Origin of the sequence: Luteimonas aquatica (assembly GCF_022662575.1) — a bacterium.
GTDB classification, from domain to species: domain Bacteria; phylum Pseudomonadota; class Gammaproteobacteria; order Xanthomonadales; family Xanthomonadaceae; genus Luteimonas; species Luteimonas aquatica.
Genome location: NZ_JALBFU010000001.1, coordinates 995,810 through 1,049,889, shown reverse-complemented (window position 1 = coordinate 1,049,889; position 54,080 = coordinate 995,810). Strand labels below are relative to the sequence as shown.

The 54,080-nt window shown below is 69.0% G+C and carries 52 protein-coding genes, 9 tRNA genes, 1 other RNA gene and 1 pseudogene (1 of these 63 cut by a window edge); 38 read left to right on the top strand and 25 right to left on the bottom strand.

Annotated elements, in window-relative coordinates; genetic code table 11:
• The 4 genes from ppx to phoB form a co-directional block, all read right to left on the bottom strand.
• Positions 1-1,273, bottom strand: partial view of an exopolyphosphatase gene (gene ppx, locus MD221_RS04905; RefSeq protein WP_242108214.1) — the 5' portion only. The gene continues 260 nt to the left of window position 1, outside the view; 1,273 of the gene's 1,533 nt are visible here — the first part of the coding sequence; its start codon is at positions 1,271-1,273; its stop codon lies off the left edge, out of view.
• 97 nt (positions 1,274-1,370) lie between these two features.
• Positions 1,371-3,482 carry a polyphosphate kinase 1 gene (gene ppk1 / locus MD221_RS04900; protein WP_242108213.1) on the bottom strand — a complete coding sequence of 704 codons (2,112 nt, stop codon included), beginning with the start codon at positions 3,480-3,482 and terminating at the stop codon, positions 1,371-1,373.
• Positions 3,479-4,813, bottom strand: coding sequence for a phosphate regulon sensor histidine kinase PhoR (phoR, locus tag MD221_RS04895; protein WP_242108212.1), 1,335 nt, complete (start codon positions 4,811-4,813; stop codon positions 3,479-3,481). Before phoR ends, ppk1 begins: the two co-directional genes overlap by 4 nt.
• A 169-nt stretch (positions 4,814-4,982) precedes the next feature.
• Positions 4,983-5,672, bottom strand: a complete 690-nt coding sequence (phoB, locus tag MD221_RS04890) for a phosphate regulon transcriptional regulator PhoB (RefSeq protein ID WP_242108211.1) — start codon at positions 5,670-5,672, stop codon at positions 4,983-4,985.
• 129 nt (positions 5,673-5,801) lie between these two features.
• Here phoB and MD221_RS04885 point away from each other — a divergent pair, with 129 nt between their 5' ends.
• Together MD221_RS04885 and MD221_RS04880 are read left to right on the top strand one after the other, a co-directional pair.
• Positions 5,802-6,146, top strand: coding sequence for a hypothetical protein (locus MD221_RS04885; RefSeq protein WP_242108210.1), 345 nt, complete (start codon positions 5,802-5,804; stop codon positions 6,144-6,146).
• Positions 6,147-6,234: 88 nt separating this feature from the next.
• On the top strand, positions 6,235-6,597 hold the full coding sequence (locus tag MD221_RS04880; RefSeq protein ID WP_242108209.1) for a hypothetical protein: 363 nt from the start codon (positions 6,235-6,237) through the stop codon (positions 6,595-6,597).
• A 33-nt stretch (positions 6,598-6,630) separates the two neighbouring features.
• Here the strand turns inward: MD221_RS04880 and MD221_RS04875 are convergent, their stop codons facing one another.
• Positions 6,631-8,271, bottom strand: a complete 1,641-nt coding sequence (locus tag MD221_RS04875; RefSeq protein WP_425602218.1) for a M48 family metalloprotease — start codon at positions 8,269-8,271, stop codon at positions 6,631-6,633.
• A gap of 239 nt (positions 8,272-8,510) precedes the next feature.
• Between MD221_RS04875 and grxC the strand changes: the two genes are divergently transcribed.
• The 5 genes from grxC (at position 8,511) to MD221_RS04850 (ending at position 14,523) form a co-directional block, all read left to right on the top strand.
• Positions 8,511-8,789, top strand: coding sequence for a glutaredoxin 3 (grxC, locus tag MD221_RS04870; RefSeq protein WP_242108206.1), 279 nt, complete (start codon positions 8,511-8,513; stop codon positions 8,787-8,789).
• Positions 8,786-9,190: a carboxymuconolactone decarboxylase family protein gene (locus MD221_RS04865; protein ID WP_242108204.1), complete on the top strand. Its 405-nt coding sequence runs from the start codon at positions 8,786-8,788 to the stop codon at positions 9,188-9,190. The genes grxC and MD221_RS04865 overlap by 4 nt, the downstream gene beginning before the upstream one ends.
• A gap of 118 nt (positions 9,191-9,308) precedes the next feature.
• On the top strand, positions 9,309-10,316 hold the full coding sequence (locus MD221_RS04860; RefSeq protein WP_242108203.1) for an isocitrate dehydrogenase: 1,008 nt from the start codon (positions 9,309-9,311) through the stop codon (positions 10,314-10,316).
• Between the two features lie 146 nt (positions 10,317-10,462).
• Entirely contained in the window at positions 10,463-12,853 is a 2,391-nt protein-coding gene (locus MD221_RS04855; RefSeq protein ID WP_242108202.1) for an XVIPCD domain-containing protein, read from the top strand.
• A 344-nt stretch (positions 12,854-13,197) separates the two neighbouring features.
• Positions 13,198-14,523: a Na+/H+ antiporter NhaC family protein gene (locus MD221_RS04850; protein WP_242108201.1), complete on the top strand. Its 1,326-nt coding sequence runs from the start codon at positions 13,198-13,200 to the stop codon at positions 14,521-14,523.
• Between the two features lie 68 nt (positions 14,524-14,591).
• Here the strand turns inward: MD221_RS04850 and MD221_RS04845 are convergent.
• From MD221_RS04845 to MD221_RS04830, 4 genes are all read right to left on the bottom strand, one after another.
• Positions 14,592-14,667 (bottom strand) — tRNA-Lys (locus tag MD221_RS04845).
• A 24-nt stretch (positions 14,668-14,691) separates the two neighbouring features.
• Positions 14,692-14,768: transfer RNA gene (locus MD221_RS04840), tRNA-His, on the bottom strand.
• 40 nt (positions 14,769-14,808) lie between these two features.
• A tRNA-Arg gene (locus tag MD221_RS04835) sits at positions 14,809-14,885 on the bottom strand.
• A 62-nt stretch (positions 14,886-14,947) separates the two neighbouring features.
• A tRNA-Pro gene (locus tag MD221_RS04830) sits at positions 14,948-15,024 on the bottom strand.
• A gap of 171 nt (positions 15,025-15,195) precedes the next feature.
• Here MD221_RS04830 and MD221_RS04825 point away from each other — a divergent pair.
• Together MD221_RS04825 and MD221_RS04820 are read left to right on the top strand one after the other, a co-directional pair.
• Positions 15,196-15,960 (top strand): Bax inhibitor-1/YccA family protein, encoded by a 765-nt coding sequence (locus MD221_RS04825; protein ID WP_242108200.1) that lies wholly within the window; start codon positions 15,196-15,198, stop codon positions 15,958-15,960.
• Between the two features lie 176 nt (positions 15,961-16,136).
• A complete protein-coding gene (locus MD221_RS04820) occupies positions 16,137-16,850 on the top strand; it encodes a class I SAM-dependent methyltransferase (protein WP_242108199.1) in 714 nt (237 codons plus the stop codon).
• Here the strand turns inward: MD221_RS04820 and MD221_RS04815 are convergent.
• Positions 16,772-17,485 carry a cupin domain-containing protein gene (locus tag MD221_RS04815; RefSeq protein WP_242108198.1) on the bottom strand — a complete coding sequence of 238 codons (714 nt, stop codon included), beginning with the start codon at positions 17,483-17,485 and terminating at the stop codon, positions 16,772-16,774. The genes MD221_RS04820 and MD221_RS04815 overlap by 79 nt on opposite strands.
• Positions 17,486-17,573: 88 nt before the next feature.
• On the opposite strand from MD221_RS04815, the gene MD221_RS04810 reads away from it, so the two are divergent.
• From MD221_RS04810 to MD221_RS04770, 9 genes are all read left to right on the top strand, one after another.
• Positions 17,574-17,658 (top strand) — tRNA-Leu (locus MD221_RS04810).
• Positions 17,659-17,975: 317 nt separating this feature from the next.
• Complete coding sequence (gene tig, locus MD221_RS04805; RefSeq protein ID WP_242108197.1) at positions 17,976-19,277, top strand: trigger factor; 1,302 nt, start codon at positions 17,976-17,978, stop codon at positions 19,275-19,277.
• Positions 19,278-19,375: 98 nt separating this feature from the next.
• Positions 19,376-19,996: an ATP-dependent Clp endopeptidase proteolytic subunit ClpP gene (gene clpP / locus MD221_RS04800; protein ID WP_242108195.1), complete on the top strand. Its 621-nt coding sequence runs from the start codon at positions 19,376-19,378 to the stop codon at positions 19,994-19,996.
• Between the two features lie 143 nt (positions 19,997-20,139).
• Positions 20,140-21,429, top strand: a complete 1,290-nt coding sequence (gene clpX / locus MD221_RS04795) for an ATP-dependent Clp protease ATP-binding subunit ClpX (protein ID WP_242108193.1) — start codon at positions 20,140-20,142, stop codon at positions 21,427-21,429.
• A 412-nt stretch (positions 21,430-21,841) separates the two neighbouring features.
• Positions 21,842-24,307: an endopeptidase La gene (gene lon, locus MD221_RS04790; RefSeq protein WP_242108191.1), complete on the top strand. Its 2,466-nt coding sequence runs from the start codon at positions 21,842-21,844 to the stop codon at positions 24,305-24,307.
• Between the two features lie 229 nt (positions 24,308-24,536).
• Positions 24,537-24,809, top strand: a complete 273-nt coding sequence (locus MD221_RS04785) for an HU family DNA-binding protein (protein WP_242108189.1) — start codon at positions 24,537-24,539, stop codon at positions 24,807-24,809.
• A 62-nt stretch (positions 24,810-24,871) separates the two neighbouring features.
• Positions 24,872-24,946 (top strand) — tRNA-Val (locus tag MD221_RS04780).
• Positions 24,947-25,003: 57 nt separating this feature from the next.
• Positions 25,004-25,080, top strand: a tRNA-Asp gene (locus tag MD221_RS04775).
• Positions 25,081-25,160: 80 nt separating this feature from the next.
• A complete protein-coding gene (locus tag MD221_RS04770) occupies positions 25,161-26,609 on the top strand; it encodes a site-specific integrase (RefSeq protein WP_242108188.1) in 1,449 nt (482 codons plus the stop codon).
• Here the strand turns inward: MD221_RS04770 and MD221_RS04765 are convergent.
• Entirely contained in the window at positions 26,606-26,815 is a 210-nt protein-coding gene (locus MD221_RS04765) for a hypothetical protein (protein ID WP_242108187.1), read from the bottom strand. The two genes, MD221_RS04770 and MD221_RS04765, sit on opposite strands and share 4 nt — an antisense overlap.
• A gap of 367 nt (positions 26,816-27,182) precedes the next feature.
• Here MD221_RS04765 and MD221_RS04760 point away from each other — a divergent pair, with 367 nt between their 5' ends.
• Positions 27,183-28,433 carry a hypothetical protein gene (locus tag MD221_RS04760; RefSeq protein ID WP_242108186.1) on the top strand — a complete coding sequence of 417 codons (1,251 nt, stop codon included), beginning with the start codon at positions 27,183-27,185 and terminating at the stop codon, positions 28,431-28,433.
• On the opposite strand, the gene MD221_RS04755 is transcribed toward MD221_RS04760, so the two are convergent.
• Positions 28,430-28,756 (bottom strand): hypothetical protein, encoded by a 327-nt coding sequence (locus MD221_RS04755; RefSeq protein WP_242108185.1) that lies wholly within the window; start codon positions 28,754-28,756, stop codon positions 28,430-28,432. The two genes, MD221_RS04760 and MD221_RS04755, sit on opposite strands and share 4 nt — an antisense overlap.
• Before the next feature lie 59 nt (positions 28,757-28,815).
• On the opposite strand from MD221_RS04755, the gene MD221_RS04750 reads away from it, so the two are divergent.
• From MD221_RS04750 to MD221_RS04735, 4 genes and pseudogenes are all read left to right on the top strand, one after another.
• On the top strand, positions 28,816-29,139 hold the full coding sequence (locus MD221_RS04750) for a helix-turn-helix domain-containing protein (protein ID WP_242108184.1): 324 nt from the start codon (positions 28,816-28,818) through the stop codon (positions 29,137-29,139).
• 65 nt (positions 29,140-29,204) lie between these two features.
• Entirely contained in the window at positions 29,205-30,170 is a 966-nt protein-coding gene (locus tag MD221_RS04745) for a transglutaminase family protein (RefSeq protein WP_242108183.1), read from the top strand.
• A 123-nt stretch (positions 30,171-30,293) separates the two neighbouring features.
• Positions 30,294-30,401, top strand: a pseudogene (locus MD221_RS17625) (RHS repeat-associated core domain-containing protein); the annotation flags it as partial.
• Between the two features lie 2,055 nt (positions 30,402-32,456).
• Entirely contained in the window at positions 32,457-34,436 is a 1,980-nt protein-coding gene (locus tag MD221_RS04735; protein ID WP_242108180.1) for a peptidyl-prolyl cis-trans isomerase, read from the top strand.
• Between the two features lie 115 nt (positions 34,437-34,551).
• Here the strand turns inward: MD221_RS04735 and MD221_RS04730 are convergent, their stop codons facing one another.
• The 4 genes from MD221_RS04730 to gloB all read right to left on the bottom strand — a co-directional run bounded on the left by MD221_RS04730 (position 34,552) and on the right by gloB (position 37,932).
• Positions 34,552-34,938, bottom strand: coding sequence for a YciI family protein (locus MD221_RS04730; protein ID WP_242108178.1), 387 nt, complete (start codon positions 34,936-34,938; stop codon positions 34,552-34,554).
• A gap of 14 nt (positions 34,939-34,952) precedes the next feature.
• On the bottom strand, positions 34,953-35,747 hold the full coding sequence (locus tag MD221_RS04725; protein WP_242108176.1) for an enoyl-ACP reductase FabI: 795 nt from the start codon (positions 35,745-35,747) through the stop codon (positions 34,953-34,955).
• 107 nt (positions 35,748-35,854) lie between these two features.
• The gene (locus MD221_RS04720; protein ID WP_242108174.1) at positions 35,855-37,159 is read right to left on the bottom strand and encodes a lytic transglycosylase domain-containing protein; all 1,305 of its coding nucleotides are present in this window, start codon (positions 37,157-37,159) and stop codon (positions 35,855-35,857) included.
• Positions 37,156-37,932, bottom strand: coding sequence for a hydroxyacylglutathione hydrolase (gene gloB, locus MD221_RS04715; protein ID WP_242108172.1), 777 nt, complete (start codon positions 37,930-37,932; stop codon positions 37,156-37,158). The genes MD221_RS04720 and gloB overlap by 4 nt, the downstream gene beginning before the upstream one ends.
• An 87-nt stretch (positions 37,933-38,019) precedes the next feature.
• On the opposite strand from gloB, the gene MD221_RS04710 reads away from it, so the two are divergent.
• The 3 genes from MD221_RS04710 to dnaQ are packed head-to-tail and all read left to right on the top strand — an operon-like array spanning position 38,020 to position 39,894.
• Positions 38,020-38,736, top strand: a complete 717-nt coding sequence (locus tag MD221_RS04710) for a methyltransferase domain-containing protein (RefSeq protein ID WP_242108170.1) — start codon at positions 38,020-38,022, stop codon at positions 38,734-38,736.
• Positions 38,737-38,740: 4 nt separating this feature from the next.
• Positions 38,741-39,190, top strand: a complete 450-nt coding sequence (gene rnhA / locus MD221_RS04705) for a ribonuclease HI (RefSeq protein ID WP_242108169.1) — start codon at positions 38,741-38,743, stop codon at positions 39,188-39,190.
• Positions 39,190-39,894, top strand: coding sequence for a DNA polymerase III subunit epsilon (gene dnaQ, locus MD221_RS04700; protein WP_242108168.1), 705 nt, complete (start codon positions 39,190-39,192; stop codon positions 39,892-39,894). Before rnhA ends, dnaQ begins: the two co-directional genes overlap by 1 nt.
• A gap of 24 nt (positions 39,895-39,918) precedes the next feature.
• On the opposite strand, the gene MD221_RS04695 is transcribed toward dnaQ, so the two are convergent.
• Positions 39,919-40,623, bottom strand: a complete 705-nt coding sequence (locus tag MD221_RS04695; RefSeq protein WP_242108167.1) for a PP2C family protein-serine/threonine phosphatase — start codon at positions 40,621-40,623, stop codon at positions 39,919-39,921.
• 140 nt (positions 40,624-40,763) lie between these two features.
• Positions 40,764-40,854 (bottom strand) — tRNA-Ser (locus MD221_RS04690).
• A gap of 224 nt (positions 40,855-41,078) precedes the next feature.
• Between MD221_RS04690 and MD221_RS04685 the strand changes: the two genes are divergently transcribed.
• On the top strand, positions 41,079-41,489 hold the full coding sequence (locus MD221_RS04685; protein WP_242108166.1) for a DUF6165 family protein: 411 nt from the start codon (positions 41,079-41,081) through the stop codon (positions 41,487-41,489).
• On the opposite strand, the gene MD221_RS04680 is transcribed toward MD221_RS04685, so the two are convergent.
• Together MD221_RS04680 and MD221_RS04675 are read right to left on the bottom strand one after the other, a co-directional pair.
• Positions 41,462-42,052, bottom strand: a complete 591-nt coding sequence (locus MD221_RS04680) for a GNAT family N-acetyltransferase (RefSeq protein WP_242108165.1) — start codon at positions 42,050-42,052, stop codon at positions 41,462-41,464. The two genes, MD221_RS04685 and MD221_RS04680, sit on opposite strands and share 28 nt — an antisense overlap.
• Positions 42,049-43,119: a glycosyltransferase family 9 protein gene (locus MD221_RS04675; RefSeq protein WP_242108164.1), complete on the bottom strand. Its 1,071-nt coding sequence runs from the start codon at positions 43,117-43,119 to the stop codon at positions 42,049-42,051. The genes MD221_RS04680 and MD221_RS04675 overlap by 4 nt, the downstream gene beginning before the upstream one ends.
• A 14-nt stretch (positions 43,120-43,133) precedes the next feature.
• On the opposite strand from MD221_RS04675, the gene MD221_RS04670 reads away from it, so the two are divergent.
• The 6 genes from MD221_RS04670 (at position 43,134) to MD221_RS04645 (ending at position 47,009) form a co-directional block, all read left to right on the top strand.
• Positions 43,134-43,877, top strand: coding sequence for a 3-deoxy-D-manno-octulosonic acid kinase (locus MD221_RS04670; protein WP_242108163.1), 744 nt, complete (start codon positions 43,134-43,136; stop codon positions 43,875-43,877).
• Positions 43,877-44,635 (top strand): MBL fold metallo-hydrolase, encoded by a 759-nt coding sequence (locus tag MD221_RS04665; RefSeq protein WP_242108161.1) that lies wholly within the window; start codon positions 43,877-43,879, stop codon positions 44,633-44,635. Before MD221_RS04670 ends, MD221_RS04665 begins: the two co-directional genes overlap by 1 nt.
• The gene (moaA, locus tag MD221_RS04660) at positions 44,632-45,654 is read left to right on the top strand and encodes a GTP 3',8-cyclase MoaA (RefSeq protein ID WP_242108160.1); all 1,023 of its coding nucleotides are present in this window, start codon (positions 44,632-44,634) and stop codon (positions 45,652-45,654) included. Before MD221_RS04665 ends, moaA begins: the two co-directional genes overlap by 4 nt.
• Before the next feature lie 188 nt (positions 45,655-45,842).
• Positions 45,843-46,343, top strand: coding sequence for a cyclic pyranopterin monophosphate synthase MoaC (gene moaC / locus MD221_RS04655; RefSeq protein WP_242108159.1), 501 nt, complete (start codon positions 45,843-45,845; stop codon positions 46,341-46,343).
• On the top strand, positions 46,340-46,582 hold the full coding sequence (moaD, locus tag MD221_RS04650) for a molybdopterin converting factor subunit 1 (RefSeq protein WP_242108158.1): 243 nt from the start codon (positions 46,340-46,342) through the stop codon (positions 46,580-46,582). Before moaC ends, moaD begins: the two co-directional genes overlap by 4 nt.
• A 1-nt stretch (position 46,583) precedes the next feature.
• Positions 46,584-47,009, top strand: a complete 426-nt coding sequence (locus MD221_RS04645; RefSeq protein ID WP_242108157.1) for a molybdenum cofactor biosynthesis protein MoaE — start codon at positions 46,584-46,586, stop codon at positions 47,007-47,009.
• Positions 47,010-47,168: 159 nt separating this feature from the next.
• Here the strand turns inward: MD221_RS04645 and ffs are convergent.
• Positions 47,169-47,265: signal recognition particle sRNA small type (gene ffs / locus MD221_RS04640), an RNA gene on the bottom strand.
• A 100-nt stretch (positions 47,266-47,365) separates the two neighbouring features.
• Positions 47,366-47,458: transfer RNA gene (locus MD221_RS04635), tRNA-Ser, on the bottom strand.
• Positions 47,459-47,630: 172 nt separating this feature from the next.
• Here MD221_RS04635 and dnaX point away from each other — a divergent pair.
• The 4 genes from dnaX to MD221_RS04615 all read left to right on the top strand — a co-directional run bounded on the left by dnaX (position 47,631) and on the right by MD221_RS04615 (position 50,763).
• On the top strand, positions 47,631-49,331 hold the full coding sequence (gene dnaX / locus MD221_RS04630; protein WP_242108156.1) for a DNA polymerase III subunit gamma/tau: 1,701 nt from the start codon (positions 47,631-47,633) through the stop codon (positions 49,329-49,331).
• 33 nt (positions 49,332-49,364) lie between these two features.
• Complete coding sequence (locus MD221_RS04625; RefSeq protein WP_242108155.1) at positions 49,365-49,685, top strand: YbaB/EbfC family nucleoid-associated protein; 321 nt, start codon at positions 49,365-49,367, stop codon at positions 49,683-49,685.
• Positions 49,686-49,752: 67 nt separating this feature from the next.
• Positions 49,753-50,352, top strand: coding sequence for a recombination mediator RecR (gene recR, locus MD221_RS04620; RefSeq protein ID WP_242108153.1), 600 nt, complete (start codon positions 49,753-49,755; stop codon positions 50,350-50,352).
• 57 nt (positions 50,353-50,409) lie between these two features.
• The gene (locus MD221_RS04615; protein ID WP_242108152.1) at positions 50,410-50,763 is read left to right on the top strand and encodes a histidine triad nucleotide-binding protein; all 354 of its coding nucleotides are present in this window, start codon (positions 50,410-50,412) and stop codon (positions 50,761-50,763) included.
• 40 nt (positions 50,764-50,803) lie between these two features.
• On the opposite strand, the gene MD221_RS04610 is transcribed toward MD221_RS04615, so the two are convergent.
• On the bottom strand, positions 50,804-51,406 hold the full coding sequence (locus MD221_RS04610) for an NAD(P)H-dependent oxidoreductase (protein WP_242108151.1): 603 nt from the start codon (positions 51,404-51,406) through the stop codon (positions 50,804-50,806).
• 76 nt (positions 51,407-51,482) lie between these two features.
• Between MD221_RS04610 and MD221_RS04605 the strand changes: the two genes are divergently transcribed.
• Positions 51,483-52,127: a TetR/AcrR family transcriptional regulator gene (locus MD221_RS04605; protein WP_242108150.1), complete on the top strand. Its 645-nt coding sequence runs from the start codon at positions 51,483-51,485 to the stop codon at positions 52,125-52,127.
• 42 nt (positions 52,128-52,169) lie between these two features.
• Here MD221_RS04605 and MD221_RS04600 read toward each other — a convergent pair whose 3' ends face one another.
• Together MD221_RS04600 and MD221_RS04595 are read right to left on the bottom strand one after the other, a co-directional pair.
• Positions 52,170-52,655 (bottom strand): Slp family lipoprotein, encoded by a 486-nt coding sequence (locus MD221_RS04600; RefSeq protein WP_242108149.1) that lies wholly within the window; start codon positions 52,653-52,655, stop codon positions 52,170-52,172.
• A 37-nt stretch (positions 52,656-52,692) separates the two neighbouring features.
• Positions 52,693-54,080, bottom strand: a 1,388-nt coding sequence (locus tag MD221_RS04595; protein ID WP_242108148.1) for a transglutaminase TgpA family protein, incomplete at its 5' end; no start/stop codon positions are given.

Sequence of the window (54,080 nt, the reverse complement as noted above, 5' to 3'; positions counted from 1 at the left end):
ACTTGGAGATCTTGCGGCGATGCGCGCGCACCAGGGCGGCCAGGAACTGCTGTTCCTGGCGTGAGAAACCCGCGATGTCCGAGTGCTCCAGCACGTAGGCGCCGTGCACGTGGTACTGGCTGTGCGCGATCGCCAGGCCGAGCTCGTGCACGCGCGCGGCCCATCCCAGCATGAGGCGGTCGTCGGCGTTGAGCTCCCAGGTCTCGGCGACCTGGTCGAACAGGTGCAGCGCGGTCGCCTCCACCAGCGACGCCTGCTTGGCGTCGATGGCGTAGCGCTGCATGAGCGCGGCGATCGAAGTGTCGCGCGGATCGTCGTCGCCGGCGCGGCCGACCATGTCGTGCAGCACGCCCTCGCGCAGCGCCGCCTTGCTCACCGCCATGCGCTGGATGCCGAGCGCCTCGAAGGCGGCCTCCAGCACCAGCACGCCGCCGGCGATGATCGGGCGGCGGTCGTCGGACAGGCCGGGCAGGGCGATGGCATCGATGCTGTCGGCCTGCAGCAGGCGGTCGCGCACCGCCGGCAGGGCCTCGGCGGTGACCGCGCCCTTGGTGAGCTTCATCGCCGCGCAGATCTCGCCGATGGCCTTGTTGGTGCCGGAGGAGCCGAGCACCTCGTTCCATCCCAGCGAGCGGTAGATGCCGGCGAACTGCTGGAATTCCGCGCCGACCTCGGTCAGCGCCTCCTTCCAGCGCTTGCGCGAGAGCTTGCCGTTGGGGAAGAAGCGGCGCGTGCTGGCCACGCAGCCCACCTGCAGGCTTTCGCGCTCGATCGCGTCGAAGCCGCTGCCGATGATGCATTCGGTCGAGCCGCCGCCGATGTCGATCACCAGGCGCAGCTGGCCGGCCTTGGGCGGCTGGGCGTGGGCGACGCCGAGATAGACCAGGCGCGCCTCCTCGCGGCCGGAGACCACTTCGATGGCGTGGCCGAGCGCGGTTTCCGCCGGCACCAGGAAAGCCTGCGGCGCCGACAGCGCGCGCACGGTATTGGTGGCCACCGCGCGCACGCGCTCGGGCGGGATGTCGCGGATGCGCTGGCCGAAGCGCGCCAGGCACTCCAGCGCGCGCTGGCGCACGTCCGTGCGCAGGCCGCCCTTGCCGTCCAGGCCTTCGGCCAGGCGCACGGTCTCGCGGATGCGGTCGATGGTGCGCAGCTGGCCGAGCATGTAGCGCGCCACCACCATGTGGAAGCTGTTGGACCCGAGGTCGATGGCGGCCAGCAGTTCGCCGTCCTGCAGCGGCGCCGCGGCGGCGCGGACGAGGGCGGGACTCATGGGGCGCAGAGCAAGGGGTGAGCGGCGGGGAGCGGCAGGGGAGCGGCGGCGCGGCCGTCGTCTCCCGTTGCCCGCCTCTGGATTCGCATCGCGTCGGTCATCCGCAGATTTTAGCCAGCAGGGCCGCCTGCGCGGAATGCGGCATCTCGCCGTCCTCCGGCTGCAGCTTGCGGTATTCGCCGTCGCTCTGCAGTTCCCAGGCGTTGAGGTTGTCGGCCAGGTAGTTGTCCAGCGCCTCGTCCTGCACGCGTTCGGCGAGCACGGGGTCGAGGATCGGGAAGCCGGTCTCCACGCGCCGCAGCAGGTTGCGCTCCAGCCAGTCGGCGCTGGTGCAGAACAGGTCGGGGTCGCCGTCGTTGGCGAACCAGTACACGCGGCTGTGCTCGAGGAAGCGTCCGACGATGGAGCGCACGCGGATGTTCTCCGACACGCCGGGCACGCCGGGCCGCAGGGTGCAGGCGCCGCGCACGATCAGGTCGATGCGCACGCCGGCCTGCGAGGCCGCGTACAGCGCGCGCACCACCTCGGGCTCGTTGAGGGCGTTCATCTTGGCGATGATACGCGCGGGCTTGCCCGCCTTGGCGTGCCTGGTCTCGCGCCCGATGCGCGCGAGCACGCCGGTGTGCAGGGTGAAGGGCGACTGCAGCAGGCGCTTGAGCTTGATCGCCGGCGCCAGGCCGGACAGCTGCTGGAAGATCAGGTGCACGTCGTTGCCGATGTCGGGGTCGGCGGTGATCAGCCCCAGATCGGTATACACGCGCGCGGTGCCGGCGTGATAGTTGCCTGTGCCCAGGTGCACGTAGCGGCGCAGCTTGCGGCCCTCGCGGCGCACGATCAGCAGCATCTTGGCGTGGGTCTTGTAGCCGACCACGCCGTACACCACCTGCACGCCCGCCTCCTGCAGGCGGTCGGCGAAGGCGAGGTTGGCCTCCTCGTCGAAGCGCGCGCGCAGCTCCACCACCGCGGTGACGTCCTTGCCGTTGCGCGCGGCCTGCACCAGCTGCTCGACGATGGCCGAGTCCTTGCCGGTGCGGTAGAGCGTCTGCTTGATCGCCAGGACGTTCGGGTCCTCGGCGGCCTGCTTGATCAGCTCCACCACCGCCGCGAAGCTGTCGAAGGGATGGTGCAGCAGCACGTCGCCCTCGGCCACGCGCTCGAACATGGCGTCGCTGTCGGCGAGCAGGCGCGACTGGAACGGCGGGAACTTCAGGTCCGGCCGCTCGACCTGGTCGTAGATCTGCACGATGCGGTTGAGGTTGACTGCGCCGTTGATGCGGTAGACGGCGTTGTCGGTGAGGTCGAAGTTGCGCAGCAGCGTCTGCACGATCGGCTTGGGGCACTGCGCGGCGATCTCCAGGCGCATCGCGCGCAGGTAGCCGCGGCCGACCAGCTCGTCGCGCAGCGCCAGGGCGAGGTTCTCGACCTCGTCCTCGTCGACGATCAGCTCGGAGTTGCGGGTGACGCGGAACTGGTAGGCGCCCTTGACCTCCATGCCCGGAAACAGTTCGTCCACGAACTCCGACAGCACCGAGGACAGGAACACGAAATCGTACTCGCCGCCGGAAATCTTCTGCGGCAGCTGGATGATGCGCGGCAGCGAGCGCGGCGCGCGCACGATGGCGAGGTTGCCGGTGCGCCCGAACGCGTCCTTGCCCTTGAGCACGACCACGATGTTGAGCGACTTGTTGAGGATCTTCGGGAACGGATGCGCGGGATCGAGCCCGAGCGGGGAGAGCACCGGCAGGATCTCGTCGCGGAAGTAGGCGCGCAGCCAGCGGGTCTGCTTGGCGTTCCAGGCCTCGCGCTCGAGCACGCGGATGCCTGCCTCCTTCAGCGCCGGCCGCAGTTCGTGGTTCCAGCAGCGGTACTGCGCCTCCACCAGCTCCGCGGCGCGGTCGTGGATGCGCTTGAGCAGGGTCGCCGGGGCGATGCCGTCGGCGGGCAGCGTCACGCCGAAGTCCTGCGCGTGGCGCACGGTGGCGGCGCGGATCTCGAAGAACTCGTCCAGGTTGGTGCAGGAGATGCACAGGTAGCGCAGGCGCTCGAGCAGCGGCACCGACTCGTCCTGCGCCTGGGCCAGCACGCGGAAGTTGAAGTCCAGCTGCGACAGTTCCCGGTTGAAATACAGCGCGGTGTCGCGCAGGGCGTCGGGCTGCGCGTTGCTGTCCGGGGCCGGGGTTTCGAGGTTGGCGACGGCGGGAGGATTCATGTCGGGGCCGGAAATGGATGGATCAGGTCGCGCGCGCGAACGCGCTCGGGGCCGAAATGGCAGGAGAACACGCTGCCGCGGCCGACTTCGCTCTCGATCTCGAGCCGGGCCTGGTGCAGCTGCAGCACGTGCTTGACGATCGAAAGGCCGAGGCCGGTGCCGCCCAGTTCGCGCGAGCGGCTGGTGGAGACGCGGTAGAAGCGTTCGGTGATGCGCGGCAGGTGCGCGGCGGGGATGCCGTAGCCGGTGTCCTGCACGGAAAGCACGGCGCCGCCGTCCTCGGCGCGCGAGAAGCGGATGCCGATGCGGCCGCCGGCCGGGGTGTAGCGCACCGCGTTGGCGACGAGGTTGGAGAAGGCGCTGTGCAGTTCCTTGATCGAGCCCCACAGGTCGACCTGCGCCTCGTCCTCGACGTCGATCTCGTGGCGGCGCTGGCTCAGCGCCTCGGCCTCGCGCTTGAGCGTGGCCAGCATCGGCGTCATCGCCACCGATTCGTCGGCCAGGCTGTCCTGCGCCTCCAGGCGCGAGAGGGTGAGCAGGTCCTCGACCAGCTGGGTCATGCGCTGCGACTGGCGCTGCATCTCGCCGAGCATCGGCGCCCATTCCGGCTGGTCGGCCGGATCGAGCATGTCCAGGTAGCCGTGCACCACGGTCAGCGGGGTGCGCAGCTCGTGCGAGACGTTGGCGACGAAGTCGCGGCGCATCTGCTCCAGGCGCATCAGCTTGCTGACGTCGCGCGCCACCAGCAGCCACAGTTCGTCGGAATAGGGGATCAGGCGCAGGCTCAGGCGCACCGACGGGTCGGCGGGCGAGGCCGCGTCGAGCATGGGCTCGGCGTTGCGTCCGGCGGCGAGCCAGTGCGCGACCGACAGCGGCTGCAGGCGCTCGCCCAGCGGCGCGTCGATGTCGTCCGGGTAGTTCAGGCCGAGCAGGCTGGTGGCGGCGTCGTTGAACCAGCGCACGCGCTGGTTGTTGCGCTCCAGCACCACCACCGCGTCGGGCAGGGCGGCGGCGGCGGCGCTGTAGGCGCGCAGCATCTCGACCAGGCGCTGCTTGCGCGAACGGGTCTCGTCCTGGCTGCGGTAGAGCAGGCGGTGCAGCTCGCTCCACACGCCGTTGCCGGCGGCCGGCGGCGCCAGCCATTGCCGCGAGGTCAGCCGCACCAGCACCTCGCGCAGCTTCCAGTAATGCCAGGCGACCACGCCGAGCGCGGCGAGGGTGAGCACCGGCCACGGGTGTCCGACCAGCAGGCCCAGCACCAGCGCCGCGACCAGGATCAGCGCCAGCTGGCCGAGCGTTTTGATCCAGGCGGTGCGGGCGTGGGGGGGCATGAAGGGCCGGAGTCGGTGGGGCGGAGTCGGGATTGCGGGAAGACGCGGAGCGTGTGGCCGTCGTTCCGGCGCGGGCCGGAACGCATTTTGATCCTCATCGAAGGCAAGGGCAAAAGCGCTCGCGAGGCATGCCGGGGCGGCGAAGCGGGGATCGCCGGCCCGATGCGGCTCACATCGCGGCGGAGAAGCGGTAGCCCGCGCCGCGCACCGTCTGCACCATGCCCTCCAGGCCGGTCGGCTCGAGCGTCTTGCGCAGGCGGCGGATGTGCACGTCGACGGTACGCTCCTCGACGTAGACGCTTCCGCCCCAGACGTGGTCGAGCAGCTGCGAGCGCGTGTAGACGCGTTCGGGGTGGGTCATGAAGAAGTGCAGCAGGCGATACTCGGTGGGGCCGATCGCCACCGGCTGGTCGCTGGCGTAGACGCGGTGCGCGCTGCCGTCGATGCGCAACTGGCCGACGCTGACGCTGCCGTCCTCGTCGTCCTCGCGCGAGCGGCGCATCACGGCGCGGATGCGCGCCAGCAGTTCCCGCGAGGAGAAGGGCTTGACCACGTAGTCGTCGACGCCGGCCTCGAGGCCGCCGACGCGGTCGTTCTCCTCGCCGCGCGCGGTGAGCATGATGATCGGCACCTCGCGGGTCAGCGCCTCGCGGCGCCAGCGCCGGGCCAGCTCGATGCCGCTGGTGCCGGGCAGCATCCAGTCGAGCAGGATCAGGTCGGGGACGCGGTCGGCGATCGACGCCTGCGCCTCGCGGGCATCGCCGGCATGCGCGGGTTCGTATTCGCCCTTGCGCAGGGCGAAGGCGACCATGTCGCGGATAGCGGGCTCATCGTCGACGATCAGGATGCGTTTTTGCATGCTTTGCAAGGGTGAAGTCCTGGACGTCGGGATTAGACGACAGTTTTATGACGCTCACATTACACCCTTTCCGGCGTGTTCGCGGTCATCCCCGGCTAGACTGCGGGCTGGGGAACGAAGGAGGGGCCGATGAAACGTTTTCTGCCGTTTTTTGCCGCCTGCCTGCTGGCGCTGGCGGCCTGCGCCAAGCCGCTGCCGGCCGAGCGCCAGGACTATGTCGGCATCTGGACCGGCCTGCGCGGCGCCGAGGAGATGACCCTGGCCATCGATGCCGGCGGCATGGTCAGCTACAAGCGCGAGCGGCCGGGGATGAGCAAATCCCTGAACGCGCCGCTCAAAACCTTCGAGGGCGACGATTTCGTGGTCGGCCTCGGACCGATGACCACGCGATTCAAGGTGAGCCAGCCGCCCAGGCAGGGCGCGCAGGGCTGGACGATGGTGGTGGACGGGGTCGAACTGCGGAGGAAGGAGTGACGGCAGGCGCCGTTTCGCCGTTTTCGTCGCGGTGGTCCTGATGACGGGATCGTGCCGGCCCTCCGCTACCCAGCCTCCGGCCGCGCCTGTGCCGCGAACGGCGGACGATCCGTTCGCGGGCGTCGACCTGTCCGGCCTGTCGCCGTCGCAGCGGCGCACGATCAGCGAGGCGGCGCGCGATTTCCAGGATGTCGCCGCCGGCCGCAAGCCGACGTTCGCCCGGTTCGACGAGGGTGCGGCGCTGCCCTCGGACGGCGGCACGACGTTCTACGTCGGGCACGGGTACAGGCTCACGATCCTTTGCAGCCTGTCGGGTTTCGGGGAGCTGGTCGGCACCGTGTATGGTCCCGTTCTCGTCTTCGACGAGGATTTCGCGCCCGGCAACACCAGGGAGATCATCAGCACGCGCTTCTACACCAACGAACAGCTGCGCGCGCTGCTCAAGGAGTGAAGCGGTGCGTTGTTCGGCGCGTTGGAGCGGCGACTACTGCGGCCGCAGGTCCTGGTCTCTCACGCCCTGCCGGCGCAGTTCCAGCACCGTCGGCGTGATCGCCGCGATGCGCGCATCGATGCGGGCGCGGGCGTAGTAGTCCAGGTCGTCGCGCTTCTTCAGGTTGTTGAGCTGCACCAGGGCCTGCTCGGCACGGCCGTTGAGATAGGCGGCCTCGGCGTAGGCCTCGCCGGCGCGCACGCCGTCGCCGGCGATCTCGTTGGCGCGGGCGAAGGTGGTCTGGAACAGCGGGTCGTCGCTGGCCGAGCCCAGCAGCGGCCGCAGGATCGCCTGCGCCTGCTGACCCGCGGCCTTGTCGTTGCGCTCGCCGAGCACGGCGGCATAGGCCAGGGCGACCGCGCGGTTGTTGGGCATGCGCGCGAGCAGCGCCTTGAAACGGGCGTCGGCGGCGGCCTGCTTGCCCGAGCGGGCCTCGGCCTGGGCCAGGGCCAGCGAGAGCCAGAGGTCGCCGGGATATTCGCCCAGCAGCGTTTCCAGGTCGCCGATCGCCGCGCCGCTGCTGCCGGTGAGCGTGCGCGCCAGCGCCAGGCCGTAGCGCTGGGCGTCGCTGAGCTTGGCGCTGCGCGCCATGCGCTCGTATTCCTGCACCGCCGCGGATGGGGTGTCGGCGCTGAGCACGCGCAGGCGCTCGCGCGCCCAGCCGTAGGTGGTCCCGTCGTTGCGGTAGAGGCCGTCGATGGCGAGATTCAGGGCGCTGGGCAGCAGCGGATTGCCGTGGATCGGCGCGGAACTGACCGGTCCCTCGGGCACGGGCACCTGCTCGACCCGCACCGCGTCCGGGGTCGAGGTCTTGGCGCGCACGTTGCGCCCGCTGTTGATCAGGCGCTCGGCGCGTTCCTTGGCCTCGGCGATGCGCAGCGTGGTGACCGGGTGGGTCAGGAGATAGTCGGGCGCGCGCTCCTTCTCGCCGCCGCGGTTCACGCGCGAGAGCGCCTGCATGGTCTCGAACATCTGCGCCATCGCGCGCGGGTCGTAGCCGCTGCGCGCCAGCGTCTGGATGCCGATGCGGTCGGCCTCGGACTCGTTGGAGCGGGTGTAGTTGATCTGGCGCTGCGCGGCGATGCCCTGGGCGCTGGCCATCGCGGCCATGGCCGCGTCGCCGGAGGAGTTGCCGCCGGTCTGCGAGATCGCGATCGCGCCCAGCATCGCCAGCAGGATCGGCACGCTGTCGCGCTTGGCCCGCTCGACGCTGCGCAGCACGTGCTGCTGGGTGACGTGGGCGATCTCGTGGCCGAGCACGCCCGCCACCTCATCCTCCTCGTCGGCGGCCAGCACCAGGCCGGCGTTGACGCCGACGTAGCCGCCCAGGGTGGCGAAGGCGTTGATCTGCCGGTCCTTCATCATGAAGAAGGTGAAGTCCTGCTTGGGGTTGTCGCTGGCCGCGCCCAGGCGGGTGCCGAGCGTGCGCAGCCAGTCGTCGATCAGCGGGTCCTCGAGGATGTAGTCGTAGTGGCGCAGCTGCGCCAGCATCATCTGCCCGTATTCCTTCTGCTCGGCAGGGCCGAGCACGGTGCCGGCCGACGAGCCGATGTCCGGCAGCCGGTTTTCCTGCGCGGGGGCGCACAGGCTGGCCACGAGCAGGGTCAGGGCGGCGGCGAACAGCAAGGGGCGCATCAGGAGCGAACGCATCGGGCGGTCTTCGGTCGTCAGGCGGTCAGCATGAGGGGCGGGCGGGGCGGAGGCGTGAACATCGGGTTAAGGCGGATTGGAGGCGCGGGCGCGGACCTTTCATAATGGCCGCCGCTCGTCATTGGCTCCGCGCGCGGCCGGCAGTGTTGCAGCCGTGTCCCTGGCGAGCCTCCGCCGGGCCCCCAGATAGACCACACCCCGCCTTCTTAGTTCAGGAGACCGTCTTGAACGGCCGCAATCCTCCCGAGATCACCCTCTACACCGGCGCCGCCTGCGCCTATTGCGTGGCGGCCAAGAACTTCCTCAAGGGCCGCGGCCTGGCATGGAACGAGGTGCGCATCGACCTCGATCCCGCCGAGCGCGAGAAGATGATGGCGCTGACCCGGCGCACCAGCGTGCCGCAGATCTTCATCGGCGCCACCCACGTCGGCGGCTACGACGACATGATGGCCCTGCACCGGGCCGGGAAGCTCGAGGCCCTGCTGGCCGGGGAGGGCGCATGAGCGCTGGCGGCGAGGGGGAGGGCGACAGCGATCGGGTTCGCGCGTTCACGGAATTCCGCAAGCGCATGAACGAGCGCATCCTGGCCGAACCCAACCAGGTGGTGCGCCGCTTCTTCGCCCTGGACACCCAGACCTACCAGGCCGGAGCGCTGGACGTGAAAACCAAGGAGCTGCTCGGCCTGGTCGCCTCGCTGGTGCTGCGCTGCGACGACTGCATCAGCTACCACGTCGCGCAATGCCGCGAGGCCGGCGTCGACCGCGAGGAGATGTTCGAGACCTTCTCGGTCGGGCTGGTGGTGGGCGGCAGCATCGTCATCCCGCACCTGCGCCGGGCCGTGGATTTCCTGGACCAGCTGGAACAGGGCGAAGCCGGCACGCCCGCCGCGCACGACCACGGCTGAGCGGGCGGGCGGCGCGCGCCTGCAAGCCGGGCGCGCTTGCGGCATAATATCCAGCTGATTTTTCGACTTTCGCGCCCCGCGCAGCCGCGGGGCGCGCTTCAGCATGGACCCCACACCAATGACCCAGACGATTACGGTCATCCGCGGCGACGGCATCGGCCCGGAGATCATGGACGCCACCCTGCACGTGCTCGACGCGATGGACCTCGGCCTGCAGTACGAAGACGCCGACGCCGGCCTGGTCGCGCTCGAGAAGCATGGCGAGCTGCTGCCGCAGGCGACCATGGATTCGATCCGCAAGAACCGCGTCGCCCTGAAGAGCCCGTTGACCACTCCGGTCGGCGAGGGCTTCAGCTCGATCAACGTCGAGCTGCGCAAGCGCTTCGACCTGTACGCCAACGTGCGCCCCGCCAAGTCGTTCCCCAACACCAAGTCGCGCTTCCCCAGCGGCGTGGACCTGATCACGGTGCGCGAGAATACCGAGGGCGCCTACATCGGCGAGGGCCAGAGCGTCAGCGAGGACGGCGCCACCGCCACGCTCACCCAGAAGATCACCCGCAAGGGATCCGAGCGCATCGTGCGCTACGCCTTCGACCTGGCGCGCAAGACCGGCCGCAAGAAGGTCACGGTGGTGCACAAGGCCAACATCCTCAAGTCGACCTCGGGCCTGTTCCTGAAGGTGGCGCGCGAGGTGGCGGCGCAGTACCCGGAAATCCAGTGCAACGAGATGATCGTCGACAACACCTGCATGCAGCTGGTAATGCGGCCGGAGCAGTTCGACATCATCGTCACCACCAACCTGTTCGGCGACATCATCTCCGACCTGTGCGCCGGCCTGGTCGGCGGCCTGGGCCTGGCGCCGGGCGCCAACATCGGCACCGACGCGGCGATCTTCGAGGCCGTGCACGGCTCGGCGCCGGACATCGCCGGCAAGGGCATCGCCAATCCCTGCGCGCTGCTGCTCGGCGCGGCGCAGATGCTCGATCATCTCGGCCTGCCCGAGAAGGCCACGCGCCTGCGCGAGGCGATCGTCGCCACGCTCGAGGCCAAGGATTCGCTGACGCCGGACCTCGGCGGCACGGGCAACACGATGAGCTTCGCCAAGGCGATCGCCAGCAGAATCTGAATGCGGACTGCCGCGTCCCGGAAGCGACAGTCACTTCCGACGGCGCGGCAGGTTTGATATAACACGGGCATCACGCACGGACAAGGCAAGGATGCCTTCCGTCGCCCGAGTCCATTCCCCCGAGTCGATCAAAGGACTGAACCGCCATGGCCGACGCCGCCTCGACCGCGATTTCCCCCGACCGCGCCCGCGCCGATCAGGACTACCAGGACTTCCTGCGCGCCCAGCCGATCAACGGCCTGCTCAAGCTGATGGAAGTGCACACCAACGAGCCGGAGTACCTGGCGCAGCTGGTGCAGCGCGCCTATGCCGACGGCAAGCTCGAGGGCGTCGCCGATCCGTTCAACAAGACCCCCGCCGGCGAGTACGGCGTGATGTACAGCGACAAGCAGCGCAGCGTCGTCCTCAAGGCGCTCGGCGCGGCGATGGAGCATCCGTGGGAAGGACCGGCCCCCTTCACCGATGCGGTCGTGCGCGACCTCGCGCTCAAGGACCCGAAGTGGAAGTCGCTCGGCGAGGACCTGAACATCCAGTCCATGGGCCGGACGCCGGAGTCGGACGGCGCCAAGGCCGGGCTGCAGGACGTGCAGAAGGATTTCGACAAGGCCAATGCCGCGGCGGAGCAGCGCAGCGAGCGGCTGATGAAGGGCGCCCAGGCGTTCTTCCCGGCGCTCGACAAGGACCAGCAGGAGAAATACGTCGAGGCCTTCCGCAAGGATCCGGCCAACGTCGAGGACTACAAGCGCAGCGCCGAGACCGGGGAGAAGCTCGCGCGGCACCTGAAGGACAACCGCAGCGAACTGTTCGACGCGGCGGTCCGCGACCCCGAGGCGCGCCAGCAGCTGTACGACTCGATGAAGTCGCTGGCCAACAACGGGCAGGGCGTGGCCGCGGTCGAGATGCTGACCGAGATCCGCAAGGATCCGAATTCGCCGATCGCCAGGGCGTTCCAGGGCTTCGACAAGATCGACGAGGACATTACCGGGCCGGCGGCGGTCAGCGCGGCCGGGCAGCTGCTGGCCAAGAACGCGCCCGACAGCGGCAAGGCGGAGGCCGAATTCAAGGAGCTGATGGAGCCGTACCTGACGGCCTACAAGGCCTATGGCGCGGGGAAGAAAGTGCAGTCGGCCTGGGAGAACTACCAGGCCGGCTCGGCCGGGGATTTCGACAAGCTCGGCAAGCTCGGCGCGAAGTTCGACAAGGTGCTCGGCACCGCCGAGGCGAGCGCGATGGACCGCGGCATGGCCGCGGCCGGCATCGTGTTCGGCGCCTACAAGGTCCAGGCGGGCATCCAGAAGGGCCTCGGCTCCGACGACTATTTCGAGAAGGTCAAGGAACTCGCCGGCGGCAGCAAGGGCGGGCTCGAAATCGTGGCCGGCGCGACCAAGGGGCTCGCCAATGCGGGCATGGCCGGGCAGGGCGCGGTGAAATCGGCCGAATTCCTGACCCGGCTGACGCCGGCCCTGGGGGCGGTCGCGGCCGGCGCTTCGGCCGGCATCAATTTCCGCAAGGGGATCGACGGCGGCAACGCGGGCTACCTGGTGGCCGCCGCCGGCGACGTGGCCAACAGCGTGGGAAGCGCCATGGCAACGTTCCCGGCGACAGCGCCGGCCGGGGAGCTGGTCGCGGCCGGCGGCGCGGCCGTTTCGCTCGGCGGGCAGTATTTCGGCGACAAGCTCGACGAGGCGGAACTGCGCCGCGAAGCGGGGAAGCTGCTGGAAGCCGCCGGCGTCACCGATCCGAAGGTCAAGCAGGGACTGCTGGGCGCCGACCGCCTGGCGATCGACGGCATGCTGCGTGTCGGCCTGCGGCCGGAGCAGATCCAGGAACTGGCCAAGGACGCGCCCGACCTGCTGCGCGATCAAGCCTGGTCGAACTATGCCCTGCCGGGCGTGAACCGGCACGGCATCGAGGGCGAGCGCCTGTTCGGCATGCTCAAGGCCGCCGTCGGCAACGGCGGCAACAACGAGGGCGCGGAAGCGGTGATGCGCACCCTGACCGGCGCACTGACCTTCGACGGGAAATCGATCGGGTCGGACCAGGACCTGATCGCCAAGCTGCAAGGCGCGAAAGGGGGCATCGCGAACGCCGGGAACGACGGCGCGGTCCAGGGGCTCGACGCGGCGGCCAACTGGCTGGCCGCCAATCCGGCCAAGGCGCAGGCCGCGGATCCGCTGCTCGATCAGGCCAGGCAGCGGATCGGCGCGCTTGGCGCCCAATCCGGCGGCTACGCCAATCATGAGGATGCAGAACGCGCCGCCGCGCAACTGGCGCTCGGCGCCAGGCAGAACGGCATGTCGCGGATCGACGAGGTGGTGCTCGGCCAGGACGGCAAGAACCTGATCGCGGTGCAGCGCAATCCGGGCAACGAACACGACACCATCCGCGCCCACGTGAATCGCGAGCAGGCGGCCACGGTGCCGCTGGAGCAGAGTCAGCGGCAGCTGAGCGCGGAAACCGAGCGGCAGTCGCAGGACGAACAGACCAGGCGCACTGCGGAAACCCAGGCCCAGAACGCGGCGGTGGCGGTGAAGTAGGGCAGGCGTCGCCGGCCGGCCTGCGCCGGTCCGCGATCGGGATGCATTGACGGTCCTTGTGCTTTCCACAGTGGCACGGCGGCGCCTGACTTCAGGCCAAGGCTGCCTTCCGGGATGCCGGCTTGGCCCTGCCAGCCTTTCTTGTGGATTTCGTGCCGCCTGCGCCACCTGCCGGCCCGGCGGTTCGACCCGTCTGTCGCAGCTAGCTCGGAGATTGCCGGAAGCCATTCACGCACCCCGGCCCAGGCGCGTTCCATCCCCGCGAGGCGATCGTTCCGGCGGTGCGCTGGACAGCGCGATTGCTGCGGCGCACAATCGTTGAATCTTTTTATCCGGATAAAGCGATGAAGCATCGCCCGAGCGCGCTGGCGCTGACCCCGCTGCTGCTGTTCCTGGCCGTGTTCTTCGGTGCCGGCCTGTGGTTCACCAGCCGCGGCGACACCATGGGCTTCTATCAGCTGCACGCCCCGGTGGCGATCCTGCCGGCGCTGGCGCTGGCATTGTGGATCGCCCGCCGCCGCGGCGTGCCGGCCATGGACAAGCTGCTGGAGGGGATCGGCGATCCGAACATCATCCTGATGTGCCTGATCTTCCTGCTCGCCGGCGCCTTCGCCACGGTGACCAAGCAGATCGGCGCGGTGGACGCGGTGGTGGCGCTGGGCGTGGGCGCGCTGCCCCCGGCGCTGATCCTGCCGGGACTCTTCCTGATGGCCGGCTTCCTGTCGCTGGCGGTCGGTTCCTCGATGGGCACCATCGCCGCAGTGGCGCCGATCGCGCTCGGCGTGGCCGACGCCTCCGGCCTCGATCGGGCGCTGGTGATCGGCGCAGTGCTGGGCGGCGCCACCTTCGGCGACAACCTCTCGCTGATCTCCGACACCGCCATCGCCGCCGCGCGCACCCAGGGCTGCAGCGTGCGCGAGAAATTCCGCGAGAATCTCAAGATCGCCCTGCCGGCGGCGCTGCTCACGCTCGGCATCCTGGGCTTCGCCGGCGAGGCCTCGCCGGTGGAATCCGGCGAGCACGCCTCGGCCTGGCTGATCCTGCCCTACGTGCTGGTGCTCGGCCTGGCGATCGCCGGACTCGACGTGCTGGTGGTGCTGGGCATCGGCCTGGTGGTCGCGGCAGGCATGGGCGCGATCTTCGCGTCCGAGGGCTACGGCCCGATCCAGTTCGCCGGCGACATCTACGCCGGCTTCGAGAGCGTGGTCGAGATCACCCTGCTCGCCCTGCTGATCGGCGGGCTTGGCGCGCTGATCAAGGCCGGCGGCGGCCTGGCGTGGCTGGCGGCGCAGATTTCGCGCCTGGCGCGCGGCAGCACCGGACTGCGCAGCGGCGAATGGAGCCTGGCGGCGCTGGCCTCGCTGACCGACGTGTTCACCGCCAACAACACCGTCGCCATCCTGATCAGCGGCAACGTCGCCCGCGACATCGCGCAGCGCCACGGCGTGCCGCCGGCGCGCGCGGCCAGCCTGCTCGACATCTTCGTGTGCAGCGTGCAGAGCCTGCTGCCCTACGGGGCGCAGATCCTGCTCGCCGCCTCGCTGGCCGGGCTGTCGCCGCTGGCGCTGATCGGCAAGGCGCACTACTGCTGGGCGCTGCTCGGCGTCACCGTGCTGTTCATGCTGTGGCCGGGGCGGCGGCGCGCGGCAGCGGCGGCGCAGATCGCTTGAGTCGCGCCGCGGATGCGGCGGGACGGCAAAGAAAAAGGGCTTGGCATCGCTGCCAAGCCCTTCTTGTTTGGTGGGCCGTCAAGGATTCGAACCTTGGACCTATTGATTAAGAGTCAACTGCTCTACCAACTGAGCTAACGGCCCTGAAACTGGAATTCTACAACAAATTGGGGTGGAAGACGGGATTTGAACCCGCGACCCCCGGAATCACAATCCGGTGCTCTAACCAGCTGAGCTACATCCACCACTGGAACATCCACTACTGGAACCTGCAACATCCGCGCCTGGCGCGCCCGGCGGGACTCGAACCCACAACCACCGGCTTAGAAGGCCGGTGCTCTATCCGGTTGAGCTACGGGCGCGTGCGTCCATGATAGCGGTCGCGCGCACCGGCGGCAGCCGAACGTTCTCGCCTTGGCCGGGATGGTCGGGGTAGAGGGATTCGAACCCCCGACATCCTGCTCCCAAAGCAGGCGCGCTACCAGACTGCGCTATACCCCGCCGGATCGAGCGGAAGGTTGCGGATCCCCGAGCGCCCGGCCCCAGGACCGGGACGCAGCGAAGGGCGGCTATTCTCCGGTCCGCTCCTGGCCCTGTCAACGCGCGCGGGCGCCCGAATGCCGGTATCCTCATGTTCTCTTCATCCGTACCGCCACTCAGGGGGCGACAGCCATGATGCGCAGCGGCAACCCGGCACTCAAAGAATCCACCTTCCTCGACCTGGCCAGCGGCAGCGTGGTGTCGCGCGACGGCGCGGCGATGACCCTCGGCGGCACGGTCAACAAGACCGGGCTGCTGCTGTTGCTGAGCCTGATCACCGGCGCCTTCGCCTGGAACCAGATCGAGTTCGGCGAGGCCGGCGGCGTCAGCAACGGCATGGCCTACGTCTGGGGCGGCGCCATCGGCGGCTTCGTGCTGGCGCTGGTGACGGTGTTCAAGAAGGAATGGTCGCCGGTGACCGCGCCGCTGTACGCGCTGACCGAGGGCCTGTTCCTGGGCGCGATCTCGGCGGTCTACAACCACCTCTACCAGGGCATCGTGATGCAGGCGGTGATGCTCACCTTCGGCACGCTGTTCGCCCTGCTGTTCGCCTACCGCTCCGGCCTGATCAAGGCCACCGAGAACTTCAAGCTCGGCGTGGTCGCGGCCACCGGCGGCATCGCGCTGATCTACCTGGCGACGATCGTGCTGCGCATGTTCAACATCAACATCCCCTACATCCACGATTCGGGCGTGATCGGCATCGGCTTCAGCCTGTTCGTGGTGGTGATCGCGGCGCTGAACCTGGTGCTGGACTTCGACTTCATCGAGACCGGCGTGGAGCGTGGCGCGCCGAAGTACATGGAGTGGTACGGCGCGTTCGGCCTGATGGTCACCCTGGTGTGGCTGTACATCGAGTTCCTGCGCCTGCTCTCGAAGCTGCAGTCGCGCAACTGAGCCGGCGCAACATCCGGGCATCGCGCGCGCTGCGCCGGGGCCCGACGTGAACATCCGCCGCGTGGCCGAACGGGCCGCGCGGCGGACCGGCCGGCATCGCGCCGGCAAGCGTTTCCTTCAAGACGGCCCGGGCATAGCGGACGAGACTGGACCGCCATCCGCATCGGAGCCCTCGCATGCCCCAGGAACACTACACGCCCGCGCTGGGGCGCCTCGGGCCTGTGCGCTTCTACGACGGGATCGTCGCGCTGCTCACCCGTGAGCGGCGCTGGCGCGCGCTGACCGCCGCCCACCTCGCGGCGGCGGCCGGGGACACCATCGTCGATGTGGGCTGCGGTACCGGCAGCCTGGCCTTGCTGCTGGCGCGCGCGCAGCCGCGGGCGCGGATCGTCGGCGTCGATCCGGACGCGGCGGCCCTGGCGATCGCCCGGGACAAGGCGCTGCGGGCAGGCGTGACCCTGGAGTGGCGGCTTGCGATGGGCGATGCGCTGGCCGACCTGATGGGCGCCGCCAGCGCCGACAAGGTGGTCTCCAGCCTGGTGCTGCACCAATGCCCGGTGCCGATGAAGCGCGCCATGCTGGCCTCGATGCACGCGCTGCTGCGTCCCGGCGGGCGCCTGGTGATCGCCGACTACGGACTGCAGCGCACGCGCCTGATGCGCCTGGCCTTTCGCCTAGTGCAGATGGCCGACGGCAAGCCGGACACGCAACCCAACGCCGACGGCCTGTTGCCGCGGCTGATCGAAGAAGCCGGATTCGTCGGCGTGCGGGAAGCGGACCTGGTTCCGACTCCGACCGGCTCGATCTCGATCTATGTCGCCGCCAGACCCTGCGCGCGCAGCAGCGGCAGCACGGCGCCGGGCGCGACGCCGAACATCTCGCGCATCTGACGGCCGAAATGCGCCTGGTCGGCGAAGCCGGCGGCGTGCGCCGCATCCGCCAGCGACCGGCCTTCGGCCAGTGCCGCGGCCGCGCGCCGCAAGCGCTGCCACAGGCGCCAGCGCGCCAACGGCATGCCCAGCTGGGCATGGGCGAGGGCCCGCAGCCGCGGCGGGGACAGGCCCACCGATCGCGCGATCTGCGGTAGCGAGGGCGCCGGGGCGAGGTCCGCCAGCAGCGCCATCGCCTGCCGCAGGCGCGCATCGAGCGCGCCCGAGTCCTGCGCGCCAAACCGGTCCAGGCGTCGTTCGTCGAGCGCGCGCAGCGCCGGCGCTGCGGTGATGCCGGGGCCGCAGCAGGCGCGCAGCGCGTCGGCAAGACGGCAGTGCGGCTCGACGTAGATGCAGCGCAATTGCGCCACCGGCAGCTGCCGGTGGCGAAGATGCGGCGGGATCACGAATGCCGTGCCGCGATGCCGGCGGGTGCCATCGTCCAGTTCGAGCCGTCCCCGCAGCGCGATGGCGACCTGGAAGGCCGCGTGCCGGTGCGGGGTGTTGTCGCCGCCCGGCCCCTGGTAGAGCGCAAAGCCCGTTCCGATGCGGAAACGGCCGGACCAGTCGTTGCCGGGGGTTGCGGGGCGGCTCATGTCGGGACGGCGGCGGCGGGCGGGGATTCGGACAAAGTAGCGCGCCCGGCCTAGAATGCGCGCGCCGGCCGATCGCCGGGACAATCCTGCGAAAGTGGCGGAATTGGTAGACGCCCTGGATTTAGGTTCCAGTGCCGCAAGGCGTGGGGGTTCGAGTCCCCCCTTTCGCACCAGCATCCGCCTGATCCTCCGGGTTCGCCTGGCCGTGCAGGCGGACGGGGTGCCAGGAGCCCCGGCGCCGACGCGGCATCCCCTCACACGGGGTTCCCGGGACATGGTGGCGATCCGCACGCCGCGGGGACGGCCGGGATTTGCGGCCCCGCCCATCCGGGGACAAGTGGCGCCAAGCCCGGTCTTCCGCCAAAATAGCCAGTTCGATTGGCCCGTCCCGTCGATGCCCGTGCGCGGGCGTCCGCGGGAGCGTGCCGTACATTTCCAGTGTCCATCCCGTCGCAGGCACCGACTCGGCCGGCGACCGCCAGGAGTTCAAATGCAGGTCTCGGTCGAAAATACAGGCAACCTCGAACGCCGCATCACCTTCCGCGTGCCCACGGAGCGCCTGGATTCCCAGGTCGGCGGCCGCTTGCGGGAAATGGCGCGCACCGCGCGCATCAAGGGCTTCCGCCCGGGCAAGGTGCCGCAGAAGGTGATCGAGCAGCGCTTCGGCCAGCAGGTCCGCGCCGAGGTCCTGGACGGCCTGCTGCGCGAGGGCTTCGACGAGGCCGTGCGCAGCAACGAGCTGCGCCTGGCCGGCAGCCCGCGCATCGAGCCGAGCGCCGAGGCCGACGAGAAGGAACTGGCCTACGTGGCCACCTTCGAGGTGGTGCCCGATTTCGGCGAGATCGACGTGTCCAAGCTGCAGGTGATCCGCAACACCGCCGAGGTCACCGAGGCCGACATCGACCGCATGATCGAGAACCTGCGCCTGCAGCGCCGCAGCTGGAGCGCGGTCACCCGCGCCGCGCAGCCGGGCGACGCGGTCGACGTGGAGACCTGGTCGCAGGTGGGCGAGGAGCGCCTGCCGGCCGAGGGCGTGGAGAACGGCGTCACCGTGATCGGCTCCGGCGGCATGTATCCGGAGGTCGAGAACGCCCTGGCCGGCCTGAAGGCGGGCGAGGAGAAGACCGTGGACGTCAGCTTCCCGGCCGACTGGCGCGTGCCGCAGCTGGCCGGCAAGACCGCTCAGGTCTACCTGAAGGCCGAGCAGGTGTCCGAGGCCGTGCTGCCCGAGGTCGACGCGGAATTCATCAAGAGCTTCGGCGTGAAGAGCGGCGAGATCGAGCAGTTCCGCAGCGATATCCGCAGCAACCTGGAGCGCGAGCTCAAGGGCGCACTGATGAATCGCCTGCGCCGCGAGGTCGGCGAGCAGCTGGTGGCCGCCTACGCCCAGCTGGAAATGCCGCCGACGCTGGTGGAGAACGAGGCGCGCGGCATGCTGCAGCAGGATGTCGAGCAGGCCCGCCGCCGCGGCCAGCAGGTCGAGCTGCCCGAGAACGCCCACGCGCCGTACCTGGACGCCGCCCGCAAGCGCGTCCTGGTCGGCCTGCTGGTCGGCGAGATCGCCCGCCGCAACCAGCTGCGCCTGGACCCCAAGCGTCTGAACGAGACGATGCGCCTGATCGCCTCCACCTACGAGGAGCCGGACCAGGTCATTGAGTTGTACCGCAACGATCCCCAGTTGATGAACGGACTGCAGAACCGGGTGATGGAAGAGCAGGTGATCGACTGGATCGCCGAGCGCGCCCAGCACACCGAGCAGCCCCTGACGTTCCAGGAAGCCCTGCAGGCGTGAGGCGAGCCGCTCGCCAGCGCACAGGGCACGCGAATCCCTCGCGAGAGTCCGCGCCTCCGGCGCGGGCTTTTCAATAAGAAGCGGAGTAGTTTTCCCCCATGGAAACCAAAGCCCTGAACCTCGTGCCGATGGTGGTCGAGCAGACCAGCCGCGGCGAGCGCGCCTACGACATCTACTCGCGCCTGCTCAAGGAGCGGGTGATCTTCCTGGTCGGCGGCATCGACGACCACGTCGCCAACGTGATCGTGGCGCAGATGCTGTTCCTGGAAGCCGAGAACCCGGAAAAGGACATCAGCCTGTACATCAACTCGCCCGGCGGCGTGGTCACCGCCGGCCTGGCGATCTACGACACCATGCAGTTCATCAAGCCCGACGTGAGCACCATCTGCGTCGGCCAGGCCGCCAGCGCGGGCTCGATGCTGCTGATGGCCGGCGCCAAGGGCAAGCGCTACGCGCTGCCCAACTCGCGGGTGATGATCCACCAGCCCTCGGGCGGCGCCCAGGGCCAGGCGACCGACATCGAGATCCAGGCGCGCGAGATCCTCTACCTGCGCGGCCGCCTGAACGGGCTGTACGCCCGCCACACCGGCCAGCCGATCGAGCAGATCGAGCGCGACATGGAGCGCGACCGCTTCCTCAGCGCCGAGGCCGCCAAGGAATACGGCCTGATCGACGAGGTCCTGGAACGTCGCCCGGAAGAGAGCATCCAGCCCGCATGACGGCGGGCCGCGGCCGCGAATCGGCGAAAACCGATGCGAATCAGTCGCTTGCCGCGGCCTTTCCGTACATTCCCGGCCCCGCATCCGCGCGTCGCAGCGTGGTATTCTCGGGCCGTAACCCGTATGACAGATTGGCGTAAAGCATGAGCGAAGACAGACCCGGCCGTTCCGGCGGCGACAGCAACAAGATTCTGTACTGCTCGTTCTGCGGGAAAAGCCAGCACGAGGTCCGCAAGCTGATCGCGGGCCCGAGCGTGTTCATCTGCGACGAATGCGTCGAGCTGTGCAACGACATCATTCGCGAGGAGCTCGAGGAAAAGGCCCAGTCGGCGCGCAGCAGCCTGCCCAAGCCGAAGGAGATCCTCGAGGTCCTGGACCAGTACGTGATCGGCCAGCAGCGCGCCAAGCGCACGCTCGCGGTGGCGGTGTACAACCACTACAAGCGCATCGAGAGCCGGCAGAAGAACGACGACGTCGAGCTGGCCAAGTCGAACATCCTGCTGGTCGGCCCGACCGGCTCGGGCAAGACCCTGCTCGCCGAGACCCTGGCGCGCCTGCTCAACGTGCCCTTCACGATGGCCGACGCCACCACGCTGACCGAAGCCGGCTACGTGGGCGAGGACGTCGAGAACATCATCCAGAAGCTGCTGCAGAAGTGCGACTACGACGTCGAGAAGGCGCAGGCGGGCATCGTCTACATCGACGAGATCGACAAGATCTCGCGCAAGAGCGAGAACCCGTCGATCACCCGCGACGTGTCCGGCGAAGGCGTGCAGCAGGCGCTGCTGAAGTTGATCGAGGGCACCATCGCCAGCGTGCCGCCGCAGGGCGGGCGCAAGCATCCGCAGCAGGAATTCCTGCAGGTGGACACGCGCAACATCCTGTTCATCGTCGGCGGCGCGTTCGCCGGGCTGGACAAGATCATCCAGCAGCGCAGCACCGAGGCCGGCGGCATTGGCTTTGGCGCCAAGCTCAAGAGCGTGGAACGCAAGACCGACGTGGGCAAGGTGCTGGCCGACGTCGAGCCGGAGGACCTGATCAAGTTCGGCCTGATCCCCGAGTTCGTCGGCCGCCTGCCGGTGGTCGCCACGCTCGAGGAGCTGGACGAGGCCGCGCTGATGAAGATCCTCGCCGAGCCGAAGAACGCCATCACCAAGCAGTTCCGCAAGCTGTTCGAGATGGAAGGCGTGGAGCTGGAGTTCCGCCCCGACGCGCTGGCCGCGATCGCGCGCAAGGCGCTCAAGCGCAAGACCGGCGCGCGCGGCCTGCGCACCATCGTCGAATCGGTGCTGCTGGACACGATGTACGACCTGCCGTCGCTGGAGAACGTCAGCAAGGTGGTCGTCGACGAGTCGGTGATCGAGCACAAGTCCGACCCGTACCTGATCTACGAGAACGCGCCGGTCCAGCCGAAGGTGGCTTCGGCCGAGTAAGTAAGCGCCCGCATGCATTGCGCGGCGCCGCCGCCGCGCGGACCAGGCCAGGAACGACCGCATCGACCGCCATCCGGCGGTCGATGCGTTTGCGGGCGTCCGCCTTGCCGATCCCTGGAGCGGGCCGCGCGAGCGCCGCCGGACTTCCAGCCGGCGTTCAGCCTCGCTCGACACGGCGTGACGCCAAGCCGGGGGCTGCGGATCGTCCGCGGTCGGCTGCCCCCGTCCCGGGACGGCCACTGCGCCATCAATCGGCCGAACGGTGGAATCGCATGTAACTCATTGATCCGGGGACGCGCCGGGCATCCGGGCGCGGAAGGGGGATTTTCACGCTTGCATCGCCCCGGCCCGGGCCCCATAACACGGCCATGGCGGCCGGCCCCGGCCGCCCGTTGTCCCATCCGGAGCCCCCATGACACACCCCACCGAACACGAAACGCTCGAACTGCCGGTGCTGCCGCTGCGCGACGTGGTCGTGTTCCCGCATATGGTGATCCCGCTGTTCGTCGGCCGCGACAAGTCGATCCATGCCCTGGACCAGGCCATGGAGTCGGACAAGCGCATCCTGCTGGTCGCGCAGAAGTCCGCCGAGGTCGACGACCCGGGCGCCGACGACCTGTATGCGATCGGCACCCTGGCCCAGGTGCTGCAACTGCTGAAGCTGCCCGACGGCACCATCAAGGTGCTGGTGGAAGGCGTGGCGCGCGCGCGCGTGGACAAGGTCGTCTCGCGCAACGGTTCGCTTACCGGCAGCGGCGTGGTCATCGATTCCACCGACACGCGCGACGCGCGCGAGGTGGAGGCGGTGGCGCGCTCGCTGATGTCGCTGTTCGAGCAGTACGTGAAGACCAACCGCAAGCTGCCGCCGGAACTGCTGCAGACCCTGTCCGGGATCGACGAGCCGGGCCGCCTGGCCGACACCATCGCCGCGCACCTGGGCGTGCGCCTGGCCGACAAGCAGCGCCTGCTGGAGACCATCGAGACCGCCGACCGCCTCGAACTGCTGGTCGGCTTCGTCGACGGCGAGATCGACGTGCAGCAGATGGAAAAGCGCATCCGCGGCCGCGTCAAGTCGCAGATGGAGAAGTCGCAGCGCGAGTACTACCTCAACGAGCAGATGAAGGCGATCCAGAAGGAACTGGGCGAGATGGACGACGCGCCCAACGACCTGGACGAGATCGCGCGCAAGATCGCCGAGAGCGGCATGCCCAAGGCGGTGGAGACCAAGGCCAAGGCCGAGTTCAACAAGCTCAAGCAGATGTCGCCGATGTCGGCCGAGGCCGCGGTGGTGCGCAACTACCTGGACTGGGTGCTCGGCGTGCCGTGGAAGAAGCGCACCAAGATCCGCAAGGACCTCAAGGCCGCGCAGGACGTGCTCGACGCCGACCACTACGGCCTGGAGAAGGTCAAGGAACGCATCCTCGAGTACCTCGCGGTGCAGACGCGCGTGAAGAACATGAAGGGCGCGATCCTGTGCCTGGTCGGCCCGCCCGGCGTGGGCAAGACCTCGCTCGGCCAGTCGATCGCCAAGGCCACCAACCGCAAGTTCGTGCGCATGTCGCTGGGCGGCGTGCGCGACGAGGCCGAGATCCGCGGCCACCGCCGCACCTACGTCGGTTCGATGCCGGGCCGCATCGTGCAGAACCTCAACAAGGTCGGCAGCAAGAATCCGCTGTTCGTGCTCGACGAGATCGACAAGATGTCGATGGACTTCCGCGGCGATCCGTCCTCGGCCCTGCTCGAGGTGCTCGATCCCGAGCAGAACAACGCCTTCAACGACCATTACCTCGAGGTCGACCTCGACCTGTCGGAAGTGATGTTCGTGGCCACCTCGAACTCGCTCAACATCCCCGGCCCGCTGCTCGACCGCATGGAGGTGATCCGCATCCCCGGCTACACCGAGGACGAGAAGATCAACATCGCCATGCGCTACCTGGTGCCCAAGCAGATGAAGGCCAACGGCCTGAAGGCCGAGGAGCTGAAGATCGCCGACAGCGCGATCCAGGACATCGTGCGCTACTACACGCGCGAATCGGGCGTGCGCAATCTCGAGCGCGAGATCGCCAAGATCTGCCGCAAGGTGGTCAAGGAGATCGCGCTGGCCGGTCCGCAGGCTACCGGCGCCAAGGCCAGGAAGGCCAAGGGCGTGGCGGTCACCTCGAAGAACCTGGAGAAGTACCTGGGCGTGCAGCGCTACGACTTCGGCCGCGCCGAGCAGGAAAATGAAGTCGGCCTGGTCACCGGCCTGGCCTGGACCGAGGTCGGCGGCGACCTGCTGCAGATCGAGTCGACCCTGGTGCCGGGCAAAGGCCAGCTGATCCTCACCGGCCAGCTCGGCGACGTGATGAAGGAATCCGCCTCGGCGGCGCTGTCGGTGGTGCGCGCGCGCACCGAGCGGCTGGGCATCGAGCTGGACTTCCTGCAGAAGCTCGACGTGCACGTGCACGTGCCCGACGGCGCCACGCCCAAGGACGGCCCCAGCGCCGGCATCGCGATGGCGACTTCGCTGGTCTCGGTGCTGACCAAGGTGCCGGTGCGGGCCGACGTGGCGATGACCGGCGAGATCACCCTGCGCGGCAAGGTCACCGCGATCGGCGGCCTGAAGGAGAAGCTGCTGGCGGCGATGCGCGGCGGCATCCGCACCGTGATCATTCCCGACGAGAACCGCAAGGACCTGGCCGACATTCCCAAGACCGTCACCCAGGCGATGAAGATCGTGCCGGTGAAATGGATCGACGAGGTGCTCGACCTCGCCCTGGAGCGGCCGCTCACGCCCGCCGCCGTCGCGGAAGGCGTGAAGCAGGTGAAGAAGGAGGACGTCGGCAAAATCCGCCGCGTCTCGCGCAAGCCATCCGCATCCACGGATGTCAAGCATTGACATTTCACCCTCGATGCAAAACGCCTGAAATCCTTGGATTTCAGGCGTTTTTTTGTTGATTGCCCGTGGGGCCGCTGGTATAACGGCGCCATCGCGAAACGTGCGATCCGTCGCACGTCACTCGCATCGCCGACAGGAACAGCCCGCGCCAGTCGCACAGGGGAATCCGGTCACTACTGCCCGCAGGACGATCGTCCTGCCTACTTTCCGTCAATGGAGTTCATCCTCAATGAATAAGAACGATCTCGTCGCCCACGTCGCCGACAATGCAGGCCTGTCCAAGGCCGACGCGGGCAAGGCGGTCGACGCCGTCCTCGACGGCATCACCAGCGCGCTCAAGGCCGGCGGCACCGTCGCCCTGACCGGTTTCGGCACCTTCGACGTGCGCAGCCGCGCCGCGCGCACCGGCCGCAACCCGCAGACCGGAGAGACGATCCAGATCGCCGCCGCCAAGAACCCCGGCTTCAAGGCTGGCAAGGCGCTCAAGGATGCCGTAAACTAATCGGCCCGCTAGCGTCGGCCTTCGGGCGGCGCGGGCCGGCAGTCCCAGGGGCTGTTCGGATCGGGTGCTTAGCTCAGCGGTAGAGCGTCTCCTTTACACGGAGAGGGTCGGGGGTTCGAAACCCTCAGCACCCACCAGTAATGCAGGTCCCTCTACGAGAGCCCGTTTGGTTTGTTGTACAATTTCTGAAACGCGGAGTGGTAGTTCAGTCGGTTAGAATGCTGGCCTGTCACGCCGGAGGTCGCGGGTTCGAGTCCCGTCCACTCCGCCACTAGTCAAGAAGCGCCTGCAAATCAATGGTTTGCGGGCGTTTCGTTTTTTCAGCGCTTGGACACTCGCTTGGACACTTCCATGCGAGTTGCGCACTACCTCGTTCGCGAACCCTCAGGTTTGTTTTACTTCCGCCTGCGCGTGCCCCTGGACCTGCGGCCCCAGGTCGGACGCGCCATCGTCAAGCGCGCCACGAGGGCGCGCTGTCCGCGCCAGGCGCTCGCCATCGCGACCAGTTGGGCCGCCGGCTATGCTGCGGCTTTCGAGGCGCTGCGGGGGCGGCACGGGATGGCGGACAAGAAGCTGGCGGACGAGCTGCTGGAGGGCATCCGCCAGCAGGGCGCAATCAAATACAAGGTGAACCTGGCTACCGGCGAGTTGGAAGCCGACGGCCCCGAGGATCATGCCCGTGCTTTAGAGGCCATCGAAGCTATCGGACGGGTCCCGTCCGCCATACGCGCGGAGATGGCCGCACGGCCGCCGGCCTGCAAACCACTGGACATGGACGAAGCCATCCGCATGTGGGCGCTGACCCTGCCCATGGACAGCCCCGGCAAGCGCAAGGGCAGCAAGTCCAAGCGGAGCAAGGTCGAGGCGTTCGCTGCTTGGAAGCGCGCTCGCAGCGGCGGCCCGTTCCTTGTGAGCGACGCCACGCGCACTGATTTCGCCGAATATTTCATCGCCTGTAAGGCCAGCACCACCAAGCGCGGAAAGCAACCCGCCCCGCGCTACATCGAAAACCAGTTCTTGGTGCTGGCGTTGTTCTTCGATTGGGCGATGGCATCGAACTATTTCCCGAAAGACGACAATCCGGCACGCGGCCATGCGCAGGTGCCCAAGAAGGAGCGCAGGCGTCGCGCCAAGTCCCATGGCTGGCAGGCGTTCAGCGCAGCGCAGGTCGGGAAGATTTTCAACCCGGAGGCCTACGCCCGCCTGCGCACCGAGGCGGCCCGATGGTTGCCGCTCTTGGCTTTGTATACCGGCGCACGCGCCAACGAGCTGGCGCACCTGGAAATTGAGGACTGCTACAACTATCTCGGTAACGTGGCGGTGCCGGTGTTCGATTTCAATTTTTTGGGCGACCACAAGAGCCTGAAGACGGATGCCAGCGAGCGCATTACACCGGTCCATCCTGATTTGATCGCGCTGGGCTTGTGGGAGCGTGTAGAGCGGCTATGCGAGGCGGGAGAAACAAAACTGTTCCCGGAACTGGAATTCCTGGCCGAGAATGGGCCGGGCAACTCCGCACAGAGCGCGTTTAGCCGCTACCTGCAACGGCTGAAGATCAAGGCGCGCGGTCATGGCAAGGTGGGTATGCATAGTTTCCGGGATACTGCCATCACCACGATGAAGCTGGGCGGCGTGCGGGAGGAGTATCGCCGAGAGTATTGCGGCCACGAGCAAGGCGAGACTGACGATCACCATGATGCCTATGGTGTGGATTTGCGGCCGCCATCGCTCGCCAAGTTGTGCCACCCGGCGCTGTCGTTCGGCCTGGACTTGCCGGCACTGCGGAAACTGCTGGTTTAATCTTCCGACGACGCGGGCCACGGCTGGGGCGACTTCAGTAATGCCGCCGCGAGAAGATCGGCGGCAAGGATGCCGGCACGGCGTCCTTCGGCCTTAGCCTGTCGGCGCAGCTCGCGTGCTGCTGGCTTCGCCAGAAACAAATCGAGGCGTTCGCACTCTTCCAGCTTGCGAGCACGGTAGCGCGCCTGTTTCGTCGCTGTGGTCATGATCCATCGAATAGCAGAACTCCGGAGACGCGCAAGGGCGCAGGTCTCCGGAGACCAAAAGGGAGCGGGCTTGCGCGTCGCCGGTTTTCTGCCAAGGTGAATGTAGAAGGGTGTTGCTCTCAAATATTGTTGGTCAGGAACTGACCAACAATATGCCCTCTGACCAGATTGGATATTTCCCCGCTGGCCGGGGAAGTAGCCAAGGCGGGAAGAGGGTCGTCTGTCCCCGGAGCGAAGCGTAGGGGCGAGCGGGAGCGAGAAGACGACGGCCGAAGCGCAAGCGTAGGCCGCGCGAGTGTTGCGGGAGCAACGCGAGCATGAGCGATGGCGAGAGCCAGCGCGAATAGAACGGTGAACAGGCGAGCGGATGAAGACAAGGCAGACCATCGACGAAGCAGCGACCGACAGCCTCCGGCTGCCGGTCTGGCTGCGTCGTCACCATGCCGACGCCATCAACGCTGCCGCCGACCAAGTGATCGCCGAGGCCAAGCGCACGGGCGATGATCCGGGCATCATGGCAGACCGGCGCGTCAAGGCGATCTTGGCGGAGGCAGGTCAGCGTAATCCCAGCGCGCCCACCATCGCCCGATATCGTCGCGCCTATGCCGATATGCTGGCCGAAGGCAAGACGCCCGCCGACAAGGCCACCACCTTCCAGCATTTCAATTTCCTGCGATCGGCCTGGCGCTACTGCGAAGCCGAGGCCATCCGCGGACTGCGGCGGCAATCGGAAGCCGCCCGCAAGGCCAAGGACTACGCCCGTATGGCCGACCTGACCGGCCGAGCGCTCCAACGGGCCACAGTCTTCGATGTTCTGTTTCTTCAACCGGATCGCCCGACATGGGGCGCCAAGGCGGCGGCGCTACGCGCCGCAGGATTGGAGAGAAAGGCCGGGAAAAGCAAACGCGCCGCCAGCCGCACTGCCCCCACGCCCGATCAATTGTTGTTCCTGCTGTCGCAGCAACGCCGCCGTGCGGCGCGGGTTGAGGTCGCCTCTTTATTGTTCGCTTGCTTCGGGGTGCGGCCACAAGAGTTGAAGAACGGTGTGCGGTTGACCGCGCGCGGCGATGCGCTGGGCCTAGAGGTCAAGGGGGCCAAGGTGGATGGAGTGCGAGGGCAGCCCCGGCGGATGCTGGTGATTTCGGCGGAGCGGTTTGGACTGTCCGCCCTTGCGATCGGTCTACTGCACGAAGAGGCGAAAGCCGGCCGCACTCGTATCCAGTTGACCGATGCGGATCTGTTGGCGGTGCGGCGTGCCCTGCGCGAAGCTCAGCCAGGGCTGTCGCCCTATGCGTATCGTCACGCCCGCGCCAGCGACGCCAAGGCCAAGATGGATCGGGCCACGGCGGCGATGTGGCTTGGCCATCGCACGGACCGGGCGCAGTCCTATTACGGCGATCGGAACAGCAGTTCCGGTGCGGTCCGGCTTGAAGCGGCAAAGGGGACTGCCCCTGTCCGCATGGTCAAGACCTTGCCGAACCAGAGCAAGCGATCCAGCATCCCAGTAACGGTCGCTTTGTCGGCGATGGCAGCGGCCCAGCGCAAGGCCAAGCCGCCGCGGCCATGGGATTACAAACCACCGACCATTCCCAAAGCCCCCAAGTCCCCGCAGGGTTAATCTCGGAGCACAAGCCCGTAGAGCACGAAGAGGCCAATCCAGACCGCGATAGGGCCAAGGATCGAGGCCCCGATGAGCTTCCAGCCCTTGCCGGCATAGCCGGGCCAGGTCATCGCTCCGATCCCCTTACCGACCCCGATGGCTGCCGCAAGCACTGTGATCGGGAACAGGAAGCGGATCACGGCAAAGGCACTGCCTATTCCTGCCGCGATCCAGCCACCGCGCAGTTTCTTTTGAAGCTGCTGCTCTTCGTCCCAAGTCATGCCCATCGGATCCCCCTCAGCTAGGAATTTGTTGTTCAATGTGATAAATACTTCGTTCAACGAAGTATCGTATTGGGAACGCTGAAGGCATCCTGAAGGGGAAAATCTTCCCTTCCCGCATGCCCAAGCTTCGCACCGCCGCGATACTTCCTATTCGTCTGAAAGAGGCGAGGAAGGCGCTTGGCCTGTCGCAATACAGCTTGGGGGTGAAGATGGGCCTGCCGGAGGAAGTGTCCTCGGCGCGTATCAACCGCTACGAGAAGGGCCGGCACCTGCCCGATATCGAAACGGCCGAGCGCATGGCGCACGAACTCGGAGTGCCGCTGGCCTACCTGCTCACGGCAGATGAGCGGCTCGCGGCCGCAATACTCGGCTTCTCCAGGCTGTCCTCAGAGGCGCAGGACAAGATACTTTCGGCCATTGAAAAGGCTAACAAGCGGTAGCCTGGTATTCCAATTGCTGCCAGCATTGAACGGGCGTATCGTTGTTCAGGGGGAGAGCTAAGGATATGTGGGGACGGCGAACCATCGACGGACTGCTGACGGCATGGACCTTCGCGCTCTTACTCAGCGCGACTGGGGCTGCTTGGGCCGCGCCACCCCAATCCGACCCGCTTGCGCCAGTGCGAGCAATCCTGGCAAAGCCGGAAGCCGAACTTGATCTCGCCCAGGCCAAGCTGACGGTTGACCGTATGATCGATCCCAAGATCGACATGACGGCCACACTCGGGCAACTAGACACGTTGACGGCCCGCATCAAGGCCCGCTTCCCCGCTGGCGCAAACGATGCGGTCAAGATGGAACTGCTGTTGGCCTCCATATACCAGCCGGGGTCTTGGAACGATTATCGTCCTTTCAGCTACGACCTGGACGATCCCTTCGGTAAGAACATTCGCAACAAGCTCATTGCCACCTATCTGCGAACCCGCAAGGGCAATTGCGTCTCGATGCCCATGCTCGTGGTCATCTTGGGCCAAAAATTAGGGTTGAACATCACTCTGGCAACCGCCCCTACGCATGTGCTGGCCAAGTTCCACAACCCGTTCGACAACAAGTGGGTCAATGTGGAAGCGACCAGTGGCGGCTTCAAGCTCGACAGCAGCTATCAACGGGAATATGGCATCACGCCATTGGCAATGAAGAACGGCATCTACCTGCGTCCACTCAGTAGGCGGGATGCGGTTGGGGTGATGGCTGGCACGCTCTTGGAATTCTATGGACAGCAGGGCCAGCAGAACCGTCGCATAGCAGTTGCCGATCTTCTGCTCCAAGCCAATCCGAAAGATACCTTTGCGATGCTCCAGAAGGGCAACGCCTATTTCCGGATGCTGGAGCAGCGTTACATCACCAAGTATCGATCCCCGGCGGCGATCCCCGCCGCCCAGCGGCAAGACTACGAAACTCTACGGCACAACAACGATCTTTGGTTCAGCAAGGCCGAAGCGTTGGGTTGGGCGATGCCCTCTCAAGCTTAGGATGCAAAATACTTACAAACCGTTCGACGCACCAAGGCACAACAAGGGGGCTAACCGATGAGCGAATTCAAGCCTATGGCAAATGGGCTGTTAGCCCTGTCACTTCTCGCGCTCAGCGGCACAGCCATTGCGCGATATGTTCAATCAGATCCGATTGGCCTCGCCGGAGGAACGAATACCTACGCCTATGTGAACAACAATCCGGTGAGCTTCACGGATAGGCTTGGCTTGGCATGCGATCAGCGAGGCTGCTGGGTTACGCCCGCTGAACAGGGTTACGCGAACACTGGGAACTATAGCTTGTATTACCAAGCGGCCTGTAGCGGCGGAGATAAATATGCATGTCGCGCCGGAGAGGTTGCTGCTAATCAAGGGTTCATGTCTGGGGTAACGAACACAAGATTGGCAAATTCATTGCTGGAAAATACAAGCGAGAAGTCATGCCCCGCAGCATACGACGATATGTATAAAAAAATGGATGCTATTCGTGTTGCACTCGCGCGGGCTCACGCCGCAGCATTGAACAATGCCGGCGCTACGCCGCTAAATCCAGTTATGCTCGATCGTGTAAGAGATATCGGGCAATTCCATCGGGATGTGTTTACGCGATATGGCGCAGATCCAAATGTTTTTGGAGGCGCGACATGGGATAAGTATATGGGGTGGTCCGGGGATGCAATCTATAACTGGTGCCCATTTCCAAGCTGCCCACGCCCCTGAGGTGGCTCTGCAATGACATACCCCAAGTCTCACAAACGCCCACTTTGGCTAGGTGCGCTAGTTGGGCCACTTATAGCCCCTTTTGTGGCTGCTCCATTGGCATCACTCCTCAAGCCGCCCATTTATGTTTCTTTCACAGATGCTTTAATCATGTTCCCCTTAGTCGCTATTGTCGCACTCATCTACGCATACATAGGCGTAGTAATTGTTGGCCTGCCCGTGGCGCTCTTACTTCGCAGGCTCGGGCGACTATCTATCGCTACGCTATGTGCTATCTCAGTTCCACTAGGCGCCGGCCTTTGGCTGCTCTTTCGTATGACTGCTACTGATCCCATACAGCTACATGACGCTCCGACAGAGGCTGTTGTAGGTGGCGGAGTCGCACTCGCGGTGGCCATTTTGTTCTCTATGGTTAGTGGCATAGGAGCCCATTCGGGCCGCATCACGCGCGCTGCATCACCTTAAAAACAACGCCCCCGCATGCGGGGGCGTTTGACAGATCCGGCGGCGGCCTTACTGTCTTTGAAGCGGCAGCGCGTTGTATCTAGCAACGGCTGCGAGTGGTAGATCACGGCTACACACCCAGGCATCGGCCCCAAGCAACAATCTAGCGCCGATCCTGAAGCCCGCAACTCCCTCGCAACCGATCTAGGACACCGGCGGCCGCACGGTGGTCCGATTAGCTCGCGCCCGGTGACAATCCGGGGCTGACCGCAGGGAAGCGGAAGGCGGCTTTAAACGGCGGGAGAGAATGCCCGCAACCGGCAGCATGGCTTTGTGCGTCGCGGAGGCTTCCAGGCATGGGGTATGTGCTGGCCTGGGATCGTGTGCCCCGTCTCGTTCGGCTATGGCGTGCGAAGGGCAAGAGAGGAAAGCGCCAGGCGACGGTCTGGCCACGGGGCAAAGCCCACGGGAGAGACGCCGGCACAAGCCGGTGGCGAGACCCTGGCCCTGGCGCGATTGCTCGCGTGAACTCGCCTAGCGGTGTAGAGCAAGGCATCACCGTGCCGACGATGGTCCTCCGCCCTGCGGGGTAGACCGACCCGGCAAAGGTCGTCCAGGCCGCTTTATCAGCGGCCAGGGCGAGACTTTGCCTCGGTCGGTCGGCGGTTAAGAGCAGAGACCGAGGCAAAGGCCAGAGCTGTTGCCTTGTGGAAGCCGTTACTGCCATGCAACTGGCGGGGTGGGAAGGGGCGTAGCCCCTTCGGGTTGCTCAATTCCCAAGCAATCCATAGGGGTCTCCAACAGGAAAACGAGAGCGGCGCGCGCGAAACGGGCGGGCGGGGTAGACTTGGACACTCAGTTGGGCACTTTTTGCGGGTGCCCAGGCGTGAAAGGCTAGGAGCGGCGCGGGATCTGGACACTGGCAGTTGTGTCCCGTCCACTCCGCCAGAGTTCCCGGAAGCCCCGCAGAAATGCGGGGCTTTCGCTTTTTCGGGTCGCCGGCGCCGGCCGCCGTCCGGGAATCCTTCGCCGCAGGCGGGCCCGCGCCCGGCCGGCCCGGACGGGGTTTTTCGGCTGAATATAGGTAAACTGCGCGGTCCGCCCTGATGCCCGCGCGCTCCGATGCTGCAGAAACTCCGCGACAAGACCTCCGGCTGGATCGCCACCGTGATCCTCGGCCTGCTGACCGTGCCGTTCGCCTTCTTCGGCATGGAGCAGTACCTGTTCCAGCGCAACGTGACCTACGCGGCCAAGATCGAGGCGCCGCCGACTTGGTGGCCGTCCGCGCCGTCGTGGTGGCCGGTGCGCGCCCTGCTGTGGCACAGCGAGGAGGTCGACGTCGACGACTTCCGCAACGCCTTCGAGCAGGCGCGCCAGCAGCAGCGCCAGGCGATGGGCGAGCAGTTCGACCCGCGCGAGTTCGAGAGCGTCGACAACAAGCGCAAGACCCTCGATCGCCTGATCGACGAGAAGGTGCTGTCGATCGCGGCCGGCCGCGCCGGCGTGGCCATCGGCGACGCGCAGGTGCGCGATGCGATCCAGGCGATCCCGGCCTTCCAGGTCGACGGCAAGTTCGACGCGCAGCGCTACCAGCTGGCGCTGACCGCGCAGCAGCCGCCGCTGACGCCGCGCGCCTTCGAGCAGCGCATGCGCGACTCGCTGCAGCAGTCGCTGCTGCCCACGCAGCTGGCGCAGTCGGCGTTCGTCACCGGCACCGAAACCGAGCGGCTGCTGAAGCTGCTCGGCCAGAAGCGCGACGTGGCGTTCACCGTGGTGCCGCTGCCGGCCGAGGACACCGCGCCGGTGTCCGACGCCGAGGCGCAGAAGTGGTACCAGGCGCACCAGGCCGAGTTCCGCGCGCAGGAGACGGTGACCATCGAATACGTCGACGTCGACGGCGGCAAGCTCGCGGTGAACGCGACGCCGAGCGACGACGACCTGCGCAAGCGCTACGACGCCGAGCAGGCGCGCTTCGTGGAACCCGAACAGCGCCTGGCCTCGCACATCCTGGTGCAGGTGGCGGCTGACGCCGACGCCAAGGCGCAGAAGGCGGCGGAGGACAAGGTGAAGAAGCTCGACGCCCAGGCGCGGCAGCCGGGCGCCGATTTCGCGGCGCTGGCGCGCGCCAATTCCGACGACGCCGGTTCCAAGCCCAACGGCGGCGACCTGGGCTGGGTGGAGAAGGGCACCATGGTGGCGCCGTTCGAGGCCGCGCTGTTCGCGATGAAGGCGGGCGAGATCAGCCAGCCGGTGAAGAGCGAGTTCGGTTGGCACATCATCCAGCTGCGCGAGGTAAAGACCGGCAAGCAGACGCCCTTCGAGGAGGCGCGCCCGCAGCTGGAGAAGGAGTTCGCCGAGAGCGAGCGCGAGCGCAGCTTCAACGAGTTCACCGCCAAGTTCTACGACCAGGTGCTGAAGAACCCCACGGCACTGGCCCCGGCCGCGGCCGCGGTCAACCTGCCGGTGCAGAAGCTGGGCCCGTTCGGGCGCGGCCAGGCGACCGGCGTCGCCGCCAATCCGGCGGTGCTGCGCGCGGCGTTCTCCGAGACGCTGATCCAGGACGGCACGGTCAGCGATCCGATCGAGATCGCGCCCAACCACAACGTCTTCCTGCGCGTGGTGCAGCATGCGCCCGAGCGCGCGCAGACGCTGGCGCAGGTGAAGGACAAGGTGGTCGCCGCGATCCGCGCCGACCGCAGGCGCAAGGCGGCCGAGGCGCAGGCCGAGGCGATGATCGCCAAGGTGAATGCCGGCCAGACGCTGGCGGCCGTGGCCGCCGAGCAAAAGCTGGCCGCGCAGGACGTTCCCGGCGTGCCGCGCGGGGCGCCGGTCCCGGATGCGGACGCGACCCGCGCCTACTTCGAGGCGCCGGTGCCGGCGGCGGGCAAGGTTTCGCCGGGCAAGGTGGCGCTGCCGGACGGCAGCATCGTGGTCTTCGCCGTCAGCAAGGTCACGCCGGGCGATCCGAAGGAGGCCAGCGAGCCGCAGCGCATGGCGATGTCGCAGCAGTTCGCGCAGCTGGTCGGCGGCGAGGACGCCAACACGCTGGTGGAGGCGCTGCGCAAGCGCATGCAGGTCACGGTCGCCGAGGAGCGGCTCTGAGCCGGGCGGCCTCGGGCCGGACGAACGCGACAGCGGGAAGGCCCGGCGCAAGCCGGGCCTTCTTCGTTTCGCATGTGCCTTGCGGCGAAGCGGCGGGCCGTCGCCGCAGGACGCGTCAGTCCGGCGTTTCGGCGGTGCGGACGAAGGCGCTGGCCTTCTCCGGATCGAGCGCGCGTATCTCGTAGCACAGGCCGTAGGCCAGGCAGGGGTTGCCGGCGGCGAGGGCCGCGGCGTCCTCGAGGCTGTCGGCGAGGATGAACCAGTAGCCGCCGACCACTTCCTTGGCTTCGCTGAAGGGGCCGTCGCTGATGCCTTGCCTGGACACCAGCCGGGCGTCCCGGCCGAGCCGCTGGCCGGTACGCATCCGGCCGCCCTCGATGTGGCCTTCGATCCAGACGTAGAAGGCGTCGATGGCCTGCTGGATCTGCGCCGGCGCGGCGCTCCTGTCCCACTGTCCGCGGGAAAGGACCAGGTATTCGTTGCCGGACGCGGTCTCGCTCATGGCGCGGCGGCGGGTCAGTCCCCGCCCTCGATGCCGGTCATGCCGAGGATGTTGTAGCCGGCATCGACGTAGGTGACCTCGCCGGTGACGCCCGAGGCCAGGTCCGAGCACAGGAAGGCGGCGACGTTGCCGACGTCCTCGATGGTCACGGTGCGGCGCATCGGCGCGTTCTGCTCGACGTGGCCGAGGATCTTGCGGAAGCCGGCGATTCCCGCGGCGGCCAGGGTCTTGATCGGGCCGGCGGAGATGGCGTTGACGCGGATGCCTTCCGGGCCGAGGTTGAGCGCCAGGTAGCGCACGCTGGCCTCCAGGCTGGCCTTGGCCACGCCCATCAGGTTGTAGCCCTGCAGCGCGCGCTCGGCGCCCAGGTAGCTGAGCGTGAGCAGGGCGCCGTTGCGGCCCTGCATCAGCGGGCGCGCGGCGCGCGCCAGCGCCGTCAGCGAGTAGGCGGAGATGTCGTGGGCCATGGCGAAGTTCTCGCGGGTCGCGCCGTCCAGGTACTGGCCGGCCACGGCCTCGCGCGGCGCGAAGGCGATGGCGTGCACGACGATGTCCACGCCGTCCCAGTGCTTGCCCAGCTCGGCGAAGCAGGCGTCGATCTGCGCGTCGTCGGCCACGTCCATCGGCAGCACGATCCGGCTGCCGTACTCGGCCGCGGCCTTTTCCACGCGCGGCTTGAGCTTGTCGTTGAGGTAGGTGAAGGCCAGCTCGGCGCCCTCGCGGTGCATGGCCTCGGCGATGCCGGAGGCGATCGAGCGTTCGCTGGCGATGCCGGTGATGAGTGCGCGCTTGCCTTGCAGGAAACCCATGACGTTCTCTTGGAGTTGAGTCAGCGCTCTAGTTTGCCATGCCGGCCGCGCCCTGCGTCCCCGGGAGCGGGGCCTTCGGCGGGCGAAGCGCCCGGATTCGGCAGCGCCTATCTGGCGCTGATGCCGGAGGGCGTCTCGTCGATCTTCAGCACCATGCCCGGATGCAGCTTGCTGGCGGCGGTGAGCTGGTTGCGCGAGAGCAGATCGGCACGGCTGAGGCCGTAGCGCTCGGCGATGCGCCAGATGGAATCACCACGCGCGACCGTATGGGTGCGTGGCGGGGTGGATGCCGGCGCAGCGGCCGGGGCGCCGGTCGGTGCGATTTCGATCGCGTCTTCGGCATCGGCCAGCGTGGTGACGCGCGTGTCCTCGGCCGGCGCGGGGGCCGGCGTGGCCGGAGCCGTCGCGAGGAAGGTCTGGGCGGGCGCGGATGCGGCGGATGCGGGCGTCGCGACCGGGGTGCCCGTCGCGGCCGCGTTCGGCATCGGCGCCAGCAGGCGCACTTCGCGGTTGGCCTGGGCGATGCGGCCGTCCGGGAAGGCGGGGTTGAGGCGCTTGAGCAGGCCGGCATCGGCGCCCAGCACGGACGCCCAGGCGTCGAGGCTGGCGATTCCGCTGGGCACGGGAGTCGGCGCCAGCAGGGTGACCGGACGATCCAGCGCCTGCATCCAGCTTTCCCTGTCGTCGGCGCGGTCGAGCACGCACGAGAGCGCATGCAGCTTGCGCACGTAGCCCTGGGTAATCGGCGACAGGCCGACCAGCTTGTCCGGCTGCGCGTTGCGCGCTTCCTGCCCGCTGCGCTTGAGCGCGCCGAGCAGCCGGTACTCGCCGGCGTTGTAGGCCATCACCGCCAGCCGCCAGTCGCCGGCGAACATGCCGTGCAGGGTCTTCAGGTAGCGCACCGCCGCGCGGGTGGATTCGGCGGGGGACAGGCGCCCGTCGTAGCCGGGGCGGATGGGCACGTTGTGGTTGCGCGCGGTGAGCGCGATGAACTGCCACAGCCCCGCCGGGCCCGCGCCGCTGCGCGCGCCGGGCTTGTAGCCGCTCTCGACGAAGGGGATCAGGGCGTACTCGGTCGGCAGGTGCGCCTCGCGCAGCGCGTCGACCACGTAGCCGAACAGGGCCAGGGCGTCGCTGTCGCTGGCCGCGAGCTGCTTGGGCGCGTTGGCGAAATGGCGCTGCCAGCGCTCGCTGATGTCCGGTCCGCAGCTGGGGTCGGCCAGGCCCTCGCGGAAGCGGGCGTAGATCTCGCGGCCGTTGCGGGTGGCCGGCACCGCGGAGGCGGACTGGGGCGCGGGCAGGGAAGCGGTCCCGCCCGTCGCGGCGGCCTCGGGGGCAGCCTGCGCCTGCACGCCGGCGCAGGCGCAAGCCAGCAGCACGCCCGCCGCGAGGCGGCCCAGGCGGCCGCTCATGCGCGGAATCCGTCCTTCCAGCGCCGCAGGGCGGCGAAGGTCTCGACCCGGTCGCCGGCGGCGCCGGCCTGGCGCTCGACGGCGCCGCGCACCCCGGGCGCGTCGACACGCAGGAACGGATTGGTCTCGCGCTCGGTCGCGATCGTGCTGGGCAGGCTGGGTTGTCCGGCGGCGCGCATGGCTTGGACCTGCTCGATACGGCGCAGCAGCGCCGGGTTGTCGGGTTCGACCACGCGCGCGAAGGCGGCGTTGGACAGCGTGTACTCGTGGCCGCAGCAGAGGCGGGTCTCCCCGGGGAGGGAGGCCAGGCGGTCGAGCGAGGCCAGCATCTGCGCGGGCGTACCTTCGAACAGCCGCCCGCAACCCAGGCTGAAGAGGGTGTCCCCGCTGAACAGCAGACCCTGGCCGCCGGCGTCGGCGCAGTGGTAGGCGACGTGGCTCAGGGTATGGCCGGGGACGGCGATGACGGCGAATTCCCAGTCCAGCAGCCGCACCCGCTCGCCGTCGGCGACCCGGCGGGCGGTGAGCGGGATGCGGTCCTCGGCCGGGGCCAGCACCGGCAGGTCGGGCCAGCGGCGGCGCAGCTCCAGGACCCCGCCGATGTGATCGTCGTGGTGGTGGGTGAGCAGGATGCCGGCCGGCTCGAGCCCCTGGGCGGCGGCCGCCTCGACCGGTCCGGCATCGCCGGGATCGACGATCACGGCGCGCCCGTCGCCGCCGCGCAGGGTCCAGATGTAGTTGTCGGCGAACGCCGGCAAAGCCTGCAACTGCATGTGCTGCGCCTAGGGTGGACGGTCCGCACAGGAGTGTGCGGGCGCCCGCGGAGGGATCCGCGGACGGACTCGCATAGAATTGCGACCATGCCCCCAACTTCTCCCCCCGGTCAACCCGACGGCACCGACAACTGGTTCGGGACCCTCCCCGGACAGACCCTGCTGGAAAGCGAACACGCCACCATCGAGCGCGCCCTGGCCGAACGCCCGGCGCTGCCCTGGCTGTGGCTGGCCCCCGAGGTGCAGCCCCTGGACATCGTCGGCCGCGGCCTGAAGCTGGCGGTCCGGCCCGGGGCCGGCGCGGACGCCGCCTACACCGGCGACATCCGCTGCGGCCTGCCGCTGCCGCTGGCCAACGAATCGATCGGCGTGGTCGTGGTCCAGCACGTCGCGCGCCCGGACGCCTCCGGGGACGCCCTGCTGGCCGAGTGCGCCCGGGTGCTGGTGCCGGGCGGCCGGCTGTGGCTGTTCGCCCTCAACCCGCTGGCGCCCTATCGCTGGCGCTGGCGCGGCGCCGGGCTGCGCGCCTCCGAGCCGCTGGGCTGGCGCCGCCGCCTGCGCCGCATCGGCCTGGCCCCGGAGCCGGTCTCGCAGGGGATCGGCCCGAGCTGGAAGCTGCTGGTGTCCGAGCACCCCCAGGACGGCCCGGGCCTGCGCGCGGCCTACGCCGTGCGCGCGGACAAGCGCACGTTGCCGCTGACGCCCCTGCGCCGCCGCCTGCCGCTGCGCCTGCCGCGGTCGCAGGGCATTCCCGCCGCCTACCGGGCCGCGCCGCCGGCGCGGCGCGAACTGTCGGACGCCTGAGCGGATGAAGCGGATCGAAATCCACACCGACGGGGCCTGCCTCGGCAACCCCGGCCCGGGCGGCTGGGCGGCGCTGCTGCGCTACGGCCAGCGCGAGCGCGAGCTGTCGGGCGGCGAGGCGATGACCACCAACAACCGCATGGAGCTGATGGCCGCCATCGTGGGCCTGGAAACGCTGACCGAGCCCTGCATCGTCGACCTGACCACCGATTCCCAGTACGTGCGCCAGGGCATCACGGAATGGATGCCGAGCTGGTTGCGCCGCGGCTGGAAGACGGCGGGCGGCGACCCCGTCAAGAACCGCGACCTCTGGGAGCGCCTGCACGCGGCCACGCAGCGGCATCGCATCGAATGGCACTGGGTGAAGGGCCATTCCGGCGACCCGGACAACGAGCGCGTCGACGCCCTGGCGCGCGCGCAAGCCGTCAAATGGAAGGAAGGAGTTCACGCCTGATGCGCCAGATCGTGCTCGACACCGAGACCACCGGCCTGGAGTGGAAGAAGAACAACCGCGTCGTCGAGATCGGCTGCATCGAGCTGATCGAGCGCCGGCCGACCGGCCGCACCTTCCACCACTACATCAACCCGCTGCGCGAGTTCGAGCCGGGCGCGCAGGAGGTCACCGGGCTGACCCTGGAGTTCCTCGCCGACAAGCCGCTGTTCGCCGACATCGCCGAGGCCTTCCTGGAGTTCATCGACGGCGCCGAGCTGGTGATCCACAACGCCGCCTTCGACATCGGCTTCCTCGACTACGAGCTGTCGCTGCTGGGCGACGGCTACAAGCGCATGCGCGAGCGCGCGAGCGTGCTCGACTCGCTGGAACTGGCGCGCCAGCGCTACCCGGGCCAGCGCAACTCGCTCGACGCGCTGTGCAAGCGGCTGGGCGTGGACAACGCGCATCGCCAACTGCACGGCGCGCTGCTCGACGCGCAACTGCTGGCGGAGGTGTACCTGGCGCTGACCGCCGGGCAGAGCGAGATAGGCTTCGCCGGCTTCGAGGCCGAGCAGCCGCGCGGCGCCGCCGTCGTCCTGGCGGACGCGACGCTCGGCCCGCGGCCGCGCGTGCGGGTGTCGGAAGAGGAGCTGGCCGCGCACGCGGCGCGGCTGGAGGCGATCCGCAAGAAGACCGGCGGCCAGTGCCTGTGGGACGCGGCCTGAGCCGGCTGCGCGGCGGGCGCCGCGCTAGAGCTTGCGCACCAGCACCACGGTGACGTTGTCCGAGCCGCCGCGGTCCAGCGCAGCGGCCACCAGCCCGTCCACGCATTCCTGCGCGCTGCACTCGGTGTGCGCGAGCACGCGCGAGATGCCGGTGTCGTCGACCTCCTCGGTCAGTCCGTCGCTGCACAGCAGCAGCTGCATGCCGGCGGTGAACTCGCCCGACATGGTCTCCACGTTGAGCGACTGCGGATCGGTCACGCCCAGCGCCTGGGTCACCACGTTGCGCTGCGGGTGGGTGCGCGCCTGGTCGACGCTGATGCTGCCCTGCGAGATCAGTTCCTGCACGTAGCTGTGGTCCTGCGACAGCTGCGCCAGCTTGCCGGCGCGCCACAGGTAGACGCGGCTGTCGCCGACCCAGGCCACTTCGAAGCGGGTGCCGGACACCCGCGCGGCCACCACGGTGGTGCCCATCGGCAGTGCGTCGCTGCGCCGGCGCGAGGCGCCGATGATCTCCTCGTCGGCGATGCGGATCGCCAGCGCCAGCGGCTTGCCGTGGCGGATCTCGCGCACGATCACCTCGCGCGCCAGCGCGCTGGCGACCTCGCCGTATTCGTGCCCGCCCATGCCGTCGGCGACCAGCCAGAGCCCCAGCTCGCTGTCGCCGTAGTAGGTGTCCTCGTTCAACTCGCGCCGGAGGCCGACATGGGTGAGGTGTCCAAACTCGATCATGAGTCGATCATGCGCGGCGGTTGCGGTCGTTCGGGAGGGCGGCGTTCGTCGGATCGCAGTGTGCAGGCGGTGGCGCGGGCTGGCAACCGCGCGGCGGGGGGCGGAAACGAAAAACGCCCCGGCGGGGCGTCTTGCGCAAGTGGCGGAGAGGGAGGGATTCGAACCCTCGGTACGCTATTAACGTACGCCTGATTTCGAGTCAGGTACATTCAACCGCTCTGCCACCTCTCCGAATTGCGTGGCGTTCCGTGCCCGGAACCCCACCGCCGTCCGCGTGCGCCCGGGGCGCCGGGGAAACGGCCGCCCGGCCGAAGGCGGGATGCGGTGGGGGTGCCATGATACGGACCGGGGCCAGACCCGACAAGGCGGGGGGCGTAAACTGGCGGCATGCGGGTCCCCCGCAAGGCCCGCGCATGCTTGTGCGGACTTTCCCACCTTTCACCAGAACGCACGCCATGTCCGAAATCCTCGTCCCCGTCTCCTTCGGCGAACTGCTCGACAAGATCGCCATCCTGCAGATCAAGTCCGAGCGCATGTCCGACCCGGCCAAGCTGGCGAACGTGCGCAACGAGCTGACGGCCCTGGAGAACACCTGGATGGCGCACCCGGCGGCGGCCACCGACATCGCCCGCCTGCGCGCGGAGCTGAAGGCCGTCAACGAGCGCCTGTGGGTGATCGAGGACGATATCCGCATCAAGGAGAAGGCGCAGGCCTTCGACGCGGAATTCGTGCGCCTGGCGCGCAGCGTCTACTTCGAGAACGACGAGCGCGCGCGCATCAAGAAGGACATCAACCTGGCGCTGGGCTCGGCCTACGTCGAGGAGAAGTCCTACCAGGACTACAGGGCGGGCGGCGCGGCGCCCTGAGCCGGCGTTTCGCGGTCGAAGTGCAGGGCGAATTCCGGCCCGTAGTGCGCCGGGTCGTACAGCGAGAGATCGATGCCGCAGAGCCTGAAGCCGGCCTTGCGGTAGAAGTTCACCGCCGCGAAGTTGGTGTTCTGCGTTTCCAGGCGCAGGCGCGGGATGCCGCGCGCCGCGGCATGGTCCGTCGCCCGCCGCAGCAGGCGGCCGCCGAGTCCGCGGCCGCGCCAGCCGGGCGCCACGAACAGCCCTGTGATCTGCAGGCTGGCGTTCCAGCCCCGCTCCTCGGCGAGCACGAAGCCGACGATGCGCGCCCGCGCGTCGAGCGCGGCCTGCGCCAGATCGGCCGCGCGCACGTCCTCGGCGATGTCGTCGAAGGGGTATCGCTTGTGGAACGGCGCCTGCAGCCGCGATTCGGCCAGGCCCAGGGACAGCGCGCCGGTATCGGCGACGTAGACGCGATCGGTGACGTAGGAGGCGTCGAACGCGCGCAACGCGGCGGCGTCGCGCGCTGGATCGATCGCGCGCAGCGTGATCGCGCCGGCGGGCGGTTCACGATCGGCCGTCAATGTCCCAGGTCCGCGCACCGGCGCTCGAAGGCGGCGATGCCGTCCTCCACCGTCGCCAAGTCCATGACGCCCTCGTGTTCGATCTTGGTGCCCCAGCGCAGTTCGGCCGCCGGCTTGCCGAGATACTTGCGCGCGGCGTCGTCGTAGCGGTCCACGCAGTAGCGGCGGTCGGAATAGGGGCCGCTGCGCGCCGGATTGCTGGCCGCGTGCAGGCCCAGCACCTTGGCGCCCATGGCGTTGGCGATGTGCATCGGCCCGGAGTCGGGCGTCATCACCAGGTCGGCGCGCGCCAGCAGCGCGGGCAGCTGCTTCAGCGTGTCCTTGCCGACCAGATCCAGCGCGGGGTGGCGCATCGCCGCGAGGATGGCGTCGGCGGTGCGGCGCTCCAGTTCGCTGCGGCCGCCGCACAGCACCACCCGCCAGCCGCGCCCGGCCGCGTGGTCGGCCACGGCGGCGTAGCGCTCGCTGCGCCAGTTGCGCAGGGCGTGGCTGGAGCAGGGCGAGATCAGCAGGGTGCGCAGGCCGTCGCTGTCGCGATCGGGCCACTGCGCGCGGGCCCAGGCGTGGGCGTCCTCGGGGACCGGCAGGTCCCAGGCGACCTCCGTCTGGCGCAGGCCCAGCGGCTCGCAGAAGCTGCCGATGGCGTCCAGCACGTGGATGCCGGGACGGTCGGGGATGCGCTCGTTGACGAACAGCCCGTGGAGATCCTTCGAGCGCGACCTGTCGTAGCCGATGCGGCGCGCGGCGGGGATGAAGGCCGACAGCAGGTTGGCGCGCGCGGCGACCTGCATCTGCAGCAGCGCGTCGAAGCGGCCGGCGTTTGCGCGCAGCTCCTGGCGCAGCGCGCGCATGCCGCCCAGGCCGGTCTTCTTGTCGTAGACCACGAAATCCACGCCGTCCAGGCCCTCCAGCAGCTTGAACTCGCCCTTGCCGATCACCCAGGCCAGGGCCAGCTCCGGCCAGGCGCGGCGCAGCGTCCGCACCAGCGGCAGCACGTGGGTGACGTCGCCCAGCGCCGAGAGACGCAGCAGGCACACGGAGCGGGGTGGGGCCTCGAGCTGGGACACGTTAGACTCGCTGAATGGCTGTATTCGACGCCACCGAAAGCTTGACGCCGTTCCGTGCCGGTCGCGGTTACGGGGCGATTCTGTTCGACGCCACGCAATTGCGGCAAGTCGACCCGCGCTGGTTCGACCCCGCCGGATGGGGCGAGCGCGCCCGGCCGGTGCAGGAGGGCGGGCGCGGCGGCGCCTGGTTCATCGACGCCAGCCACGGCCCCTGCGTGCTGCGCCACTACCTGCGCGGCGGCTGGGCGGCGAAGTTCAGCCGCGACCGCTATCTGTGGCGCGGCGCCGACCGCACGCGCGGCTTCGCCGAGTTCCGGCTGCTGCGCGAACTGCTCAAGCGCCGCCTGCCGGTGCCGCAGCCGATCGCCGCCTGCTACGTGCGCGAGGGCATGACCTATCGCGCCTCGATCCTGCTCGAACGGCTGGTGGGCGTGCGCTCGCTGGCCGAGCTCGCCGTCCAGGGCCAGGGGCCGTGGCAGGCCGCGGGCGAGCTGATCGCGCGCTTCCACCGCGAGGGGCTCGACCATGCCGACCTCAACGCGCACAACATCCTCTTCGACGAGAGCGGCAAGGGCTGGGTGATCGACTTCGACCGCAGCACCATGCACATCCCGGCCACCGGCTGGCGTTCGCGCAACCTGGCGCGGCTGGAGCGTTCGCTGCTGAAACAGCGCGGCGCGCGCGACGCCGAACAGGTGCGCGCCGATTTCGCGCGGCTGCGCGCGGCCTACGACGCCCGCTGGGCGAAGGGCTTCTGATGGCCTGGTCGCTGCGCTTCCACGGCGTGGGCAACGCCTCGGCAGTCGAGCTGGGATCGCCGATGGCGACCATCGAGCGCGACGGCGCGCCCTGGCTGACCGTGGACTGCGGCGCGGAAGGCCTGACCGCCTACCAGGCCCATTACGGGCAGGCGCCGCGGGCGCTGTTCGTGACCCACGTGCACCTGGACCACGTCGCCGGCTTCGAGCGGCTGTTCGTGGCCGACTACTTCGACCCCGCGCGCCGCGGCAAGACCCGCCTGTACGTGCCGGCCGCCGTGGTGCCGCTGCTGCACCGGCGCGTGGGCGACTACCCGAACGTGCTGGCCGAGGGCGGCGCCAATTTCTGGGACGCGTTCCAGCTGATTCCGGTGGGCGAGGCCTTCTGGCACGCCGGCGTGCGCCTGGAGGTGTTCCCGGTGCGTCACCATTGGCCGGAGACCGCCTATGGCCTACGCTTGCGCGGTAGCCTGGTGTGGAGCGGCGATACCCGCCCGATCCCCGAAATGCTGGCCCGATACGCCGACGCCGACGAACTGATCGCGCACGACTGCGCGCTGCACGGCAATCCCTCGCACAGCGGCATCGACGATCTGCAGCGCGAGTACCCGCCGGCGCTGCTGGCGCGCTGCGTGCTGTACCACTACGCCGGCGTGGCCGACGGCCAGGCCCTGGCCGCGCGCGGCCACCGCGTGGCCTATCCGGGCGAGGTGCTGGCGTTGAACGAACCGACCGCGGAGCGGGTCCAACCGGCATGAACGCCGCGCTGCAGCCGAGGGCCGTGCCGCTGGACCGCCTGGGACGTCCGCTCCAGGACCTGCGCCTGTCGGTGATCGAGGCCTGCAACTTCCGCTGCGGCTACTGCATGCCGGCCGACCGCGTGCCGGAGGATTACGGCCTGGACGCCGCGGCGCGCCTGTCCTTCGACGAGATCGAGACGCTGGTGCGCGGCTTCGCCCGCCTGGGCATGCAGAAGCTGCGCATCACCGGCGGCGAGCCGCTGCTGCGCAAGGACCTGCCGGCGCTGATCGCGCGGCTGGCGACGATCCCGGGCATCGAGGACCTGGCGCTGACCACCAACGGCACGCTGCTCGCGCGCCACGCGCGGGCCCTGCGCGCGGCCGGCCTGCGCAGGATCACCGTGAGCCTGGACGCGCTCGATCCCGCGCTGTTTCGCGAACTGTCCGGCGGGCGAGGCCGCGTGGAGGACGTGCTCGAGGGCGTTGCCGCGGCCGAGGCGGCCGGTTTCGAGCGGATGAAGTTCAACTGCGTGGTGCAGCGCGGCGTCAACGAAGACCAGGCGCCGGTTCTGCTCGAACGCTTCCGCGGCACCGGGCACATCGTGCGCTTCATCGAATTCATGGACGTCGGGACCTGCAACGGCTGGGACCGCGCCCGCGTGGTGCCCTCGGCCGAACTGCGCGACCGCATCCACGCGCGCTGGCCGCTGCGGGCGCTGGAGGCCAACTATCGCGGCGAAGTCGCCACGCGCTACGCCTTCGCCGACGGCGCCGGCGAGGTCGGCTTCGTCAGTTCGGTGAGCGATCCGTTCTGCGGCGATTGCCACCGTGCCCGGGTGTCGGCCGACGGCCAGCTGTTCACCTGCCTGTTCGCGGCCGACGGCACCCCGCTGCGGCCGTTGCTGGCGCAGGGCGAGACGGCCTTCGCCGAACGCCTGGGCGAGCTGTGGCGCGGCCGCGCGGACCGCTACAGCGAACTGCGCGGCCGCGCGGGGGCGCCGCGCAAGCACGTCGAGATGTTCCTGATCGGTGGGTGAGCCAAGCCCGCTTGCGCGGCATGCCGCGCAGGCTTGGCGAACGCCCGGCCACGGATGGCCGGGCAGGACGACCCGTCAGCCGACAACGTCGCGCCATGGATGGCAGCTGCAACGACAGGCCAGCCAAACCGCGTGTTACGCCCCAAATTCGGCGTGCAACGCGATGCCCATCGCGCCACAATGCGCCCATGCCTCGTTCCGCGAAAACATTGACCCATCTCGACCCCCGGGGCCGCCCCGCGATGGTCGACGTGTCCGCCAAGGCCGTCACCGCGCGCGAGGCGGTCGCCGCCTGTCGCGTGCGCTTTCCGCAGGACGTGGCCGCGCAGCTGCGCAGGAGCGGGCTGAAGAGCGCCAAGGGCGGCATCGTCGAAACGGCGATCGTCGCCGGCACGCTGGCGGTCAAGCGCACCCACGAGCTGATCCCGTTCTGCCATCCGCTGCCGATCGACGGCATCCGCATCGGCATCGACTGGCGCGGCGAGCGCGAACTGGAGATCGTCTGCGCGGTGAAGACCACGCACCGCACCGGCGTGGAGATGGAAGCGCTGACCGGCGCCACCGTCGCGGCGCTGACCGTCTACGACATGTGCAAGGCGCTCTCGCACGCCATCGTGCTCGGACCGGCGAAGCTGCTGGGCAAGCGCGGCGGCAAGCGCGATTTCGGCGCCGCCGGAGCGGCGCGATGACGCGGGTGACGGTGCTGTATTTCGCCAGCCTGCGCGATGCCGCCGGCGTGCCGAGCGAAACACTCGACATGGATGCCGCGGACCTGCGCGCCCTGTACGCGTCGCTGCAGATGCGCCACGGCTTCGCGCTTCCGGCCGGGCGCCTGCGCGTGGCGGTGGACGGCGCCTTCGCGCGCTGGGAGGACGGCCTGCGCGAAGGCAGCGAGATCGCCTTCATCCCGCCGGTGTCGGGAGGATGACATGACGCGCTTCCGACTGGCCGAGGCTCCCATCGAGATCGCGGCGCTGCGCGCCGAGCTGGCGTGCGAGCAGGCCGGCGCCTACGCGAGCTTCGAGGGCTGGGTGCGCGACCACAACGCGGGCCGCGCCGTGCGCGGCCTGCACTACGAGGCCTATGCCGCGCTGGCGCGCAGCGAGGGCGAGCGCGTGCTGGACGAGGCGATGGCGAAGTTCGCCATCGCCGAGGCGCGCTGCGTGCATCGCATCGGCGAGCTGGCGATCGGCGAGCTGGCGGTGTGGGTCGGCGTCTCGGCCGCGCACCGCGACGCCGCCTTCGCGGCCTGCCGCTTCGTCATCGACGAGGTGAAGGCGCGGGTGCCGATCTGGAAGCACGAGCGCTACGTCGACGGCGATGCCGACTGGCTGCATCCGCCGCCGGCAACCTGATCGCCGCGACGCCCGGTCGCCATCCCGCCGCCGCCGCGCATCGTGGCAAGGCCCGGGCGGCGGACTTCCACCGCTATTCCCACCAGGGTGCGCCCGCGCGACGGCGTCACGCGGCCAGGTCGCTCGTGCGGCGCCTGGACGAGGCCCGGAAAGGCGATGGCCCCGCCAACTGACCTCGGCGCCTGCGTCAATCGATACCGTTGCTGCCTTCCGGCCCTGGCGGGATTTTCGACCTAGCATCGCGAGGGGCCGACGGGGCCACCATAGAAGCGATCGTTCCCTCGGCGATGGCCCGTACCGGCGGCGCGGGTCGCGAGGGATGCGTGGAACTGGGATGGAACGAACGGGGATGAAACTGGCGGAGAGAGGGGGATTCGAACCCCCGAAGCGCGGTTTAGACGCTTACACACTTTCCAGGCGTGCTCCTTCAACCACTCGGACACCTCTCCGGCTTTGTCCGACGTCGGCGCGCGGGCCTGATTCGGGGCGCAGATTCTAGCCGCGGCGGGCGGTTGGGACAAGCGAGCCGGTCCCGGCGCGGCCCCTGCGACCGCCGCGTGGCAATATACGGGTCCTTCCGCAAGGACCGGCCGTCCCGGCCGGATGTCGCAGCATAGCCCGATGTCCTATCTCGTTCTCGCCCGCAAGTGGCGCCCCAAGCGTTTCGCCGAACTGGTGGGCCAGGAGCACGTGGTCCGCGCGTTGACCAACGCCCTGGATTCCGGGCGCGTGCACCACGCCTTCCTGTTCACCGGCACCCGCGGCGTGGGCAAGACCACCATCGCACGCATCTTCGCCAAGAGCCTGAACTGCGAGCGCGGCACCTCGGCCGAGCCCTGCGGCGAGTGCGGCGCCTGCCGCGACATCGACGCCGGCCGCTTCATCGACCTGCTGGAGATCGACGCCGCCTCCAACACCGGCGTGGACGACGTGCGCGAGGTGATCGACAACGCGCAGTACATGCCCTCGCGCGGGCGGGTGAAGGTCTACCTGATCGACGAAGTGCACATGCTCTCCAAGTCGGCCTTCAACGCCCTGCTCAAGACGCTGGAGGAGCCGCCGGGGCACGTGAAGTTCCTGCTCGCCACCACCGATCCGCAGAAGCTGCCGGTGACGGTGCTCTCGCGCTGCCTGCAGTTCAACCTGAAGCGGCTCGACGAGGGGCAGATCGGCGGACAGATCGCCGCGATCCTGCAGGCCGAGCAGATCGCCGCCGAACCGGGCGCGATCCGCCAGCTGGCCAAGGCCGCCGACGGCAGCCTGCGCGACGGCCTGTCGCTGCTCGACCAGGCCATCGCCTATACCGGCGGCACGCTGTCCGACGACGCGGTGGCGACCATGCTCGGCACCGTCGACCGCACCCGCGTCGGCGCGCTGCTGGCCGCGCTGAGCGAGGGCGACGGCCAGGCGCTGCTGCGCGAGGTGACGGCGCTGGCCGAGTTCTCGCCGGACTGGTCCGGCGTCCTGGACGCGCTCGCCGACGCCCTGCATCGGCTGCAGGTGAAACAACTGGTGCCGGGCAGCGCGGTGGAGGCCGACGGCCTCGACCTGGACGCGCTGGCCGCGCGGCTGCGTCCGGAAGTGGTGCAGCTCTGGTACCAGATGGCGCTCAACGGCCGCCGCGACCTGGCGCTGGCGCCGAGTCCGCGCGCCGGATTCGAGATGAGCGTGCTGCGCATGCTGGCGTTCCGCCCGGCCGAGGGCAGCGCGCAGGGCATTTCGGCGCCGGTCGCCTCGGCATCCGGACCGGCCGCCGCCAGGGCCGCGCTGGAGGGCGCGCGACCGGCGCCGTCGGCGCCGCCGCCCAGGCCGCCGGTCGCGGCGCCCCCGATGGAGCCCACGCCCCAGCCCGCTACCGAATCCGCGCCGTCACGCCCGCCGGCCCCACCGGCGCAGGCCGCGACACCCGCCGCCGCATCGCCGGGCACCGTGATCGCCGACGCCACGCAATGGCTCGACCTGATCGCCGGCCTGACCCTGCGCGGCCCGGTGAAGGAGCTGGCCTCGCATGCCGGCTTCATCGCCCATGCCGACAACGTGCTGCGGCTGTCGCTGCCCGAGTCCGACGACCACCTCAAGGCCCCGTTCCTGGTGGCGCAGCTGGCCGAAGGCCTCGGCGCGCGCCTGGGCGCGGTGCCGACGATCCGGTTCGAGACCGCCGCCGCCGCCGCGGAGACCCTGCACGGGCGCAACGCGCGCGAGCGCGACGAGCGCCAGAGCGCGGCCGAGAACGCCTTCCTGTCCGACCCGGACGTGCAGCGGCTGATGTCGCAGCAGGGCGCCAAGCTCGTGCCCGATTCGATCCGCCCCTACGAAGACTAGGGCCTGTCTTCAATATCCGGAGAGCAAGCAGACATGCGTGGAAACATCGCCCAGCTCATGCAGCAAGCGCAGAAGATGCAGGAAAACATGCAGCGCGCGCAGGAAGACCTCGCCAACCTCGAAATCACCGGCAGCGCCGGCGGCGGCATGGTCAACGTGACCATCACCGGACGCATGGAGTGCCGCAAGGTGCGTATCGACCCCAGCGTGCTGGGCGATCCCGAGATGGCCGAGGACCTGGTCGCCGCCGCGTTCAACGACGCGGTCAACAAGGTCAACGCCGAATCGCAGTCGCGGATGTCGGCCGCCACCGCCGGCATGCAGATGCCGCCCGGGATGAAGCTGCCGTTCTGATTCCGATTGCGATCCCGATGCCGATCCCGACGCCGTCCCGCCGCATGGACGGCGGCCGGAGCACGCCATGACCGCCTCCCTTCTCGAGCGCCTGATCGACGCCTTCCGCGTGCTGCCGGGCGTCGGCCAGAAGACCGCGCAGCGCATGGCCTACCACGTGCTCGAGCGCGAGCGCGAGGGCGGCCGGCGCCTGGCCGACGCCCTCGCCGAGGCGGTGGAGCGCATCGGTCATTGCGCGCGCTGCCGCGACTTCAGCGAAAGCGAACTGTGCGCCACCTGCGCCGCGCCCGCGCGCGACGCGCACCAGCTGTGCGTGGTGGAATCGCCGGCCGACCGGCTCGCCATCGAGCAGGCCACGGGCTACCGCGGCCTGTATTTCGTGCTGCAGGGACGCCTGAGCCCGCTCGACGGCATCGGCCCGCGCGAGCTCGGCCTCGACCAGCTCGCCGCGCGCCTGGCCGAGGGCGAGGTGCAGGAGCTGATCATCGCCACCAACCCGACGGTGGAGGGCGAGGCGACCGCGCACTACCTCGCCCAGCTCGCGCGCCAGCAGCAGGTGCGCCCGAGCCGGCTCGCCCACGGCGTGCCGCTGGGCGGAGAACTGGAATACGTGGATCGCGGCACGCTCTCGCACGCCTTCGGCACGCGCAGCGAGATGCCTCGATAATCGGCGTCCGACGAACGTTTTACCGAGCAGCATCTTTCCCAAGCGAGGAGCCGTGGCATGAGCGAGGACACCATCTTCCACAAGATCATCCGCCGCGAGATCCCGGCCGAGGTGGTCTACGAGGACGAGCACCTGATCGCCTTCCGCGACATCGCGCCGCAGGCGCCGGTGCACGTGCTGTTCGTGCCCAAGGAAACGCTGGCCACGCTCAACGACCTGCCCGACGACCGCCCGGAGATCGTCGGCCGCCTGGCGGTGGCCGCGGCGCGCTACGCCAAGGCGCAGGGGCTGGCGGAGAAGGGCTACCGGATCGTGATGAACTGCAATCCCGATGCCGGGCAGACCGTGTACCAGTTGCACCTGCACCTGCTGGCGGGTGCGCCACTGGGGCGGTTCGGCACGCCGGGCTGACGGGAGGGGATCGACCGAGCGTCGGGCCAGGGCGGGAGGCTCAGGCGGCGGCCTGCCGTTCGATCGGGAAAAGCGCGCGGCCGAGCTTGCGTGCGGTTGCCAGATGCGCCGCGAGCGCCTGGGCGTCGGTCCCGGGCAGCAGCTCGGTGGTCGCCACCGGCGCGCCGCAATAGTCGAAGATGCCGTGGTCGATCTGGGTGCGCATCGCGCCGAAGTAGCCGTGGCGGGCATAGGTGCGCAGGTCGGCGCCGCCGAGCGCGAGCAGGTGCACCGGCAGATGGCGCAGGCGCTTGACCAGGCGACCCTCCGGCTGTTCGTCGTAGGCCCAGCCATTGGCGAAGACGCGATCGATCCAGCCCTTGAGCAATCCCGGCATCGACCACCAGTAGACCGGGTAGACCAGGACCAGCGCGTCGGCGCGATCGATCCGCGCCTGCTCGGCGGCGACATCGGCCGGGGGCGGGGCCTGGCGGCGGTGCACGGCGAGGTCGGCGGCGGAGAAGCGCGGGTCGAAGCCTTCGGCCGCCAGGTCGGCGACCTCGGCGCCGTGCCCGGATTCGGCCAGGCCTTCGACCAGGGCGGCGGCGATGGCGTGGGTGAAGGACCCGGGGTCCGGATGGGAGACGACGGCTAGCGCGTGCATGAGGCGTTCCTGGCGGCGGTGGCGTGGGGCGGGGTATGCTTATGTACTTTTAGTAAGTTACTTTTGGTATATAAACATGTCAAGCACCGGAAATGGCGGCGGTGCCGCATCGCCGCGCCGGCGCCTGTCGCGGGAGGACCGGCGCCGGCAACTGCTCAACGTGGCCTGGCGCCTGGCGCGGGACGAAGGCACGCAGGCGCTTACGCTCGGGCGCCTGGCCGAGCAGGCCGGCGTGACCAAGCCCGTGGTCTACGGGCATTTCGGCACGCCGACCGGCCTGCTGCTGGCGCTGTACAAGGAATTCGACGCGCGGCAGACCGCGTTGATGGATGCCGCGCTGCGCAAGAGCGGTCCGGGCCTGCCGGACAAGGCGGCGGTGATCGCCTCCGCCTACGTCGATTGCGTGCTGGAGCAGGGGCGGGAGATTCCCGGCGTGGTCGCGGCGCTGGCCGGCGCGCCGGAACTGGAAGCGACCAAGCGCGAATACCAGGCGCTGTTCCTGGAGAAATGCCGACGCGTGCTGGCGCCGTTCGCCGGCGCGGGACGGATCGCCGATGCCGGCCTGTGGGCGATGCTCGGCGCGGCCGAGGCCTTGTCCTATGCCGCGGCCACCGCGGACGTTCCGGCCGCGCAGGCCAAGGCAGAGCTGTTCGAGATCATCGTGGCGATGGTCGAGCGCGGCGCGCGCGGCGGTTCGTCGCGCGCCGGCGATGCTGCGTGAGGCCGGCGCCAAGGCTTTCCCGCCGTTGCCGGCGGGACGGGATCACCAGTATCCCCACCACGGCCACGGCGCCGGCCGCGTCACCACGTTGACGCGCTCGCGCTTGGGCCAGAGGTAGACCACGTCCGCTTCCACGTGCGGGAAGCGGTAGCTGTAGCCGCCGATGCGGCGGTTCTCGTAGCTGTCGACGCGGCCGGTGAAGGTGACGTCGCGGTTCTTCTCGAAGATCGCGGGGTCGTAGAAGCCGGTGCGGCAGGCGATGAAGCGGCCGCCGGTGTCGTCCTCGGCCCAGTAGGGGCGTCCGTACACGTCCAGGCGGGTGGAGATCATCTCGAAGCAGGTGACGTTCTCCTTCGGCTCCACCTGCACGATGCGGCCGCCCCAGCGCACGGTGGCGCCGACGCTGTCGCGCTCGGCGGCCTCGCGCGGGGTGAGCGGGGTGTAGTCGCCTTGCAGCGGCTTGGGCTGGGATGCGCAGGCGGCGAGGGCGCAGGCGAGGCCGGCCAGGGCGAGGGAGCGCAGATGCATCGGGAAGTCTCCGGTTGAGTGCCTTTACAACAGCAGGTCAGGGGCGGTGCCGACGCAGGTCGCGGACGAGATCGCGCAACCCCTGTCGATGCGCGTCGTGCCGAGCGTAGCGCCAATCGGCGAAACGGGCGCTGAGCGCCGGTAGTGCCGCCGATTGTGGCCGTTGCGGCAGCGTCCGGGCAACGCGCAGCGCCCATGCGCCGGCCGGCTCGTGCGGCTCGCGGGCCAGGCCGAGCCGGGCATAGCGCGCGCCCAGGGCATGCCAGGCGCGCAGCAGCGGATCGCGCTCGCGTTCGCTGCGGGCGGTGAGCCACAGCATCCAGCCCAGCGCCAGTCCGGCCACGGCGGCGAACAGCGCGATCAGCGCACCGTCGTCGAGGCGCTCGATGCCCAGCGGCTGCAGCAGGCGCTGCTGGCGCGCGGCGTTGAAGCCGAGCACGAAGTCGTTCCAGCCGCGCCGCAGCCAGTCGCCCAGGTCGAAGACCGGGGTCAGGCCGGCGAAGTCGCCGAGCATGCCCGGCGCGCGGTCGGCGAGGGTGTCGTAGATGCGCTCGGGCGCCACCGCCGCGGTGGGATCGACGCGCACCCAGCCGCGCCCGGCCAGCCAGACCTCGGCCCAGGCGTGGGCGTCGGAATTGCGCACCAGCCAATAGTCGCCGTAGGGATTGCGGTAGCCGCCGGCGTAGCCGGTGACCACGCGCGCGGGGATGCCGGCGCCGCGCATCAGCACCACGAAGGCCGAGCTGAAGTGTTCGCAGAAGCCGCGCTTGTGGTCGAACAGGAATTCGTCGACCGAATCGTGCCCGAGCAGGGGCGTGTCGAGCGTGTAGGCGAAGTCGCGCTGGATCCAGGCCAGGGTCCGGCGCACGATCGCCGCGTCGTCGTCGCCCGCGGCCTGGCGCCACTGACGCGCCAGCGCCAGCGTGCGCGGGTTGTAGCCGACGGGCAGCCGCAGCGCCGCGGCGCGCGCGTGCGCGGACAGCTGCGGCTGGTAGGCCCGCGGCTCGGCCGAGCGCAGACGCCAGCGCGTGAGCGTGTTGAGGGTGCGCTGCGACTGCAGGCTGTGGTCGTACTCCAGCGTGGTGCCCACCGGCGACGACAGCGGCAGGTCGAGCGCGATCAGCTGGCGGCGGTCGGTCGGCTCGAGTTCGATCTCGTAGTCCCATGCCGGTTCGCGGCGCGTGGCCTGCACCGCCGGAAAAGCCGCCGGCCAGGAGGGCCGCGTCCACGCGCGTCCGTCGAAATCCCAGAGCACCGGGCCGCGCCAGTACATGCGCGAGGTCGGCGGCGCCGGGCCGAAGAACTTCACCCGCATCGCCGCGCGGTCGTCGGCCATGAAGTCGATCCATTCGCCCGGCGCCATGCGGTCGGACAGGCCGGGGCGCGCCATCGCGCGCTCCGGCACGCCCCACAGCGGCGCGCGGG

Bases quoted from the DNA above. Each gene is read 5' to 3' on its own strand.
- MD221_RS04820 (WP_242108199.1), top strand. From the start codon at position 16,137: ATGCCCCAGGAACACTACACGCCCGCGCTGGGGCGCCTCGGGCCTGTG.
- MD221_RS04765 (WP_242108187.1), bottom strand. From the start codon at position 26,815: ATGACCACAGCGACGAAACAGGCGCGCTACCGTGCTCGCAAGCTGGAA.
- MD221_RS04760 (WP_242108186.1), top strand. From the start codon at position 27,183: ATGAAGACAAGGCAGACCATCGACGAAGCAGCGACCGACAGCCTCCGG.
- MD221_RS04665 (WP_242108161.1), top strand. From the start codon at position 43,877: ATGGCCTGGTCGCTGCGCTTCCACGGCGTGGGCAACGCCTCGGCAGTC.
- MD221_RS04855 (WP_242108202.1), top strand. From the start codon at position 10,463: ATGGCCGACGCCGCCTCGACCGCGATTTCCCCCGACCGCGCCCGCGCC.
- MD221_RS04745 (WP_242108183.1), top strand. From the start codon at position 29,205: ATGTGGGGACGGCGAACCATCGACGGACTGCTGACGGCATGGACCTTC.
- MD221_RS04695 (WP_242108167.1), bottom strand. From the start codon at position 40,623: ATGATCGAGTTTGGACACCTCACCCATGTCGGCCTCCGGCGCGAGTTG.
- MD221_RS04735 (WP_242108180.1), top strand. From the start codon at position 32,457: ATGCTGCAGAAACTCCGCGACAAGACCTCCGGCTGGATCGCCACCGTG.
- MD221_RS04825 (WP_242108200.1), top strand. From the start codon at position 15,196: ATGATGCGCAGCGGCAACCCGGCACTCAAAGAATCCACCTTCCTCGAC.
- MD221_RS04605 (WP_242108150.1), top strand. From the start codon at position 51,483: ATGTCAAGCACCGGAAATGGCGGCGGTGCCGCATCGCCGCGCCGGCGC.
- MD221_RS04625 (WP_242108155.1), top strand. From the start codon at position 49,365: ATGCGTGGAAACATCGCCCAGCTCATGCAGCAAGCGCAGAAGATGCAG.
- clpX (WP_242108193.1), top strand. From the start codon at position 20,140: ATGAGCGAAGACAGACCCGGCCGTTCCGGCGGCGACAGCAACAAGATT.
- MD221_RS04615 (WP_242108152.1), top strand. From the start codon at position 50,410: ATGAGCGAGGACACCATCTTCCACAAGATCATCCGCCGCGAGATCCCG.
- MD221_RS04860 (WP_242108203.1), top strand. From the start codon at position 9,309: ATGACCCAGACGATTACGGTCATCCGCGGCGACGGCATCGGCCCGGAG.
- dnaQ (WP_242108168.1), top strand. From the start codon at position 39,190: ATGCGCCAGATCGTGCTCGACACCGAGACCACCGGCCTGGAGTGGAAG.
- MD221_RS04710 (WP_242108170.1), top strand. From the start codon at position 38,020: ATGCCCCCAACTTCTCCCCCCGGTCAACCCGACGGCACCGACAACTGG.
- tig (WP_242108197.1), top strand. From the start codon at position 17,976: ATGCAGGTCTCGGTCGAAAATACAGGCAACCTCGAACGCCGCATCACC.
- MD221_RS04610 (WP_242108151.1), bottom strand. From the start codon at position 51,406: ATGCACGCGCTAGCCGTCGTCTCCCATCCGGACCCCGGGTCCTTCACC.
- MD221_RS04670 (WP_242108163.1), top strand. From the start codon at position 43,134: ATGGCTGTATTCGACGCCACCGAAAGCTTGACGCCGTTCCGTGCCGGT.
- MD221_RS04815 (WP_242108198.1), bottom strand. From the start codon at position 17,485: ATGAGCCGCCCCGCAACCCCCGGCAACGACTGGTCCGGCCGTTTCCGC.
- MD221_RS04865 (WP_242108204.1), top strand. From the start codon at position 8,786: ATGAGCGCTGGCGGCGAGGGGGAGGGCGACAGCGATCGGGTTCGCGCG.
- MD221_RS04770 (WP_242108188.1), top strand. From the start codon at position 25,161: ATGCGAGTTGCGCACTACCTCGTTCGCGAACCCTCAGGTTTGTTTTAC.
- MD221_RS04720 (WP_242108174.1), bottom strand. From the start codon at position 37,159: ATGAGCGGCCGCCTGGGCCGCCTCGCGGCGGGCGTGCTGCTGGCTTGC.
- rnhA (WP_242108169.1), top strand. From the start codon at position 38,741: ATGAAGCGGATCGAAATCCACACCGACGGGGCCTGCCTCGGCAACCCC.
- MD221_RS04685 (WP_242108166.1), top strand. From the start codon at position 41,079: ATGTCCGAAATCCTCGTCCCCGTCTCCTTCGGCGAACTGCTCGACAAG.
- lon (WP_242108191.1), top strand. From the start codon at position 21,842: ATGACACACCCCACCGAACACGAAACGCTCGAACTGCCGGTGCTGCCG.
- phoR (WP_242108212.1), bottom strand. From the start codon at position 4,813: ATGCCCCCCCACGCCCGCACCGCCTGGATCAAAACGCTCGGCCAGCTG.
- ppk1 (WP_242108213.1), bottom strand. From the start codon at position 3,482: ATGAATCCTCCCGCCGTCGCCAACCTCGAAACCCCGGCCCCGGACAGC.
- MD221_RS04750 (WP_242108184.1), top strand. From the start codon at position 28,816: ATGCCCAAGCTTCGCACCGCCGCGATACTTCCTATTCGTCTGAAAGAG.
- MD221_RS04645 (WP_242108157.1), top strand. From the start codon at position 46,584: ATGACGCGCTTCCGACTGGCCGAGGCTCCCATCGAGATCGCGGCGCTG.
- dnaX (WP_242108156.1), top strand. From the start codon at position 47,631: ATGTCCTATCTCGTTCTCGCCCGCAAGTGGCGCCCCAAGCGTTTCGCC.
- recR (WP_242108153.1), top strand. From the start codon at position 49,753: ATGACCGCCTCCCTTCTCGAGCGCCTGATCGACGCCTTCCGCGTGCTG.
- clpP (WP_242108195.1), top strand. From the start codon at position 19,376: ATGGAAACCAAAGCCCTGAACCTCGTGCCGATGGTGGTCGAGCAGACC.
- phoB (WP_242108211.1), bottom strand. From the start codon at position 5,672: ATGCAAAAACGCATCCTGATCGTCGACGATGAGCCCGCTATCCGCGAC.
- gloB (WP_242108172.1), bottom strand. From the start codon at position 37,932: ATGCAGTTGCAGGCTTTGCCGGCGTTCGCCGACAACTACATCTGGACC.
- moaA (WP_242108160.1), top strand. From the start codon at position 44,632: ATGAACGCCGCGCTGCAGCCGAGGGCCGTGCCGCTGGACCGCCTGGGA.
- MD221_RS04730 (WP_242108178.1), bottom strand. From the start codon at position 34,938: ATGAGCGAGACCGCGTCCGGCAACGAATACCTGGTCCTTTCCCGCGGA.
- MD221_RS04600 (WP_242108149.1), bottom strand. From the start codon at position 52,655: ATGCATCTGCGCTCCCTCGCCCTGGCCGGCCTCGCCTGCGCCCTCGCC.
- moaC (WP_242108159.1), top strand. From the start codon at position 45,843: ATGCCTCGTTCCGCGAAAACATTGACCCATCTCGACCCCCGGGGCCGC.
- MD221_RS04725 (WP_242108176.1), bottom strand. From the start codon at position 35,747: ATGGGTTTCCTGCAAGGCAAGCGCGCACTCATCACCGGCATCGCCAGC.
- MD221_RS04875 (WP_425602218.1), bottom strand. From the start codon at position 8,271: ATGCGCCCCTTGCTGTTCGCCGCCGCCCTGACCCTGCTCGTGGCCAGC.
- moaD (WP_242108158.1), top strand. From the start codon at position 46,340: ATGACGCGGGTGACGGTGCTGTATTTCGCCAGCCTGCGCGATGCCGCC.
- MD221_RS04885 (WP_242108210.1), top strand. From the start codon at position 5,802: ATGAAACGTTTTCTGCCGTTTTTTGCCGCCTGCCTGCTGGCGCTGGCG.
- MD221_RS04850 (WP_242108201.1), top strand. From the start codon at position 13,198: ATGAAGCATCGCCCGAGCGCGCTGGCGCTGACCCCGCTGCTGCTGTTC.
- MD221_RS04785 (WP_242108189.1), top strand. From the start codon at position 24,537: ATGAATAAGAACGATCTCGTCGCCCACGTCGCCGACAATGCAGGCCTG.